We start from the raw sequence: 56,415 nt of genomic DNA, 5'->3' as shown, positions 1-56,415 counted from the left end.
GGCGCTGCCTTGCGGAGCCATAGCGGTACGGCTCCTCGGCCCGGCGGAAGCTGAGCGTTGGGGCGATATAAAAGCCCACCGGCCCGCGGTACCGCTGCTGGTAGAAGTAGTACCGCCCCTGCAGGGCCAGACCCGCCATTTTTGGTTCTCCCCCATCGCCTCCGTTTAGCAGCACCTCCACGTTGGCGCTGGTGCGTTGACCCAATTGGCGTTCGTAGCCTACCAATAAAGGCAGCGTGAACGGGTCGCCGAACACGACCGCGCCGGCATTGCGCAGCAGCATGCCCGCCACATCGAGCCGAATAGTATTGTGGTAAGAAGGGTGGGCCGGCCGGGGCGTGGGCTGGGCTCCGGCCAGGCCCGCCGCGCTTAGCAGCAGCAAAAACAGGGCAGTGAAACGTAGAATTGCTTTCATAGCCTGAAACAAGCCCTTACTTTGCCGGAGCGCAAACCTGCTTCCAGCCGAATCAGACTTTTCAACAACAAAAAACAGCCGGCAACCTTCGCCTGTCACGCATCCTTGCCGTCATTTATCAGACTTTACCCTGGCCCCCAATTATCCAGTTCCCCAGCTCCCCAACATGACCGAACAAGATGTACACCGCCTACTGGCGAAAATTCCGCTGCTCAAAGCCGAAATCGGGAAGGTGATTGTGGGCCAGCAGCAGGTGCTGGAAGAAGTACTGGTGGCCCTGCTGGCCGGCGGCCACGCCTTGCTGGAAGGCGTGCCGGGCCTGGCCAAAACCCTGCTCGTGCGCACGCTGGCCCAAGCCACCGACTTACCCTTCCGCCGCATTCAGTTCACCCCCGACCTCATGCCGACCGACATTCTGGGCACCGAGATTCTGGAGGAAGACCACGGCACCGGCCACCGCTCGTTTAAGTTCAACCCCGGCCCCATTTTCGCCAGCCTGGTGCTGGCCGACGAAATCAACCGGACGCCGCCCAAGACCCAGGCCGCGCTGCTCGAAGCCATGCAGGAGGGCCATGTCACCTACGCCGGCCAGGAGCACGCGCTGCCCAAGCCGTTCTTTCTGTTGGCCACCCAGAACCCCATTGAGCAGAGCGGCACTTACCCGCTGCCCGAGGCCCAGCTCGACCGGTTTCTGCTTTACGTACGCATCGGCTACCCCACCGAACAGGAGGAGCTGGCCGTGCTGACGGGCACCACCGGCACCGCCCGCCCCGAGGTGCAGCCCATCCTCAGCGGCGACGACGTGCGCCAGCTGCAAACCCTCACCCGCCAGGTCAGCATCAGCGAGGAGCTAGTGCAGCGCGTGAACCGACTGGTGCGGGCCACCCGCCCGGCCACCTCGGAGGTTAAATTCATTCAGGACTACGGCCGCTGGGGTGCCGGCCCCCGCGCCGGCCAAGCCCTGATTCTGTGCGCCAAGGCCCGCGCCCTGCTCCAGGGCCGTTTCGCTGCTACTTCCGAGGACATAAAGGCCCTTGCCCCGGCCGTACTGCGCCACCGCATTCTGCTCAATTTCAACGCCGAAGCCGAGGGCCTGACAACAGAGGACGCGGTGGTGGCGCTGCTGGGGGCGGTTTCGTGAGGAGCGCGCGGAGGAAGAAGGTAAAAAAGCACCGTCATGCTGAGCGCAGCCGGAGGCGAAGTCGAAGCATCTCTACTGCAATGCTGATCCTATCGTTGAGTTTACCATTGCAGTAGAGATACTTCGACTTTGCTCAGCATGACCTTTTAAACCACCCACCAACAACCGCCTGAATGCTCACGCCCGAACACCTCCACGCTTTGCACAACCTGCCGCTGGCCGCCAAACTGGCCGCCGAGGGCTTGCTGCATGGGGCCCACCTGAGCCGCCGAAAGGGCGCGGGCATGGAGTTCAGCCAGTACCGTCCCTACCAGCCCGGCGACGATTTGCGCCGCCTCGACTGGCGCCTGGCCGCCCGCTCCGACCGCTATTACCTGCGCGAGTCGGAGGTGGATACCAGCCTCACGGTGCACCTGGTGCTCGATGCCACGGCCAGCATGAACCACCGCGACGACAACGGCCTGAGCAAGCTCGAATACGGCCGCCTGCTGTGTGCCACGCTGGCTTACGTGGCCACCCAGCAGGGCGACGCGGTGGCCCTCACGGTGCTGCGGCCCGGCGGCCTGCTGCACCTGCCGCCCCGCGCCGATGCCCGCCAGCTGCCCCGCCTCTACCACGCCTTGGAAACAGCTGAGGCCGCCGGTTCCTTTCCCGACGCTGCGACCCTCGCCCCCCTCACGGCCCGCCGGCAGCCTGCACTTACTATTTGCGTGAGTGATTTGTATGAGGAAGACGGCGAAGTGGAACGCCTGCTCACCCGCCTGCGGGCGGCGGCGGGCGAGGTGCTGGTACTGCACCTGATGGCCCGCAACGAGCTGGAATTCACCTTTCGCGGAGCCGTAACGTTCGAGGACCTCGAAACCGGCCAGCAGCTTCAGCTCGATGCCGGCCAGCAGCGCCGGGCCTGGCAGCAGCACCTACAACCCTGGCTGCAGGCCACCGCCCGCCGCGCCCGCACCCTGGGCTTCGACTACCAACTGCTGAACACCGCCGAACCCCTTACCGACGCCCTGCGCGAGTTCCTGCGCCGCCGCGCCAGAGGGGCGTAGAGACGCACCTTTGCGTCTCGTCGTTGAACGACCCAATTGGTGAGCAGCCCGAATCAACCGAATAACATCAGCAACGACGAAACGCAAAATATTGCGTTTCTACGCCGTTCTAATCCGCCGCAACTACCGCCCCTGTTTCGCGTCTGTATTTTCGCATTTTTCCCTCATTGATAATTCCCGAAGCGGTAATCCGAAGCTTGTAGCTTGCGGCTTGCAACTTGTAGCTTAAGAATCTTGCCCCCGATTTTCTTCACTCACGCCGCCACAGGTTGGCTGGCCCTGTTAGGGCTGGCCGTACCGCTGGCCATTTACCTCTGGAACCGCCGGCCGGGTCGGGTGGTACGGGTGGGCAGCGTGCGGTGGCTGGAGGCGGCTGCCAACCAGCGGCTACGCAACATCAAACCCGAGCAGCTGCTGCTATTTCTGTTGCGAACCGCCGTGCTGGGACTACTGGCGCTGGCCGTAGCCGAGCCCCTGCGCCTGCTGCCCGTGCCACCCCGCCGCGGGCAGGTGCTGTTGGCCCCCGGCGTTGGCTCCACCGACCTCGGCCCGGTGCGCCCGGTGCTCGATTCGCTTCGCCGCCGCGGCTACGAGCTGCGGCAGCTTTCGGCCACCCGCCTCGTTGGCGCGGCGAGGCCCTGGGCGGCGGTAGGATTGGGCGACACGACCAAAGTGGCCCCGGCCCAGCTCGCGGCTGATACTACTTTTGCGCCCGCGCTCAACCTTTGGAACACCGTGCAACTGGCCGCCGACTCGCTGCCGGGCCGGCCGTTGGTGGTAGTAGCACCGCTGAACGTGTCGGGGTTTCGGGGCACCCGGCCCGCGTTACCGGCCACCGTGCGCTGGCTGCCCCTGCTCCCCCGCGATTCGAGCCGCTGGCCCGTGGCAGCCTGGCAACCGGGCCCCGATAGCCTCGTGGTACTGGTGGCGGCGGGGTCTGAATCGGCTATAAACTACCAAGTAGCCCGGCTCCGGCGACCAGCCTTGGGCCAGCCGTTGCCGGGCAGCTGGGGCGAGGGCCAGATCAAACTAACCAGCAAAAACGAGTTGGTGGTCACCGAAAATGGCCGCCGCAGGGTACTGCCCGTGCTTACCCGCGCCCCGCGCTGGCACCTGACCTATGACGCCGCCCACGCCGCCTCGGCACGGGTGCTGGCGGCGGCGCTGCGGGCCATCGGGCCAGTGCTGCCGCTGCGGCCCCGCCTGAAAGTCTCCGCCGAATTGCCCGCACCCACCGATTCGCTCGACTGGCTGTTCTGGTTGCGCGAAGCCCCGTTGCCGGCCCGCTGGACCACCGATGCGACGGTCCGTACCTGGCAGGAAGCCCCTGCGCCGGCCCGAAACTTTACTACCGGGTTTCAGCCCGTAGCCGGCCCCGATGTGCTGAGTATTGCCCACCTCGATACCCTGGACCAACCGGGCGCGCTTACCGTGTGGCCCACTGCCGCCGGCCGGCCCCTGCTGAGCTGGCAGCCGCCCGGCCGCTACCGCCTGCACTCCCGCCTCGATGCCACCTGGAGCACCCTGGTCGACAGTCCCGAGCTGCCTGCCCTGCTACTGCCGCTGCTGCTGGCTGAAAGCCCGGCCGCGTTCCAACCCGATTCGCGCCAACTCGCCTTGAGCCAACTACGGGGTCCGGTGGCGGCAGAAGTCGTTGCTGTTTCGCCTACGGTGCCGCGCCAGCCGCTGGCGCCCTGGCTGGTGCTGGGAGCAGGAATCCTGTTTTTGGTAGAACGGCTGGTGGCTTCCCGCCGGGCTGCTGGCACCTCCCCCACCCTTAGCCCCCCGCTGCCATGAGCCCGCTGCTCCTGACCAACGATGTAACGACCGCCCCGGCGGCACTAGTGGTAGCGGCGGGCCGCAGCCGGGCTTGGCGCCGCACCCTGGCATTGCTGCTGCCTGCGCTGGCAGCCACTGTTTTACTGACAGTGGTAGTTTGGGCGTGGCCCAGAGCCGTGGCGGGCGCGGCCGGTGTAGCACTGGCGCTGCTGGGGCTGGCCGGTTGGCAACTCTGGCACATCTGGCACGAGCCGACCATTTCCGTTGCCCGCCAGCTCAACCAGCACCATCCGGCCCTCGAAGACAGCGCTGCGCTGCTGTTGCTCCCACCCACCGACCTGAACCTGCTCGAAGGCCTGCAACAACAACGGCTGCTGGAACGCCTGCCTGCGCTGGCCGCCACCGGGCCCTTGCTACCGGTCAGCTTCCGCCCGGCCCTACTGGCAACCGGCTTGCTGCTGGGACTGGCTGCCCTAACGTGGTGGCAGCGGCCCGGTAGTTCGGCCGGGCGCGCGGCGGCGGCTGAAGCGCCGGTGCCAATGCGCTTTTCTCAGCCGCCTGCTACCCCGCTCGCTGCCCCGCGCCTGGTGGCTACCCGGCTGCAGGTTCAGCCGCCGGGCTACACCCGCCAACCCGCATTTGTGCCGGCGCAGGCTTCGTTTCGCTGTCCTCGCGAGAGCCAGGTGCGCTGGCGCGTAACGGTAAGCCGGCCCTCGAAAGCGGTTCCGGTGCTCGAACTCGGCACCCGCCGCCTGCCCCTAAGGCCCATCCCCGGCGACTCGACTGGGTTTGAGGTGACGGAAACGTTGCTGGCTTCCACCCTCTACCGGCTGCGGCTGGGCGGGCAGGTATCCGACGATTATTCGATTGAAGTGGTGCCCGACCAGGCGCCGGTCATCCGCATCCTAGCGCCCAAAGCCTTTACTTTGATTGAGTTCGGCCGTCCGCCCCGGGTGGCCATCCGGGCCCAACTCAGCGACGATTACGGCCTTACCCGGTTCCGGCTCGTGGCCACGCTTGCCCAGGGCGAGGGGGAGGGGGTGAAGTTCCGAGAGGTGGTCACGGACCTGAGCGCGGGCCTGAATGGCCAGCCTACTACCGCCATGCTGCGCCCCGAACTCAACCTGCGGGCCCTCGGCCTGACCTACGGCGACGAGGTGTACTTCTACCTCCAAGCCTGGGACAATCACCAGCACCTGACCCGCTCCGACACTTATCTGGTGCAGTGGGAAGATACCACGGTGCAGACCAGCACCCTCGATGCCTCGCTGGGCGTGAGCACGGCCCCGGCCTATTTCCGCAGCCAGCGCCAGATTATCATCGACACCGAAAAGCTACTGGCCGAGCAGGCGCGGTTGCCCGCCGCCACGGTGCAGGACCGCGCCAACACGATTGGAGTCGACCAGAAGCTGCTGCGCATGCGCTACGGCAAATTCCTGGGCGAGGAAACCGACGAAAGCATCGGCGGCGCCACCCGCCCCGACGAGGCCGATGAAGCCGCCGCCGCCGACCCACCAGGCATGGGCTCCGTGGTGGCCGAGGACCACACCGAACCGGCACTCACCCCGACCAAAGCCCACTCGGCCGACGACGGCCACGACCACAGCCACGACGCCCTCCCGGCCGCGGGCCAATCGACCTACGAAGCCCGCACCGCTGAGCTGATGGAGCCCTACATCCACCGCCACGATGACTCCGAAACCGCCGACTTCCTGGAGCCCGCCGTGAAGGCCAAGCTCCAAGCTGTGCTGGCCCAGATGTGGGAATCGGAGCTCCGCCTGCGTACCGGCCGCCTCCGCGAGGCCCTGCCCTTCGAATACCGCGCCCTGCGCCTGCTTAAAGAGGTCCAGCAGCAAACCCGGGCCTACGTGAAAAAGGCTGGTTTCACGCCCCCACCCATGCCCGAAGCCACTACCCGCCTCACCGGCGAGCTGGCCGGGGCCGCCGCCCCGCGACGCCAGCGCCAGCTCGCCGCACCCGCGCACCAGCCCACCATCAGGGCGCCCTTGCCGTGTTGCGGCAGTTGCGCGGCGCGGCGCCCGTTCCTGCTGGCGCGGCTGCCACGCTCGAACAGGCCGGGCCGGAACTTGCCCGCGCTGCCCTGCAACGCCCCGGCCGCTACCTGGTAGCCCTGCGCACCCTGCGCGAGGTCACCAGCACGTTACGAACCAGCCAGCCACTCAATAAAGTCGCCTTGCCCCTGCTGGAACGCGCCTTCACCGACCTGCTGCCCCTGCCGCCACCCGCTCCTACTACCCGCCCCGCCCCAGCCAGCCAGCTCAGCCGCCGTTATTTCGAGCAGTTGAATTGATTGTCGTTTTAAGGACCGCCCACCATAAGCGTCGTTGATGCCCCCGGTAGGCTGCACAGGCACTTTTTCAACTCTCTTCACCTTCGCCCATTCTTCACCCGTGCTCTACTTGCTTCCTCTGCTACTGGCCGTGCTGCTGACGGTGCTGGCCCTGCGCCGCCCTGATACCCGGCGGCGGGGCCTGCGCGTAGGGGCCGGACTGCTGGCGGCGGCGGGCCTGGGGCTGGCCGCACTGCCCCCCGTTACCTCCCGGCCAAGCACTGCACCCCCCGCCACGGCGGTGCTCCTGACGGCCGGCTACTCGCCTGATACGCTGGCGGATTTGCTCCGTCGGCTCGGACCTGGGGTGCCAGTGTGGCGCTACGCACCCGGCAACGTAACCCCCAACGATACGCCCGCCTTCCGCAATGCCAGCGCCATTCGGGCGAAGTTGCCGGGCCTGCGGCAGCTGCATGTACTGGGCACTGGGGTGCCCCCCACTGATGCACCCGCCCTGGCCGGCCTACGGGTGCATCGGCATGCCGATGCGCGGCCAATGGGGTTTCAGCAATCCACCTGGAATGCCCAACCCGAGTTGGGCCAGCTTCTGACGGTGACGGGAACATTTACCGGGGCGAAGACTTGGGAGCCAGTATGGCTTTCGCTACGCGCCGCCGGTGCGGCCCGCGATTCGGTGCAGCTGCCGAAGGGCATGGGTGCGTTTGCGCTCCGCTTCCGACCGCGGGCTGCAGGGCGGGCGGTGTATATGTTGGAAGCCCGGCAAAGCGGACGGCGGCTGGCCCAAGAGCCCGTGCCGGTGGAGGTACAGGACCCCGAGCCGCTGCGGGTATTACTGCTGGCGGCTGCGCCGTCCTTCGAACTGCGCTTCCTGAAAAACCATTTAGCCGAGCGCCAGTACGCCGTGGCCTTGCGCACTGGCCTGAGCCGGGGCCTCACCCAAACCGAATTCCTGAACCTGCCCAACCCGCCCGCACTAGGTAGCCTCACCCCCGCTCTCCTCCGCCGCTTCGACGTAGTGGTTACCGATGCCGCCACCCTGGCTGGCTTCAGCTCAGCCGAGACGAGGGCACTGCAAGCCGCCCTCAACAATGGCACCAGTGGCTTGTTGCTACTCGCCGACGCGCCCACGCTACCCCGCCAGCTACCCGGCGGCGCGGCCTTCCGGTTACAGCCCCAGCCCGCAGCGGCGGCGGCCACGCCCCAACGCCTCAGCTGGCCCGAAGGCCCCACTACCGTTACCGCTTTGGTGCCGGCTACCCTCCGGCTCGCCGAAAAGCTGCGGCCCCTCATCACCGGCCCTAACCGGCAGCCGGTGGCAGCCACCCGTCGGGTAGGCCTCGGAACGGTGGTCGTGAGTACGGTGGCCGAAACCTTCCCGTGGCAGTTGCGCAATCAGCCGGCCATCTACACCGCTTACTGGAGCCGCCTGCTCGGGGCCGCCCGGCCGGGCCAGCCAACGCCCCTGTCGGTAGCAGCACTAAACCACTGGCCCCATCCCAATGCTCCGCTGGAGTTCCGTACCACGGGGGCGGCCGCCGGTCCGCTCTCCATAACGCCCCCCACCGGCCCAGCCTTGGCCCTGGCGCAACGCCCCGATGCGCTGGTATCCGAATGGCGCACGGCTACTTACTGGCCTGCGGTGGCCGGTTGGCACCGGGCGCAGGTCGGCAAAGCGCAGCAGTGGGTCTATGTGTACGCTCCCCGGCAATGGCGCGGCCCGGGGCAACAACAGTGGCCGTTGGCCGCCCGGCAGCCTGCTGGGACAGCGGCTTCGGTAGGGCCGGCTACCAACCTGGGGGCTCCCGAACGCACCGCCTGGCCCCGTTGGTGGGGCTACGCGGTGTTTTTACTTGGCGCGGGACTGCTCTGGCTCGAAGAAAAGCTCTGACGGCCCACCGGCTTCACGGCCCCGGGCACAGCTCCCCCAGATGCATCCAATGGTCGTTTCCGGTCAATAGCCTTACCTTGCGGCTTGGCTTTGGGCAAAAAAACAACCCGGGCTCCGCAGCAGCAGAACCCGGGTTGGCAAGCGCACCGGCCAAGCCGGCGGGCCATTACTTCACCTCTTCCGTAGTAGTGGTCGTGGTCGTGGTAGTAGCCTCCATCGTGGTAGGAACTACAACAGTAGTGTCGGTCGACGACATAACTGCGGTGGTGTCCATCGTCGTGGTGGTAGCATCCATCGTGGTGGTATCCGTAGTCGTGGTGGCTTCTACGGGCTTCTGCTCGCACGAAGTGAGGGCAGCGGCGAATACGGCCACCAAGGCAGATACTTTCAGGAAATTTTTCATGAGGGGAGTTGGTTGGAAATAGTTGTCCGAAAAACGTAGTTCATCCCAGAATCGGCCAACAGTAACCCACTGCCGAAAAATAAACTTTTGGCGGGTTACCCAACCGCCCCTCCCGTATTAACCAACAAAGCGAATGGGTAAGGGACAACCTTCCTACACCGATGAGGAGTTCGTGGCGGCCATCCGCCGCGACGACGACCGGGCGCTGGCCCAACTCTACCGGCTGCATTTTCCTATGATTTCGCATTACGTACTGCAAAACAGTGGTACCGACGACGAAGCCCAGGACGTGTACCAGGAGGGCGTAATGGTGTTTTATGAGAAGGTGCGCGAAGGCTCTTTAGAGCTAAGCTGCCAGATCAAAACGTACCTCTACGCCGTATGCCGTCGTCTGTGGCTTAAGCGGCTCGCCGAGAAAAACCGCTTCGGCGGCCGCCTCGAAGACCATGAGCCCTTCCTCGAAACCGGAGCCGAGGCCGACCTGGAGTTGGCCGAGGAACGGGACCGGCAGTTGGGCACCATGTCCCAGGCCCTGGATCTGATTGGGGAGCCTTGCCGCTCCCTGCTCGAAGGCTTTTACCTGCTCGATAAATCGATGCAGCAACTCACGGCCGAGTTTGGTTATACCAACGCCGACAACGCCAAAAACCAGAAATACAAGTGCCTGGTCCGGCTGAAAAAACTCTTCTTCAGCCAGTATCAGGAGCTTAATTGATAAAGAAGTGAGGATGGAGAAGTGAGAAGTGAGACATTTTTTCTGTCGGCCCTTTCCGCTTCCAATAATACCCTCTCTCACCTCTCACTTCTCTATCCTCACGTCTTCCAACATGAAAACCGAAGCCGACTACTACGCCTTATTTGAAGCCTACCGCGCCGGCGGACTGGCCGACGAGGAACAGGCGGCCCTGGAACACCGCCTCGCCGCCGACCCCGAACTGGCCCAGCGCCTGAGCGAGTTCGAGAAGCTGACGGGCATGCTCACGGCGTACGGGCGGCGGCAGGCGTTGCGGCGCCGGCTCCAAACCATTCATGCCGCCATGGTCGCCGAGCAGGCCCCGCGCCTCGATTTGGCCAAAGCGGCTGACCAGGATGAGCGCCGCGAACAGCTCACCGCCCGCCCCGCCCCGCGCCCCATGCTGCGCGTGTCGCGCACCGAGGAGAAGCTGCGGGCCTTCTGGCAGGGGCACCGCGCCACCATGCTGGTAGCCGCCGCCGTGGCCGTACTAGCCGTATTCACCACCTTGTTGGGTCTGGAAATGTACCGCACGGCCCAGCAAAGCTCATCGTCGCGCAACGGCTACACCATGCTGCGCCGCGAGGTAGAGCGCATCAAGCGCAACCAGCGCAGCATGAACCGGGCTATCACCCAGATTGATGCTACCCAGCCCACCGAGCGGATCAACCCCGGTAAATTCAGCGGTACGGGCTTCGCTCTGACCTCCGACGGCTACCTGGTTACCAGCTACCACGTTATCCAGGGGGCCGATTCGCTGCTGATTGAGAACCGTGCCCGCCAGCGGTTCCGGGCCGAGCCGGTATTTACCGATGTGGCCCATGACTTGGCCATCCTGCAGATTACCGACAAGGATTTCATCGGCTTTGGTCGCCTACCCTACGCGTTCAAGCGCAACCAGGCCGATTTGGGCGAGAAGGTGTACACGCTGGGCTATCCCCGCGAAGACCTCGTATTCAACGACGGCTCGCTGAGCGCCCGCTCGGGCTTCGAGGGCGACACGAACTTCTACCAGGTGAGCATTCCGGTGAACCCGGGTAACTCGGGCGGCCCCTTGCTCGACGACCGGGGCAACCTGATTGGCGTGGTGAGTGGCCGGCAGATGGACGTGCAAAGCGCCGCCTTTGCCACTAAGTCGTCGTACCTGATGCACCTCGTGGATTCGCTTAGCACCACCGGCGCGGGCCGACCCTACAACCTGCCGCGGGCCAACCAGCTAAGCGGCGCATCGCGCCCCCAGCAAATCCGCAAGCTCCAGGACTACGTGTTCGTGGTGAAAGTGTACGAATAAGCCAACGGCTACCAATCGATTTGCTCAGCCCCACTGCTATACCGGCGGTGGGGCTTCTTGGTGATAATGGGATGTCCCCGGTGGGCAACCCTGGCAGGCTCAACCGTAGCGTTTTCTTTCGGCCACCGGGTATCAAAATTGGCCGACTTGCGTAGAGAAGGAAAGGCCGTCGGTTTGGGCGGCCGTCTGATCCTTTTTTAGCCGCTGCTGCCTTTATCAACCATGAGCAACCACCTCTCCGCTGAAGTAGAAAAAATTCTACCCGAAGACATTATCAACACGCTGCAAAGCGGGTATAAAGTGTTTCAGGGCGAACACGACCAATTTGATGACATGATCAAGCACAGCAGTACCCTGTTGCGCAAGGCCTCGCGTAGTTTCACGCCCGTGCAGCTTGTTATCGGTATTGCCCTGCTGGCCACCGTAGCGGTTATTGCCGTTGCTAAAACAGCCGAAGCCCTCGACGATAACAAGTAACGCTCCTTTCACACCCTACCAGCAACTAGAAAGCCCTTTCCATATTCGGAGAGGGCTTTTTTTTGTAAAATTTTGTTTTTATAATTTTATCAATAAATAATTTGTCTTATTATTGCAGAGTCAAGTTTATAATTTGATTCAGCACATCATTTTAGTCGAGAATATCTCATTGACTTTCTCGCTGGCCGTTTCGCTTGGCGGATGCATATCACCTAATCTCTTCGCTCTCAGTTACTTTTTGTATGAAATCTATTGCTACTCTTTTGGTGCTGCTCGGTTCAGCTGCCTTACTGCCGGCTCAGGCCCAAACTACGACCACTTCAGCTGAAAGAGCGGCCACTGCTTCTGCCAACGGCCCCCAGCGCACACTGGCCCAAGACCAAGCCGCTGGACAAGTGGAGGAAGGACCTAAACTCAGCCGGCGCGAGCAGCGCAAGGCCAAAAAGGGCCTGACGCCTTATGCCCAGGCCGTACTAAATAACGAGTTGTTCCGCGACGAGCCCAAATCAAACGAAAACGGCAAACTGTAGCCTTGGCTTGACTTAGTGGTCATGCGCAGGTTGCGTTGAGCCCGAATGGAGCAGCATCTATCCGTGTGATAGACGCTGCCCCATTCGGGCTCCGCTGGTTTAAAAGCTGTTCGAAGTCTTGGCGTATTCAGCCAGCCATAAATGCTGACCGCCACCAATGGCTCCGTTAGCGGGGCTGGGGTACCGAGCGTTGGAAGTCGAGCCAGACACCATTGGTCCAGCCGAAACCATCCTGAAGTGGGTACTCGCCGCCGCCGCCGGGCGCGGTAGGGTTTTCGACGTCGTACTTCTCCATCAGCTTCCCGATTCGCCGGAACACCTGCTCGTTGAGAGCCATCCAACGGCCGACGATGGTATGGGCCAGCGCCGTTTCGTGGTAGCGACGCAGGCCCGTTACGGCCAGCCATTGCAACGGGGCCCAGGCGTTGGGCGCGTCCCACTGCTGGCCAGTGCGGCTGAGAGTGGTAACCAGGCCGCCGGCTTTGAGAAAGTCGCGGCGCAGGCCGGCTGCTACCTGCCGGGCCTGCGCGGGGGTAGCAATGCCCACCGTAAGCGGCAGCACGCCTGCCAGGGTACGTACAGGCGAAGGTTGGCGATGCTCGAAATCGTAGTCGAGAAACCAGCCGGCCTTTTTGTCCCAGCAGTAGCGCAGCAACGCGCGGCGGCGGGCCCGGGCGCGGTTTTCGAGTTGGGTGGCAGCGGCTTTATCCTGGCGCAGGCGGCTGGTGCGGGCCAGCTGTAGCTCCACTTCGTAGAGCAGGCAGTTGAGGTCGACGGGCACCAGCGCGGTGGTCCGGATGGATTCGAGGCCCTGGCCGGGCACGAACCAGCGGCTGCTGAAGTCCCAGCCCGAGGCGGCGGCGGCCCGCAGGTTGCGGTACACGTCGGCGGCGGGGCGGTTAGTGGCGCGGGCGGCCACGGCCACATCTTCCCGATACGATTCTTCGCGGGGCTCGGCGCTCTGGTCCCAGTAGCGGTTGAGCAGCGTGCCATCGGACAGACGCACGACGCTGCGACGGACCTCGCCGGGGGCACCGAGTCGGCGGCGGCCATCCAGAAAGCGTACTCGCGGCGCAGGGCCGGGTCGTAGGCCAGCTGCACCGAGTCAGCGCGGGCGGGCGTGGGCTGCATGGCGGCCAGCAGCGTAATCATACGGCCAAAAAACGGGGGCTGCGAGCGGGTGAGGTAGTAAGTGCGGTTGCCGTTGGGAATGAAACCGTAGCGGCTCACTAGATAAGCAAAGTTGTCGACCATGCCCCGAATGAGTGCGGGGCGGCCGCTTTCGCGCAGGCCCAGCATCGTGAAGTACGAATCCCAGTAGTACACCTCCCGAAACCGGCCGCCGGGCACCACATAGGCCTGGGGCAATGGCAGCAGCGACGAGTAGGGCCCCGCCGCCGCCTGGCCCGGCCGCTCCAACACGGTCCAGAGCGTATCGAGGTGGTGGCGCAGGCCCCGGGCAACGTCGGAGCGGTAAGTGGGGCCGGTATCGGTGGGTACCTGGAAGTGCGTTTCCACGAATTCGCGCAGTTGAAATCCCGGCTGGCCCTTCCGAAGGGCGTAGTCGGCCAGAATAACGGCCGGGGCGTCGCGGGGCTCGGCATCGACGAAGGTTTTGTTATCGGGAAACACCCCACCCAGCTGCACGGCCTCGAACAGGCCCGGAAACAGCTGCCGGGGCGACGCTGGCCGCACGGCAGCAGTCGGAGTTGGCGTTTGGGCGGGCAACAAAAGCGGCAGCCAGCAGCCAGCGAGAAGGAAAAACAGTTTTTTCACGGAATGAAGGGCGAAAAGCAGCAGCAGGAAAGTAGAAAGATTTAAGTGGACGGCTGAAGGAGCAAGGGGGTTGTTTACATTTGACTTTCTGCTGTTGCTCCGACTATGCGCTATCCTGTTCTTTCCGGTTTCCGCCCCGCCACCCTGGGCCTGGCCTTGCTGCTGGCAGCGCCGGCCTGCACCTCCCGCGTCGGCCAGCCGGGCACGGCCGGAGCCAATAAGCAGGAGGTCAGCCCGGTAGCGGCCGGGGCCACGCCCCAGTTGCTGGCCCGGCAGTTCAGCTTCACCGAAGGCCCCGCCCCCGACCGGGCCGGCAACGTCTACTTCACCGACCAGCCCCACAACCAAATCTGGCGCTACGACTTTGGCACCCAAAAGCTCGGTGTATTCCTGGAGCCGGCCGGCCGCTCGAACGGGCTCTACTTCGACGGCCAGGGCAACCTGCTGGCCTGCGCCGACGGTCAGAACGAACTCTGGTCCATCGCGCCCGACGAAACCGTGACCGTGCTGCTACGCGACGCGGGCGGGCGCACCCTCAACGGCCCCAACGACCTGTGGGTGAACCCCAAAACCCAGGGCATCTACTTCACCGACCCCTACTACCAGCGCCCCTACTGGACCCGCCAGGCCCCCGATAGCCTCCTCGGCGGCCGGCACGTGTACTACCTGCCCCCCGGCCAAAGCCAGCCCGTGCAGGTGGCCGACCAGCTCCGCCAGCCCAACGGCATCATCGGCACCCCCGACGGCCGCACGCTTTACGTGGCCGATATTGAAGCCAACCAGACCTACCGCTACGACATCGGCCCCACCAGCCGCCTCAGCAACCGCCAGCCCTTCGCGCCCCTGGGCTCCGATGGCATGACCCTGGACCGAGAAGGCAACGTGTATCTCACGGGCGACGGCGTGACGGTGTACAGCCCCGCCGGCAAGCTCCTGGCCCACATTGCATTACCCGAAAAGTGGACCGCCAACGTCTGCTTCGCCGGCCCCGACCGCAAAACCCTCTTCATCACGGCCTCCGAAGGGGTGTATTTGCTGGCGATGCGGGTGGCTGGGGCGCAGTAATGCCAAGGGCCTAAGGAGATAAGCCACCTCCAGAACTACTAAATAACCGGCCGCTTATCAAACCACGGCCGGGCCTGCTCCAACTGGCTGGCCACGCGAAACAGCACATCTTCGGCGCCCATCGGGGCCACGAACTGCACCCCGCAGGGCAGGCCGTCGGTGGTCCAGTGCAGGGGCACCGACATGGCGGGCTGGCCCGTGAGGTTGACAAATTGGGTGTAGGGCGTTTTTTCGAGGCTCTGCTCGGCCAGTTGCTCCACAATGCCCGAGAGGCGGATAAGGCCGCCCAGCCCGAAGGTATTCACCAGTTTCAGCAGCAGCTGCTCGGTAGGCTTGGGTTGCAGCTCGCCGATGCGCACTGGGGGCACGGCCAACGTGGGCGTGAGCAGCAAGTCGTAGGTTTGGTGGAAGCGACCGAGGCTGCGGGCGCAGTCGTTCCAGGAGTGGCGGGCACCGGCAAAGTCGGCGGCCGAGTAGGTGCGGCCCAGCAGACCCAGCAGCCAGGTAGTGGGCTCCACATCGGCGGGGCGGGCCGGGCGGCCCAAGTGCTTTTCCAGCGCCGCAATACTGGCCCCGGTTTCGCCGAAGTACAGCATCAGAAACGCCCGTGCCACGGCCTGGCCATCGAAGGGCAGCGGCACTTCCTCCACCTCGTGGCCCAGGCTTTCGAGCAGGTGGGCCGCGTCGCGCACGGCAGTGGCGCACTCCGGGTGCAGGGGCTTGCCCAGCGGATGGCCCAAACTAAAGCCGATGCGCAGGCGGCCGGGCTCGCGGCTCACTTCTTCCAGATACGGCCGCGCGGGGTTAGGCAAGAAGTAAGGCGCACCGGCATCGGGGCCGGCGGTGGCGTCGAGCAGGGCCGCGCTGTCGCGCACCGAGCGGCTGAGCACGTGCTCGACGGCCGCACCCTGCCACTTCTCGCCCTGCTCGGGGCCGGTGGGGTTGCGGCCCCGGCTGGGCTTGAGGCCGAACAGCCCGCAGCAGGCTGCCGGAATCCGGATGGACCCGCCCCCGTCGCCGGCCCCGGCCACCGGCACAATGCCGGCCGCCACGGCTGCCGCCGCCCCGCCGCTGGAGCCGCCGGGCGTGTGGTCGAGGTTCCAGGGGTTGCGGCAGGCCCCAAACAGCACCGGCTCGGTTACGCCCATAAGCGCAAACTCGGGCGTGTTGGTTTTGCCCAGCATATTGAGGCCCGCCGCCTGCCAGCGCCGCACCAACTCGGCATCCTGCCCCGGCACGAAGCCCCGCAGTGCCCGGCTGCCGGAACTGTGCGGTGCGCCCGCGTACTGCGCCCCGAAATCCTTGAGCAGAAACGGCACGCCCCCGAGCGGCCCGGCCGGCAACCCTGCCGCGCCCGCGCTCCGGCCGCTTCATAGAGCGGCAACACGACGGCATTGATACGTGGGTTCACGGCTTCGGCGCGGGCCACGGCGGCGGCGCACAACTCGGCGGCCGTGAGCTGGCCCCGGCGTACCAGGTCAGCTTGGGCAAGGCCATCGAGCTGGTCGTATTCGGCAAAGGTCATGGCTTCGTTTTTCGTTGATTGTTTTTCGTTATTCGGGCCTGCCGAATGACACCTAAGTATCTCCGGCAGGCCCGTATAACGAAAAACAATCAACGAAAAACGAAACGTTACCCCAAGCTGCGGTAGCGCACGCGCTTGGGCTCCACGTCGCCGAGACGTTTACGCTTGGCTTCCTCGTAGTCGGAAAAGTTACCCTCGAACCAGACCACCTGCGAATCGCCCTCGAAGGCCAGGATGTGGGTAGCCAGCCGGTCGAGGAACCACCGGTCGTGGCTGATAATCACGGCGCAACCGGCAAAGTTTTCCAGGGCGTCTTCCAGGGCCCGGATGGCGTTTACATCGAGGTCGTTGGTGGGCTCATCGAGCAGCAGCAGGTTGGCGCCCTGCTTGAGCGTGGTGGCCAGGTGTACCCGATTCCGCTCACCACCCGAGAGGCTGCCGACTTTCTTTTCCTGGTCGCCGCCCCTAAAGTTGAAGTTGCTCACGAAGGCCCGCGAGTTCACTGGCCGTCCGGCCAGCATCATGGTTTCGGTGCCGCCCGATATAGTTTCGAACACCGATTTATTGGGCTCCAGCGTGTCGTGCTGCTGGTCGACGTAGGCCGTCTGCACCGTGGGGCCCACCACGAACGTACCGGCATCGGGCTGCACCTGGTCGGTGATGAGGCGGAACAGGGTGGTTTTGCCGGCGCCGTTCGGCCCGATAATGCCTACAATACCGCCCTGGGGCAGCGAGAAGGTCAAGTTATCAAACAACAGCTTGTCGCCGAAGGCCTTGCGCAGGCCTTCTACCTCAATCACCTGGGAGCCCAGGCGCGGACCGTCGGGGATGAAGAGTTCGAGCTTCTGCTCCTTCTCCTTGGAGTCTTCGCCCACCATTTTATCGTAGCCAGCGAGGCGGGCCTTGCTCTTGGCCTGGCGGGCCTTGGGGGCCATGCGCACCCATTCCAGCTCCCGTTGCAGGGTTTTCTGGCGCTTGCTCTCGGTTTTCTCTTCCTGGGCCAGGCGGTTAGACTTCTGCTCCAGCCACGAACTGTAGTTTCCCTTCCACGGAATACCCTCGCCCCGGTCGAGCTCCAGAATCCAGCCGGCCACGTTGTCGAGGAAGTAGCGGTCGTGGGTTACAGCAATCACGGTGCCTTTGTACTGCTGCAAGTGCTGCTCCAGCCACAGCACGCTTTCGGCGTCGAGGTGGTTGGTGGGTTCGTCGAGCAGCAGCACGTCGGGCTCCTGGAGCAGCAGGCGGCACAGGGCCACCCGGCGCTTCTCGCCGCCCGAAAGGTTGCCGATAATGGCATCGGCCTCAGGGGTTCGCAGCGCGTCCATGGCCCGTTCCAGCTTGCTGTCGAGGTTCCAGGCATCCAGCTGATCGAGGCGCTCCTGCACCGTGCCTTGGCGCTCCAACAGCTTATCGAAGTCGGGGTCTTCGCCGCCAAAGGCTTCGTTGATTTCCTCGAACTCCTTGAGCAGAGCCACCGTTTCGGCCACGCCTTCCTGCACCACTTCGAGCACCGTTTTGGTGGCGTCGAGCTGGGGCTCCTGCTCCAGGTAGCCCACCGAGTAGCCCGGCGAGAATACCACGTCGCCCTGAATCTGCTTGTCGACGCCGGCAATAATCTTGAGCAAACTCGACTTACCCGAGCCATTGAGGCCGAGCACGCCGATTTTAGCGCCGTAGAAAAAGGAGAGGTAAATATTCTTGAGAACCTGTTTCTGGGGCGGGTACACCTTGGTTACCCCGGCCATCGAGAAGATAATAGTAGGCTGGTCGCTCATAAAGGGGAGAACTGAAAAAAAGAAAGGATTACCATCGGAAATTGACGCACCAGCCGGTTCCTTGCCCGGGTCGGGCCTTGCCAGTTCGGCGCGGGTTTCTATTTTGCGTAGAAATCGGGGCTAATGAGCCCGCAGCGCGTCAGAACCGGTTTAGTTACTGTTGCGTAGCTTCCGGGGCTGGGTCGTTTACCAAAGGTAGGCAGCCCAGGCCAACATTGCGCTGCTGGCCCATGGCAGCCGAATTAGCCAACAACGCGTAAACTTGCAGCAATTCTCGATCTGAACACCCTGCTTTCTCACCTATTCGCTCCCTTATCTGATTATGGAATCCCCAGACCATTTGCTGGCCGAAGCTCAACGTTATGGCTACATTGAGGGCGACCAGGTGTGGCTCCGCCCCCTCCTCGACCTCCCCGCCCGCCAAGTAGGCCAGGTAAAAGAATCTCCCGATGCTTCCCTGCTTTATTTTGCCCAACGCTTCGACCTCTTCCGCACCAAAGTAGAAGAGCTGCTGCAAAAAATAGAGGAATCTGACAACAAAGGTTCGTTTTTGATGAAGGCCCTGCACCTGAAGGAGCAGGTAGGCCGCTATGACGCGCTGGGCGACTTCGCGGCCGAGTACGAGCGCCTGAGCGCCGCCGAGCAGGCAATCAACCTGACTATTGGGCGCAACCGCGAAAAAAACCTGGCTACCAAGCTGAGCCTTATTGCCGAAGCCGAAGCCCTGCGTGACACCTACGACTGGCAGGCCGGCAGCGAGCAGCTCAAGGACCTGCGCCAGGGCTGGATCAAGACTGGCCCCGTTGATAAAGACCGCATCGAGGAGCTCGAAGCTCGTTTCCAGGCGGCTACCGACGCGTTTTTTGTCCGCAAAAAGGATTTTCTGGCCCAGAAAAAGGCCATGACCAGCCGGGTGTACGACCAGTACAAAGACCTGATCCATAAGTCGGAGGCCATCCAGAACTCCACCGAGTTCGAGAACACGACCCGCAAGCTCAAGCAGCTGCAGCAGGGCTGGAAGGAAGTGGAGGGCACCCTGCCCCGCAAGCAGGCCAACGACCTCTGGACACGCTTTCGGGCGGCCCACAACCACTTTTTCGAGCGCCTGAAGGTGCATATTGAGAGCAAGCGCCAGGAGCAAACCGTAGTTGGCAGCCCGGCGGGCAGCGGCAGCGGCGAAGACAACCTGGCGCGCAAGCGCGCCCTGGTAGCCGAGGCGGAGGCCCTGCTCAGCCGGCCCATGTCGGAAGCCGTGGCGCGGGCCAAGGAGTTGCAGGCGGCCTGGAAACGGGTAGGCCCGGTGCGGGGTGAGGAGTCGGACCGGGTGTGGGAGCAGTTTATTCTGGCCTGCGACCGGGTGTTTGAAACCAGCGCCCTCGAACACTACATGCGCAAGCGCCCGGCCTCCGACGACCCCGCCGAAAAGGCCCGGCTACGGACCGAAGCCCTGCGCGAGTTCATCCGCCAAGACGAGCAGGAACGGCAGGTACTGGCCGACAACCTCGACAAACTGGCCGAATCGGCTGCCAACGATACGTTCCGCTCCTTGTTACAAGGTAAAATCCGCGCTTTCGACCGGAAAATCCGCACCAAAAACGACCTGATTGCCATGTACCAGCAGCAAGCGCGCCGTTGAGTTAACCTTGTTGCCTATTTTACGTTGTCGTCAGCAACTACCTGCAACCCCGCGGCGGCAATGGTGTCATGCCCTCAGCATCGGCCGGATTTTTGTAGGCGGCGCTTCACCTTTTTGATCACCTCTTTTTAGTAGCACTCACGATTATGTACTGGACTCTGGAACTCGCTTCGTACTTGGAAGATGCTCCCTGGCCTGCCACCAAGGATGAACTCATTGACTACTCTATTCGCTCGGGCGCCCCGATGGAAGTGGTAGAAAACCTGCAGGCCCTGGAAGACGACGGCCAGCCCTACGAAAACATCGAAGAAGTGTGGCCTGATTATCCGACCAAGGAGGACTTCATGTTCAACGAGGACGAGTACTAGCAGCTTGGAGGTGAGAAGTTAGATAGGAGAAATGGGAATGTTCGTGTTTGACCGGCCTCAGCCGCCCAAACTTTCACCACCTCACTTTTCATGCCTACGCTTTCACCTCTTCACATAGAAAACCTGATTGCGGGGTACGGACGACGAGTCCTGCTCCGCAATTTGTGTTTTAAGGTCCCGGAGCCGGCTTTCGTGGCCGTTATCGGCCATAATGGCTGCGGAAAAACCACGCTGCTACGGGCCCTCACCGGCCAGATTCCTTATACCGGCACCGTAACCGTGAGCGGCCAAGACCTGCGCCTAGTGCGGCAGCCGGCGGCCAGTGGGCTGCTGGCCCATTTGCCCCAGCGGGCCAGCGTGGAGTTTTCGCTGCCCGTGCGCGAGTTGGTGGTTATGGGGCGCTTCCGCCACCACCGCTTCCTGGGCGGTTATTCGGCCCAGGACTATGCTTTGGCCGACGCGGCCCTGGCCCGGGTGGGTGCCACCCACCTCGCAGCTCAAGATTTTACGCTGCTTTCGGGCGGCGAGCAGCAGCTGGTCTGGCTGGCCCAACTCAGCCTTCAGGATGCGGCCCTGTGCCTGCTCGACGAGCCCACCCAACAACTCGACGTTTACTACCGCCGCCGCGTGTTCGGGCTGCTCCACGAGTGGGTGGCGCAAGAGGGCAAAACGGTGCTCTGCATCACCCACGACCTCGACAACCTGGCCCATTTACCTGGCTACCTGCTCAATCTCTCCCGCCCCGAACCCCACTTACAGCCGCTATCGGCCGCCGTGGTAGCCACCGAACGCGCCTTCCTGGAAAGTGAGGCAAGTCTGGGTGCTCACGTCCACGAATAAAGCCAGCCCCCTTGCAGGAAGCTGGCTTTAGCCGGGCATAGGAGCGGCTTGCCTATGTCGTTTGGCGGGCCGTTGCAGCGGCCCGGAGGATTAAACTGTTGGCACTGGAGCCGCCGCCTGGTTCAGGTCGAACAACCCGCTCAGCACCTGTAGCAGGGGCGTGGAGTTGCCCCGCTGGCGGGCGGCCCCAATTTGCCCCACCATCGATTGAAGCACGCGCTGCACCAAGGCCGTCGTTAGCTCGTCGAGCGAGGCGGCTTCCTCGGGGGCCAGGCGCTTGGAAAAGCGCCGTAGCTCCTCCTGGCGCAACTGTTCCAACGTGGCCGTCAGGCGCTGGATAGTGGAGGCCGTGGCTTGTTCGCCCATCCATTCGGCGGAGTTGACGTTGGTTGGTGTCATGGGAAATGGCCGGTTAGTAGGCTATGGAATAGGCTGCGGTAGGCTACTTAATGGCCCACCACGTCGTCGTGCATCTTATCAACAATAACGTAGAGCGCGGCCTTATCGGTAGCCGATACGTTGTTGCTGTTGAGGGAGGCTTCGAGTTGGTTGCGCCACACGCTGAACTCGCTCGCGGTGATGTTCATACCCCGATGGGCGGTCAGCATGCTCAGCCCATTATAAGCCAGTGGCCCCCCAGTAGCTTCACCCAACTGGTCGATGAAATTGTTGCGCAGGCGCTGCAACCGCATCGGGTCGGTAGGTGCCTGGCCGTTTACCCCGTTCACGGCGTCGAGCATGGGCTTGTGCGTACGCAGCATGGCCGAGTTCGTCGTGGCTGTTTCGGCGCCTACGTTGGCCACCAATCCATCCACGATGCGGGCAATACCTTCGGTTTTGCCCAATCGGTCGTAGAGCGTGGGTTCCGCGGCGGTTTCTTTGCCGCCGCAGGAGCCCAGCAGCAAGGTGCCAGCCAACAGGCCCGCTAAGAGTAAAGAGTTTTTCATGGGCTTAAAGGGATAAAAAGTGAAAAAGGAGTAATCAACAATAGAGCAAGAGCCTTATAGCCGCACCAGCAGCCGGCGCAGGTTAAAAGAGAACCGCAGCCGCTCCAGGGCCTGCACGTAGCCCGGCGGCACCGGGCACTGCCGCGCCGTAGGGTCGGGGGCGGGCAACGGCATCGGCCGTAGCCCCAGGCGCTGGATCAGTTCGTCGGCACTCATCTCGGCCGGCCGGTAAGCCAGCGTGAGCAGGTGCTTGTCGGGCCGCAGGGCACAGGCCGTTACGCCCGGTAGGGCCGGCCGGGCCTGCAATTGGTCGGCGGCCAGGCCTGGCGCCAAAGCGGGGGCCACCAGGGTGATAAATTCCGTAGTCGGGGTGAATTCGTGCAGGCTGGGCTCGTTCCAGCTGCCCCAACCCACCGCCAGCAGCAGTGGCAACCCGACCAGCAGGCCCACTTTCGCCCGTTTCGAACGGCGTTTTCTCATCCTGAAGCCCGGCTTAGATTTGCGGCTTGACCGTAAAATTGCGGGCCACCGTGAAGCCGAAGTACAGGTCGCCGGAGAAGAACTTGCCGGTGGTTTGGGGAATGAAGAACTTCTCCGTCATGCCCAGCGAGTTGGTTACGTGCAGCTGAAACACGTGCCCGCCAGTTTCCAAATCGACGCCCAAGCCCAGGGCGTTGCGGAAGTTGCTGGCCGTATTGCCCGGAAACAGGTAGTAATAGTCGGCCGTGAGGGCCGTGCGCTTCGTGATTTTCTGACGCAACGCGCCGCCCAAGGCGTACACGTCGTTCTCCTCGGCGGCCGTGGCCACGTAGTTGCGGTGAATGAGTGTGGGCATCAGCTGCACCGACAGCTCGGGGCTGAACTTGCGGGCAATCTGGGCCTGATAAGCGTAGGTCAGGCGCGAGGCCGTGGTCCGCTCCTGCTCGTTTGGGGCCAGGTTGAAACGGAGCGTATTGATGGAGGAAGAGGCAAACAAAGTTACCGACACGGGCATGGCCCGGGCTCCGGTCGTCTGCCGGATGGCGCGGTACTTCACAAACCCGTCGTAGGTTTTTTCCTGCGAGCTACGCCCTACGCCCACCGCCAGCCGGCTCGTCAGCCCGTATTCCAGGCTGAGCCGCAGCACGGCTTGGTCGAGGCCGAAGAAGTTGTAGGCGCCGCTGTTGAGCGTCCCGAACCGGTGCTGAATCAGGAAGGCCATCGTACCCTTACCCGGCGTTTCCACCGACTGCGAGTTGATAATGTGGGTGCCTTTGAACGTGGCCGCCACCACTTCCCGCTTCTGCGGATCGGTGGTCTGCTCTTCGAGCTGACCGAGCAGGTCGGTCTGGGCGTAAGCGGCCGGGGCCAGCAAGGTGCCCAGGCCGAGCAAAAAGAAGGGTAAGAGTGTTTTCATGGAGGCTATATTTCAGCTACTTCTAGGTAAAAATCAGTTGGCCACCGCCGAACGGCTGCCCGGCGTGGCCACCGGGTCGGCAATCAATACCACCCGGATGCGCACAATTTTGGCAATGTTTTCGCGCACCAGCAGCGGAATTTCGATGTTGTAATCGGCCGGGGCCACGTTGAAAGTGGCAAAGGCCTGGAGTTGCCCGTTTTTGAGTTCCAGGGTGGCGGGTACGGCCACGCGGTGGGTTACGCCGTGCAGAGTCAGGTCACCCTCGGCCCGGAACGTGTGCGAACCCGGGGCCGTTGCTGCGGCCAGGCTCGCATCGGTGAACCGGCCGGTGAAGGTAGCCCGCGGAAACTTGCCCGATTCCATGTAATTTTCGTTGAAGTGCTCCTGCATGAGGGTGCGCTTGAAAGTAAAATCCTTGATGGGCACGGCAAAAGCAAACTGATTGGTACTGAGGTCGATGATACCTGCCGCCGTATTGGTAATGGCTTCGATATCCTCGATAATGCTGGTCGAAAAGAAGCTCACCCGGCCTTCCTTGGTCATAAACCGCCCCTGGGCCCGGCCCGGAATCACGACGGCCAATAACAGCGGAATAAGCAATAGCAGTGCAAGCCTCTGCCCGCCGACCCCGCGCAGATGGCAAGCCCAACAGGTTGATGACGGGGCAATCGTCCGTAAATCGACGGCCACTACCCCTAGTTATTAGGTTGGCCTGCTTCGATCCAGGATCTGATTTTGGCGATGTCGCATACCGAAATCTTGGCCCCACCTTTAGGCATAGGGTCGAAGCCTGCCTGGTGCTCCACCGAACCCAGCAACAGACTGGCCGACTGATTCTTGATGCCCTGGTAAGTGCTGTAATCGTTGTTACCGCCCAGGGTCTGGTACACAGCCGCTCCGTGGCAGGCACGACAGTTGGTGTCGAAAATGGGCGAGATGTCCTGCACGTAGCTTACAGCCACGCTGCTTGTTGGGCAGGGGCTAGGAGTTTCGCCGCTTGAGTAGGTGCAGCCAGTGGCGAAAACAACCAGCAAGCAGGCTAGTAAGCCCCCGATTTTTGTCGTAGTAGAAGTAGTCGCCATTTATATGAATTGTTTTTTTTCAAGAGTGAGTCCTTGATACCACTTGGCATAAAGCCCATCCACTGCTTGCCAGCTCCGAAAGCCGTCTGCTAGTCAATAACAAATTCTCAGAACGGGTGCGCTTTCCCAAAGATGGAATCAAAGAGTCACTATTCAAATTAGCATTCGTTAAGCATTGTTATACGCTCGTTGAATAAGACAAACTGCCCTACAAAAAATAATCACATACTCTTAAAACAACACAAACTCAAACATTTATAAAATAGCATATTAGATTACCTAATCATGCCTTTACTGTATTATAGAGGAGCTTATGCCTACTCTTCAAGGTCCGATCAGATTCCTGTTAACCACTTCTGCCATCACACTACTACATGCACTTTCTCGCCCGACAGTGCGACTTCTGCTGATACAGAATATTTCCCAATTTGAATCTCAACTAACTAAAACCTTCTTTCCCCTCATTCTTGGCCGAGCTTATGTCCGCTCTGACTTCACATTTAGACGCTTCTCCGATGGCTCTCTGCTTGTAAGCAGAACAATATAATTTTTACAAGCTCCACTGTAGTTACCAGGTTGCGGCGGCGGCTCGTTGCATTGGTTGGTGTCTAGGCTTGCCTTCAGCGCTGGCCCGGGCGGCGGCGCAGCACGTGCCAGATGGAGCGCAGGAAGGGTCCGGGCATTACGGAATTCATAATCTGCAGATTCTCCTGCCACGTAGTGCGCTCGTCCAAAAAGTCGAAAATGCGTTCCACGGGGTTGCGCTGGAAAAGCTGGCTGAAGATGTCGCGGGTCAGTTCGCCCCGGCGCTGCATAATGTCGAGCAGTAGCGTATCGAAGAGCCGGAACTGCCATTGGTCGCCGGTGCTGTGGCGGGGAGGGGCGCCGGTAGTGGCCAAGGCGGCTACCAGCCGGGCCGAGTGGGCCTGAATGCGTTTGAAGGCGTAGCCGGTACTCGGCTTGGCCCGGCCGGCCCGGGTGCCCAGGTTCAGTATATGCTGCCCCTGGCGGGCGGGCAGTGGGTGGTCGGTCATCGGAATGGCGCCAATTTCTTCGGCCGTTACGCGGTAGGAACCGCCGCCAAGCAGTTGGGCCAAGTAGTTGCGTAGCGCGGCCTCGTATTCGGCTTTTGGCAGGGGTGTTTCCGAAAAAAGCGTGTACTCCACCAGTGCCTGCCGAGGACCAAAGGGCAGCACGTACATGAAGCGCGCCTCCTGCCCCTGCGCACCCCGGAAGTCCATGAACTCGGCCGTAGTAGGGTCGAACGCATCGTGGTCGGTTTCCACCTCCCAGCCCACAAAGTGCTGGAGCAAGTAGCGGTGGCGGGCTGGTTGGCGCAGTTCGGCCAGTTGGGGCGGGCGGCTATCAAAGGCGTAGCGCCCCCGAAACTCGCCCTCGGGCGTCGTAACCCGGGCCCCATCGGGCATGTCAGCTACCGCCGTTACAGTGGTTTTTAGCCACGTAAACTGGGGGTTTTCAACCAGCATCTGCCGCACGAAGCGGTAGAAATCCAGGCCCCGAATCATTTTGTAGCGGTGGCGGTTCAGATCGAAGGTCTGCTCGAAGTCGGGGCTGCGGAAAGCAATACTACTCCATTCGTGGGCCACGATGCCATCGAAAAGCGTGGGCGCATCGGCCCAAAACGACCAGGTACGGTCGTTCTGGTCTTTGGCTTCGGGCTCCAGCAGCAGCACCCGCTTATCGGCCAGCCGGGGCTCTTGGCTGATATGGTAGGCCAGGCTCAGGCCCGCCGCGCCGCCGCCCACAATCAGGTAGTCGAAATCTTCCTTCACGGTTGCAAGAAACGCATCCGGCGCGGAATACCGGTACCGGCCATCACCCAACCCGGCCCGGCCGCGCATAAAAAGCCAGCGCCCCAGGCATGTGGTGCAGGGCGAAACAACCGCTAGGCGCAATGCCGATACCCAACCAGCGGGCCAGTTAGCCCGCTACGGCATGCTGGGTAGCGGTTTCGGCCAAGTCGCGGATGGCATCCAGAATATCGGCGTCGAGCTGGGAGCTGAAGTGCTGGCGGCCGGGCAGAATGCTCACGTTGGAGTTCAGGCGTTCCACCCATAGCTGCTCGTTTTCCTGGAAACCGGAGGTGTAGGGGTCATCGTCGGAGAGCAGCACGGTCAGCTTGTTGCCCGGAATCAGGCGGCGAGCGGCCTCATAATCGATGGGCGCATGAATCCAGTTCAGAATGTCCTGCCACGGGCTATCCACCGAAAACCACCCGGCCACGCACAACACGCCGCCCACTTGGGGTACATTGGCAGGGTGCTGGGCCGCCACCTGGGCTAAATAGTGCAGAATGGCCAGGCAGCCCACACTGTGGCCCACCAGATATAAATCTTCGTTCAGTTGCGCGGGCGGCAGCACTTCGGCCAGGTAGCGGTTGGCCTGCTCAATGGTCGGCAGGTCCCAGGCGGGCATGGTCAGCAAATGTACTTCATACCGAACCTTGCTATTCGAAGCTGCTTCCAACTGGCGTTTCAGCCACAGGTACCAATCGTCCTGAGCGGAACCGGCCCAACGAGGCACTACATACACGTGTTTGGTTGTACTCACTGGGGAATGATTTAATGAAAACTAGCTGTGCCACCCGCCATCGTGAGCCGAGAGTAGCTGCCACTGCTTGAAAAGTTAAAGTAGCCACTCCGGCTCCGGGCCACAAGCTCAACCAGCAAAAAGCCGGCCCCTGCGGGCCGGCTTTTTGGGTAATGCCTGCAAGTGGCGCCGCCCTAGAAGTTGGGCGACAGCAGGTACTTGTTGTAGAAGTCGTCGATGATTTTCACTGCGTCTTCCGCCGTGTCCACCAGCTGCACCAAGTCCATATCCTCGGGCGAGATGTTGTGCTCGTCCTCCAGCATCACCTGCTTGATCCAGTCGAACATACCCTGCCAATACTTGGTCCCCACTAGCACGATGGGGAAGCGGCCGATTTTCTTGGTCTGAATGAGCGTAATGGCCTCGAACAGCTCATCGAGCGTACCAAAGCCGCCGGGCATCCCGATGAAGCCCTGGGCGTACTTCACGAACATCACCTTCCGGACGAAAAAGTAGTCGAAGTTGATGATTTTGTCGGGGTCGATGTAGATGTTGTTGAACTGCTCGAAGGGCAGTTCAATGTTCAGGCCCACCGACTTGCCGCCCTCGGAGTGGGCGCCCTTGTTGCCGGCCTCCATAATGCCGGGGCCGCCGCCCGTGATAACGCCGTAACCGTGGCGCACCAGCTTGGCCGCAATTTCCTCGGCCATTTTATAGTACGGGTTGTCGGCCTTGGTGCGGGCCGAACCGAAAATGGATACGCAGGGGCCGATTTTGGACATCTTCTCGAAGCCCTCTACGAACTCGGCCATCACCTTAAAAATCTGCCAGGAGTCGGCAATCTTGATTTCGTTCCAGTCTTTATCTACGAAAGCCCGGCGGATGCGCTGCTCGTCATCGACCTGCACGGTCCGCTCACCGTGGGTCTGCTCCCGAATGTCGCTGATGGTTTTCACCTTGTTGTCATTGACGTTGGGTTGCACGATAGTCTGGCCGCTACCGGCGTTCAAAGCCTCATCAGAGGCCTTGGTTCTGCTGTTTTTTTTGAGCTTCGACATAGGAGCTGCGGGTGAAAAATGGGCGCGAACCGACCCGGCGGCTCAAGCAAGCGCGCCAGGGTGGGAACAGTCCGCACCGGGGTACATGGTAAGAAAATAGCAAAAAGAAAGCCGCCTCACGGAAGAGAGGCGACCCCAGATAGCGAATCGCAAGTTAACAATTTGTTAACATTCAGCTATCCTACGAGGCAATCAAAAAAAGCTATCGGACCCACCCAGCTATTTCGCCCGGATGGCGATAACGGGGTCGAGGTTGGAGGCCAGTACGGCCGGCACAATGCCCGCCAGCACCCCAATAACGACCGAAACGGTGAGGCCCAGCGAGATGTTGGCCGCCGACAGAAATAGCGGGAGCGAATCCTGGGGCAGCAGTGTAATCAGGTACACCAGCAGAATTCCGGCCGCCCCGCCCAACAGGCACAGGAACACGGCCTCGAACAGAAACTGGAACAGAATAAAATAGTTCTTGGCCCCCAACGACTTCTGGATGCCGATGATGTTGGTGCGTTCCTTTACCGAGACGAACATGATGTTGGCAATGCCGAAACCGCCCACCAGCATGGCAAACGAGCCGATAACACCACCCGCCACGCCCAGCACCGAAAACAGCCCGGAAATGGCATTGGCTAGCATTTCGGGACGATTGAGAGCGAAGTTATCCTCTTCGCGGGGCCGCAGGCCTCGCACGTTGCGCATCAGGCCTTTCACTTCATATTCGAGGTCGAGCAGGCCGGGGTCGGTATCGAGACCTTTGATGCCGATAGTGGCCGACACGCCGGTGCCGCTGCCCGGGTTGATGGTAAAAAGCTTGGAGAAGGCTCCGAACGGAATCAGGCAATTGGTATCGTTGCTCTTGATTTCGAGCAGGCTTTTGCCGGCCTTCTCCATCACCCCCACCACCGTGAAGCGCCGGCCGCGGGCCTTGAACTCCTGGCCCAGGGCCGAGCCGTTGGGGAACAGAGCACTGGCCACGTCGGCCCCGATAATGGCCACGTTACGGGCACTTTCCACTTCCTGGGTGGTAAAATAACGACCCTGCGCCACGGGTACGTCCGAGATTTTGCGGTACTCGTAGCTCACACCCTGCAGCACGGCGTCGGAGATGCTGTTGGAGCCGGCCTTGAAGGTGTTGCCCGATTTGCTGGCGAAGATGGCCAGGCCAGCATTGTTGGGGCCGAGCTGCTTTTGCAGTTGCCGGTACTCGCGCACGCTGGGCACGGGCCGGTTGAAATACTTCCACCACGGAAAGTCGCCGCCGAATACCCAAGGCCACTTGTCCACGTAAATCACCTTGTCGCCCACGAAGCTCATGCTGCTGCGGATGTTCTTCTCCAGCGAATCGACGACCGTAAACACGGCGATGATGGCAAAAATACCGACCGTAACGCCCAGTAGCGAAAGGATAGTGCGCAGCAAGTTGCCGCGCAACGCCTGCCAGGCGAACAGGAAGCTCTCAAAGGTCAGGCGGATAGCTTTCATTTATAAGCGGGCTTCAGGTAAGAGCAGAACGCGGGCAATAAATAGTTTTCGGGCGAAAATTAACGATTATTCCAGCAAAGCTCCGTACTTTCGCGGCTCGATTTTTTTACTAGGTTCCCCAACTATTGCCCTGTCCAAGCCCATGAAGCTTTCCGAGTTCAAATTTGAATTGCCTGAAAATCTGGTGGCTCAACACCCCGCCAAAAACCGGGACGAATCGCGCCTGATGGTCCTGCACCGCGACAGTGGCAAGATTGAGCACCGCTCTTTTAAAGATATTCTGGAGTATTTCGACGAAGGCGACGTGTTCGTGGTCAACGATACAAAGGTATTTCCGGCCCGCTTGTTTGGCAATAAGGAGAAGACCGGAGCCCAGATTGAAGTATTTCTGCTCCGCGAGCTGAACACCGAAATTCACCTCTGGGATGTGCTCGTCGATCCGGCCCGCAAAATCCGGGTGGGCAATAAGCTCTACTTCGGCGAGTCGGATATGGTGGCCGAGGTTATTGATAACACGACTTCGCGCGGCCGGACCATTAAGTTCCTGTACGACGGCCCGGACGAGGATTTCTACAAGGCCCTTTACAGCCTCGGCGAAACCCCGATTCCGAAGGAGTTCATCCCCCGCGATACGGAGGCGGCCGACAAGGAGCGATACCAGACGATTTACGCCCAGAACATCGGGGCCGTGGCCGCTCCTTCAGCCGGCCTGCACTTCACCAAAGAAGTGATGAAGCGCCTGGAAATCAAGGGCATCGACGTAGCACCCGTGACGCTGCACGTGGGCTTGGGCACCTTCCGCACCGTAGATGTGGAGGACCTGACCAAGCACAAGATGGACTCGGAGAATTTCATGGTGCCCGCCGCCACGGCTGTGGTGGTTAATAAGGCCCTTGATGCCAACAAGCGCGTGTGCGCCATCGGCACTACTTCCATGCGGGCCATGGAATCGTCGGTTTCGGCCCACGTGCGCCTCAAAGCCAACGAAGGCTGGACCGACCGGTTTATCTTCCCGCCCTACGACTTCAAAATCGCCAACGCGCTGCTCACCAACTTCCACACCCCGGAAAGCACGCTGATGATGATGGCTTCAGCCTTCGCCGGTCACGATTTGCTGATTGAAGCCTACAAGCTGGCTATCAAGGAGAAGTACAAGTTTTTCAGCTACGGCGACGCTATGCTGATCATCTAAGGTCTTTGGTCTTCTGTTTGAAACAGGTTGCGCCGGCTGCTACTTTCACGAGTAGCAGCCGGCGTTTTTTGTTTCGATTGCCTTATTTGCACTCCTACGCCGTTGCCATGAACCCATCTGAAGCCTCAAGCCCCCCACCTAGAGCCCTAGCCACACCCCGCTACGCCATTATCGTGGCAGGCGGCAGCGGGACGCGTATGGGAGCCGACCGGCCCAAGCAGTTTCTCGACCTGGCCGGCGAGCCGGTGCTGGTGCATACGCTACGCCGGTTTACCGATCCGGAGTTGGGCGTGCAGGAGTTGGTGGTGGTACTGCCAGCCGAGCAGTTGGCGGTGTGGGCGGCTATTTGCGCGCAACACCAAGTTGGTCCGCACACCGTGGTAGCGGGCGGGGCCACGCGCTGGGCCTCGGTGCGGGCGGGGCTGGCCCAATTGGCTAGGCACGCAAGCGGCGTGGTGGCGGTACACGACGGCGTGCGCCCGCTCACGCCCCGCACCGTGATTGAGGCTACTTACCAGGCCGCCCACAACCACGGCGCGGCGGTGGCCGCCGTAGTGCCGAAAGATTCTGTGCGCAACCTCAGCCAGCAGGGCAGCTACGCCCTCAATCGCGCCCGCCTGCGTCTCGTGCAAACCCCGCAGTGCTTCGATCTGGACCTGCTGCGCCGGGCCTACCAGCTCCCGGAACTCTCCACGTTCACCGACGATGCCAGCGTAGTTGAAGACCTGCACGCCATTACGTTGGTGGAAGGCGACTACCGCAACCTCAAAATAACGACTCCCGAAGACCTATTCGTGGCCGAAGCGCTGTTGCGGGCAATGCGTGACCCGGTGAATGAGTAACTCGGTGAATGAGCGAATGACGTTCTTTGTTAACGCTTCACTGAGTCACTCAATTACTCAGTCACTCATTCACCAAGTCACTCATTCACTGATTCACCGATGCCTACCTATTCCTGCTTGCTCTACGAGGTGCGCCCCGATGGCGTGGCCACCATCACGCTCAACCGCCCCGACGTATTTAACGCCTTCAACGACGCCCAGAGCTACGAGCTCCAGGATGCCCTGAAGCAGGTATCGCGCGATGCTCAGGTGCGGGCCGTGGTACTAACGGGCGCGGGCCGGGCCTTTTGCTCGGGCCAGGATTTGAAGGCGGCCAAGGAGGCCGAAGCCGCCGAGGGCCAACCCCGCTCCTTCTACGACTCGCTGCACCAGCGCTATAATCCCATTATCCGGGCTATGCGGGCGCTGCCTAAGCCCCTTATTGCCCGCCTCAACGGGGTGGCCGCCGGCGCGGGCTGCTCGCTGGCCCTGGCCTGCGACGCCATCGTGGCTTCGTCGGAGGCCTCGCTAATTGAAGTGTTCATCAACATCGGGCTGGTACCCGATTCGGGTTCATCGTGGTTTCTGCCCCGGCTGGTGGGCACGCTCAAGGCCTTCGAGCTGTGTACGCTAGGCTCGAAAGTAACGGCCGAAGAGGCCTTACGCTTGGGCCTTGTGAACCAAGTGGTAGCTCCCGACCAGCTCGACGAAGCTGCCTATGGCCTGGCTGCCCGTTACGCTGCCGCGCCCACCAAATCCATTGGCCTCATCAAGCAGATGCTCAATAAGGCGGGGGCTGCCACCCTCGATGAAATGCTCGATTACGAGGCGCACTGCCAGCAGATAGCCGGCGAATCGGACGACTATCGCGAAGGCGTACAGGCCTTCTTGGAAAAGCGCAAGCCCCAGTTCGAAGGCAAATAAGTTGGGGATTCATCTATAGCCAAGTAGCCAAAAAAAGACGGCTTCCCGAGTGGGAGGCCGCCTTTTTTAACTGCTGTTGTTGCACTGCGGACCAGTTACAGACCTCGGCCGACGCGGATGGTGCGCGTGACGCCGTTGACAGTGATGGAGGCAATGTTGTCGCAGGCCTGGGTGCCGGTGGGGTCGTAGTTAAGGAGCAACTCCTTCTGCTTGCTGGTTACGATTTTGACGGTGCCGGCCACGAAGGTACGGGCGCAGCCAGGCTGGAACTTCTTGAGAAGCGGCTGCCCGATGGTGGCCGTGTAGCCGGCACCCTTGCGGTTGGTGCCGCTAGCCTGGCCAGTGATGCTATATTCGTCGTCGGCGATGGTGCGGGTATTGAGGCCGGCGGTGCGGGTGTAGGTGCGCTGGGCCGCCCACGAATGCGTACCGGCGGGCGTCGTGATGCTGGCGTTTTGCACGTCGAGGCTCCAGGAGCCGGCGCCTAGGTTGGTGAGCAGGCGGGTTCCGGTGTGGCGGTTATCGTTGCGGTAATAATCAACCAGCGTGATGGTTTTGGTAGCTCCGGTCTGGCGGTACGGGCCGCTGAACACGGTTACGATTTTGCCGCGCCGGGCCACGCCATTAGGACCCATGCAGTTGACCGTGCCGAAGTCGAGGGTGAGGGTGCGGGTGGGGGCGTCGTAGGTGCGCGTGACGCAGCGGCCGGCCACCCGGCTCAGATCGTCGGCATCGGCGGCGGCGGGGCTCCCTGATACAGCAACATCGGTGGGGGCAGCAGCGTCTACGAGGTCGGCCACGGCAGCGGTTTCATCTTCGGCCAGGCCCTGGTCTTCGGCCGACACGGCTATATCGGGGGTAGTAGCCGGGGCGTCGTTGCTTTTGTCGCAGGAGGCGAAGACGAGGGCGGAACCCGCCAGGGCGGCGAAACTCAGGTTGCGGAGCGCGGTGCGTTTCATGGTAAAGAGGGATGAGATGGGGAAGCAGTAAGAGAAGTGAAACCGGTTTTCGGGGGTTGGAATACTGGGGCAGGTGAAAGTTTAACCCACTGGGGAACTTTTTTTTTACGAACTCAAAAACCAACCCGGTTTCCGGCTCCGCGTATAGCCTTAGCACATTCCCTTCGCCCTCAATTCCCTGATCTTATGCCTATTTCCGGACGCATTTGTGCCCTCCTACTACTGCCTTGGCTGGGAGCCTGCTCGGGAGGTGAAAGCAACAAAGACCCGATTTTTGAGGCCAAATTCCAGAACGAAAAGCGCATCGGTTCCGAAAATGTCACCAAGCGCCAGATTCAAGATGCGGAATACATGGTTGAGACGGCCAGCCGCAAGATGGAATTATTGGAAATCAGCCAGATAGCGCAGCGCAAGGCCGCTTCAGCCGATGCTCGTTACGCGGCCCAGAATGTCATCAACCAAGCCACCAGCATGTTGAACGACATCAAGAACCTGGCCCAACAAAAGGGTGTAGTGCTGCCTACCGGCCTCGGCGAAAAGCAAGCCGAGCAAGTTGGCGAGCTCACGGCCCTCAACAACGCAGCCTTCGACCAGAAATATGCCGCGTTGCTCCAAAGCGTAGTCGATCAGGACCTGGATGCCACCGACGATATGACCTCTGACGCCTACAACGCCGAAATCCGGGCCATGGCCTCCCGGCAGCTTGCATCTCTCCAAGACCTAAAGCGGGCGACTGAAGTACTGCACGATAAGCTCAACCCTTAATTTTCTTTCCGCACCAGTTAGCTCGAAGCCCTGGTTATCACCTACTTTTTCTGACCTACTTTATGAAAACCCGTTTCCTTCCTTTTCTCGTCCTCGGAACCAGTTTGCTGCTGGCCAGCTGCAACAGTGAAAAAACTGATGGTACGACCGGCGAAGCCGTGAGCGACATGAGCCAAGCCACCGATGAGGGCGGCGTAAAAGCCGATGCCGTAGTTATCGACAACAGTGCCGGCCCCACCGTAACCGTTGATGCCGACTCCGCCATGGCGGCCGATTCGAGCATGAACAGGTAGGTTACCTCGTTTTCCTGTTATTCTCTCAGCCTAACCCAACCTTGCTATGAAACTTACATTCACGGCCGCGCTTTGCGCTGGCGCTCTGCTGACCATTACCGCCTGCAACCCTACCACCGACACGAGCACTGCCAGTACCGACATGGCGATGAACGACGGTGTGGCTACCGATACAATGGGTGCCGGTGGCACGGCCGCCACCTCGACGATGATGACCGACGACGAGTTCATGAAAATGGTGGCGACTGGCGGCCACAACGAAATGGGCCTCAGCCAGGTAGCCCTCGATAAAGGCGCAACCGGCGCGACCAAGGACTTCGCCAACATGATGATTACCGACCATACCAAGGCCGGTAACGAGCTAAAGTCCATTGCCGACAGTAAAAGCGTACTGTTACCCGCCGATATGGACGCCGAGCACAAGGCCCTTCAGGAACAGATGCAAAACCTGAGTGGTGAGCAGTTGGCCCAGAAATACGCCCAGCAGATGGTAACCGACCACCAGAATACGGTGGACATGTTCCAGAGCGAAATTCAGAATGGCCAGGATGCCGCCGTGAAGGCTTTTGCCAGCAAGACGCTGCCAACCATTCAGGAACACCTGAGTATGGCTAAGAAACTGCCCGGAGCCATGACCATGTAAGGCTTCTCGGCACCTACGTTTCAGCACTACCACAATACCAACAAAAAAACACCAGCTCGCAGGGCCGGTGGTTTTTTTGTTGGCGCAATTAGGCTACTGCCAGCAGTTTACCGCCGTAGCCAAGGCCCCAGGTAAGGTCATCTAACGACGCGCGGTGCTGCTTTTAGGCTGCGGATTTGTTTCGTCGGTCAGGCGATTTTTAGGGGCTGCAGCCGTGCTCTTCATTAGTGCCGCCGGGTTGGGCGTCGTCAGGGTAGCTTCTGAAGGGCGTTCTAAGACCAAGGATGGCTGAGCAATTGCTGTTTTAGCAACTGGGGCAACATCCATTTTAGGAGGACCGACCATAATCGCAATGGCCAGCAATACTGGGAACACAAGAACTTTCATAAGGTGCGGGAGAGGAGTACAGGCCCTTAAACTAGAAAATTTCCGGTGGCTAATCAAATATTAGCCACCGGAAATTTTTAATAAAGGTGAGTACTTACTCAGCTGCAGCGTATTTGCTCGTGCGCAGTTCCTCGGCCAAAAAGCGGGCGGTATGGCCCTGTCCAGCTTTGGCCACCGCTTCGGGCGTGCCTTGTGCCACGATGCTGCCCCCGGCTGACCCGCCCTCGGGACCGATGTCAATAACGTAATCCGCTACTTTGATCAGGTCGAGGTTGTGCTCGATAATGAGGACAGTATTGCCCTTATCGGCCAGCTTCTGAAGGACATCGGCTAGGTGGCTGATATCCTCGAAATGCAGCCCGGTGGTGGGCTCGTCGAGGATATAGAAAGTTTGGCCAGTGTCTTTCTTGCTGAGCTCAGTGGCCAGCTTTACGCGCTGGGCCTCGCCGCCCGAAAGCGTGGTGGCCTGTTGGCCCAGGGTGAGGTAGCCGAGGCCCACTTCGTGCAGCGTTTGAATTTTGCGCAGGATGCGGGGCTGGAACTCGAAGAACTCCACGGCTTTTTCCACCGTCATGTCGAGCACGTCGGTGATGGACTTGCCCTTGAAACGTACTTCCAAGGTTTCGCGGTTGTAACGACGGCCCTTGCAGGTTTCGCAGGGCACGTGCACGTCGGGCAGGAAGTTCATCTCGATGGTGCGGATGCCAGCGCCCTCGCAGGTTTCGCAGCGCCCGCCCCGCACGTTGAACGAGAAGCGCCCCGGCCCGTAGCCCCGGATTTTCGACTCGGGCATATTGGAAAACAGCTGCCGAATCTCGGTGAACACGCCGGTGTAAGTGGCCGGGTTCGAGCGCGGAGTGCGGCCAATCGGCGACTGATCCACCTCAATCACCTTATCAATAAACTCCAGGCCCTCTATTTTATCGTAGGCCAGCGGTTCGCGCTTGGCCTTGAAAAAGTGCTGGTTGAGAATCGGGTACAGCGTGTCGTGAATCAGGCTCGACTTGCCCGAGCCCGACACGCCGGTAACCGCCACGAGCTTGCCCAGTGGGAACTTGGCCGTCACGTTCTTGAGGTTGTGGCCCTTGGCTCCACGCAATATCAGCTCGTGGCCTTCGCCCTTGCGCTTCTTCTTGCGCATTTCGATGTGCTTCTGGCCGCTTAGGTACTGCGAGGTGAGCGAGCCGGAGCTGAAGATTTCGGTGGGCGTACCCTCGGCCACAATATGGCCGCCGTGGATGCCCGCGCCGGGGCCGATATCGAGCACGTGGTCGGCGTGCATGATCATGTCCTTGTCGTGCTCCACCACAATCACCGAGTTGCCCAAGTCGCGCAGGTGTTGCAGCGCCTTGATGAGCCGCTCGTTGTCGCGCTGGTGCAGGCCGATGCTGGGCTCGTCCATGATGTAGAGTACGCCCACAAGCTGGGTGCCAATTTGGGTGGCCAGCCGGATGCGCTGGCTCTCGCCCCCGCTGAGCGTGCGTACCGAGCGGTGCAGGTTGAGGTAGTCGAGGCCCACTTCGAGCAGGAAACCGATGCGCTTGCGGATTTCCTTGAGCAACTCGCGGGCAATCAGGTTCTGGCGCTCCGAAAGGCGGTCTTCGAGGCCCACGAACCAGTCGGCCAAATCGTTGAGGTCCATCACCGACAGCTCACCGATATGCTTGCCATCGATTTTGAAGTGCAGACTTTCCTTCTTGAGCCGGTAGCCGTGGCATTCGGGGCATTCCTGGGCCTGGGTGTACTGCTGAATCCACTCCCGAATAGTATCGGACTCGGAGTCCATCTGGCGGCGCAGGAACGGAATAATGCCCTCAAACGGCTCGGTGTAATTGGCCTTTTTAGGGTCGGCGTCGTCGGCTTCGTCGGTGGAGATGCCGTAGAGCAGGCGCTGCACCAACTCGGCGGGCAGCTTCTGGATGGGCGTGCTCAGACTGGCCTTATTTTTCTTGAGAATCAGGCCCAACTGCTGGAAAATCCAGATGTCGCGGTACTCGCCCAGCGGCGCAATGCCGCCGCGGCTAATGCTGAGCTTAGGATCGGGCAGTACCGTTTCCTCGGTTATTTCCTGCACTTGGCCCAGGCCGTTGCAGGTGGGGCAGGCGCCGTAGGGCGAGTTGAAGCTGAACGTATTTGGGGCCGGGTCGTCGTAGGCGATGCCGGTCACGGGGTCCATCAGAAAGCGCGAGAAGAACTGGGTATTGTCGCCCTTCTTCTTGCTGTCGGGGTCGAGCACGAGCATTGTGCCCTTGCCCTGGCCCAGCGCGTTCTGCACCGAGCCCGAGAGGCGGAAGCGGTCCTCGTCCTTCACCACTAGCCGATCAATCACGATTTCGATGTCGTGAATTTTGTAGCGGTCGACCTGCATTTTGGGCGTCAGATCGAGCAGCTCGCCATCGACCCGCACCTTGGTAAAGCCCAGCTTGGCCACCTGCTGGAACAGTTCGCGGTAGTGGCCCTTGCGGCCCTTCACGACGGGGGCCAGCACCACCAGCTTGCGGCCGTCGTATTCCTTGAGAATGTAGTTGATGATCTGGTCGTCGCTCTGCCGGATCATTTTCTGGCCTGTGGCGTAGCTGAACGCCTCGGCGGTGCGGGCGTAGAACAGGCGCAGGAAGTCGTAAATCTCGGTGATGGTGCCGACCGTGGAGCGGGGGTTGCGCGAGGTGGTTTTCTGCTCGATGCTGATAACCGGCGACAGCCCCTCGATTTTATCCACATCGGGCCGCTCCAGCCCACCCATAAACGAGCGGGCGTAGGCCGAAAACGTTTCCATGTAGCGGCGCTGGCCCTCGGCATAAATCGTATCGAAGGCCAGGCTCGATTTGCCCGAACCCGAAATGCCGGTAAACACCACCAGCCGCCCCCGCGGAATCTTCACCGACACGTTCTTGAGGTTGTGCTCCCGGGCTCCGTACACTTCGATGTAAGGTGCCTCCAGGTCGGCCGGCCCAAGCAGCTGCCCGCTGCTAGCGGTGCGGTTTTCGACAATGGTTTCGCTCACTACCTCGCTGCGGGGCACGGCCTGCACGGCGGCCGTGCTGTGGTGTCCGTTGCCATCGGCTACAGCAGCAGCCACCGAAACGGCGGTTTCGGCGGGCTGGGCAGCTTTCGGGGCTTTGCCGGCCCGGGCCGGTTTGGCCGCAGACTGGGATTTGGCTGGCCGGTCGGCTGGGGCAGCTTTAGCCGTTTTGGTGGCAGGAGAAGAAGCGGAAGCGGCAGTCGATTTTTTGGCCATGCGGCAGCGGAGCGGATAAGTCTGCAAAAGTAAGGAAAACGCGGCCCGATGGCTAATGTGAATAGCTTTCTGGTCAGCGACTTTAGCCCCGGTCCGGCTTCGGCCGCACTATCGGGTGGCAGATAACAACTACCGTCGCTCGTTTGTGCCCTCGGCCGCCAACTTCCCCATCTGGGCGGCCTAACTTGCGGCCTCCTTTCACCACCGCCCGGCTTTTGCCGCTGCCCTGCCATGTCGCGCCCGCGTTCCGCTACTTGCCTGGTTTTCCTGCTCCTGACGGCGCTACTGGCCAGCAACGGCTACGTGTGGCTGACCAACCACGTCCGCTTCAGCGACGAACACGCCTATCTGTTACTGGCCCAGGGGCGCATCGGCGAAGTCAGCACGTTTCACCGCTACCGGGTGGTAGTGCCGCTGCTGGCCGGGGCGCTGGCCTGGGGCCTGCAAAGCGTGCGGCAACTCGGGGGCGAAGCCGGGGCGGCCCTGGGGTTTGCCTTCTACCTGCTCAATACCCTGCTGCTGGCGCTGGGCGGCACGCTGGTTTACCGCACGGCCCGCGCGGTGGGGGCCAGTTTTGGGGCCGCGCTGGGCGGGGCGGTCGTGGTCCTCAGCAGCGGGCTGGCCACCTACCTGGCCGGTTCGGCGCTGGTCGATAGCCTGGCCTGGCTGGCACTGGCGGCCCTGTTCTATGCGCTGGCCTCCCGCCACGGGACGCTACTGTGGTGGGCTATGGTGCTGGCGCCCTTAGCTAAGGAGCAGTTGCTACTGCTGCTACCGGTGGCGCTGTACTACGGCACTTTTTTGTCGTGGCCCCGGCGGCTGGCGGCGGCGGGCCTGGCCGGCGCGGCGCTCTGGCTGCTGCATTATCAGCTGGATATCTGGTACCCGCTGCCGCCCCACAACCAGCTTACCGACATGAGCGCGGTGGTATCATCGCACTTGCGCAACCACGTGGTACATACCCTCGGGCAGCTGCTTACGGTACGGGGGCTGAGTGCGGTGCTGGCCGTGTTCGGGCTCTTCACGCTGCTGCCCGTGCTGGGCTTGGCGGGCGGACGGGTGGCCCGCCGCAGTTGGCTGACGCGGCTACCCCCGGCCACTGGGGCCGTGCTAGCCTGCGTGGGAGGGTTCGTGCTGCTTTCGGGCGAAATTTCCCGCATGCTCTTCTTCGCCGGGCCCTGCTTTGGCGTAGCAGTAGCCCTGCTGGTCGAGTATCATCCGGCTGCCCGGGCGTTCCGGCAGTGGATGGCGGCCACTGCTTAACTGCAGCACTGGCAAAGCCGGTTACCGGATTGGTTCCATTTTTGCAAATGTCTCAGGCAACTGCGAATCGGCCGGCGCTGATGTCCCTGACCACAGCGCCTCCTGGTTTATCTTTTCTTTTTCTCTCTCTTCACCACACATGCCACTTTTCTTCAAAATCACCCTCGCTGGCCTGCTCACGGCGGCCCTGACTGGCTTTAGCCTCCCGAGCCAGGCTCAGGTCAATATCATCAACATCAATCCGCCCGCCTGGGGGCCGGCCGTACCGGCAGGTACGCAGTATTATTACATTCCGGAAGTAGGCGGCTACTACGATTTGCGCGACCAGCAGTACGTCATTCTGCGGGAGGGCAAATGGAAAAAAGCGAAGGTTATCAACGGCTATTCTACCAGCTCGTTTCACCCGGTTGTCATCAACTACGTGGGCGCCCAACCCTGGGTGCTTATTCAGGAGCACAAGGTGAAATACCCAAAGGGCGGCCACCCGCACGGCATGCCGCCCGGCCAGGCCAAGAAAGCCCGCACAGTGTACGCCGTGCCCGCCGGACAGCCCGTGTACGGTATCGAAGGCAAGGGCCACGACAAGTACAAAGACCACGACAAAGGCAAGGGCCACAAAGGCAAGCACTAGCCAACAACTCCGGGTTTCTGCCGGACTTACTTTTTATCCAACACCAGAGAGGCCACTTCCGATACCGGAAGTGGCCTCTCTGGTGTTAGAAGGAAGCCGATTTATTCCTACTCTTTGAGTAGCCGTTTAGCCCATTTTATTGGGCGGCGGGCGGCCGTGGGAGTCGGCATCTGGTCGGTTCGCAGTAGCTCTTCAATCACCATCATATCATCGTCGCGGCCCAGGGCGGCGGCGGCTATTATGCGGTTGCGGTGGGCATAAAGGGCCAGAAAATCGTGGCGGCGCACATCGCCGTGGAAGATGATTTCGTCCCATTCGGTGGCGTGGCCCGCGTAGCGCAGGCTTTTGCCGTACTGCTGGGTCCAGAAGAAGGGCACTTCCGCAAACTGGTGCTCCTGCCCCAGCATGTTGCGGGCCGCGCAGGCCCCGTGCTGCTGAGCCATCCGCCAGTGCTCGATGCGGTGCTGGCCCCCACCGGCCGCCAGCGGGAACCGGGCCACGTCGCCGGCGGCGTACACGTGTTCGGCCGCCTGCAGGTAAGCATCCACGCGCAGGCCACCGTCCTTTTCCAGCTCGAAGGCTGCTTCCAGGAATCCGGTAGCGGGCCGCACGCCCACGCCCAGCACCACCACGTCGGCGGGTAGGCGCTGGCCCGAGGCTAGGCGCACGGCCGTTACGCGGCCGTTTTCGCCTTCCAGCGCTTCTACGGTGGCTTCGGGCTTGAACCGGACCCCGTGGCGGCAGTGCAGGTTACGGAACATAGCCCCGATTTTTGCGCCCAACACCTTTTCAAACGGTTCCTTTTCGCGGGCTATTACCGTAATGCGCCGGTCTTTGGTATCCGTAGCCTCGTTTTCAGCCGCCAAGCTGGCGGCGGCTTCCATCCCGATAAAGCTGCTGCCGATGATGACCACGTGCCGGGCACCGGCGGCGGCCTGCCGGATGTTTTCGGCATCCTGGGCCGAGCGCAGCGGCAGTACGCCTTGCAGGTCGTGGCCAGACAGCTTGGGCAGCGTGTTGGGCTCACTGCCGGGAGCGAGCAGCAGCTTATCGTAGTGCAGTGGTTCGTGGTCGGTCAGCTTGAGTTGGCGGTCCGTCAGACTCAGGCCAGTGGCGCGGGTATCGGTCAGGACTTCGATGCGGTGCTCCTCGTAGAAAGCGGCTTTGCGCAGGGATAGCGCATTTTGGTCGGCTTTTCCGGCCAGGTAGGCCTTGCTGAGCTTGGTGCGGTCGTAGGGCTGGGCGGCTTCGGCAGTTACCAGCACAAGGCGGCCCCCAAAGCCCTCGGCTCGTAGCGTCTGGGCCGCAAACTGCCCGGCCGCCCCACCGCCCACAATAACAAACGTCCGCTGATCGGGCGCAGCACTGTTTACGACCGGCGCTACCCCGCCCACCAGCGCCGTAGGCGTGGCGTCGGGGCTGTCGGCGGCGGCAGTTGGTTTGGCGGGCAGCGTCACCCAAACTCGACCTTCGGCCACGCGCACCGGGTAGCTGGGCAGCGCGTCGAGGGCCGGGGGCTGGCAAAGATGGCCATCGGTGACGCGGAAGCAGGCGTGGTGCCAGGGGCAGATTAGCTGGTCGCCTACCAAACGGCCTTTTTCGAGCGGAGCCCCGTAGTGGGGGCAGTGGGCCGCCAGCGCCAAGTACTGGCCCTCGCGGTGGAGCAGCAGCACGTCGGCGTTGGGCGTAGAATAGGTGCGCATTTCGCCTTCGGCGAGGGCATCGGCGGGGGCGAGGTCAAATTCGGCAGGCATAGCATGGGCGGATAAACGCGGCAAGATGCTTTGACAACGCAGGGGAACCAAACCGGGTTGTTAGGGGTAGTCGTAACTTCTTATAGTACCATGTATCCTTTTCTGTCCCAAACCGTTCTGTCAGCTATGTCCATTTCTACCCCTGCTGGTGTTTCAACCGCTTCGCTGGTTCTGTGGGCCGGCCTGCAGCCGGGCCACAGCTGCATACTGGTGTACCGCGCACCCGGCACCTCGGCCGAGTTCAGCGTACGGGCCGTGGTGCAGGGCCTGCGCCGCCGCGGCCTGGTAGATTATGTCTGCCTGGCCCCGGGCTGCGAGCTGCGCCTTGATTGGCTGGTAGCGGTAAACGGCCAGCGCCGGGAGAACTGACGGATCGGGCAAGCGGTTATCCTGGCAGCCGGTTGGTGCGTACACTGAGTACGTTTCATCTTTTTCCACCGCTATGGCCACCCCCTATCAACCCATTAGCTGCTCGTTCTACGACGAATTGGAGGCCCGCGCCACCACCGGCCAGCCCTGCACCCTCACCTACCGCACCGAGCCCGACACGCCGCCCAGCACTTATCACGGCACCATTCAGGACCTATACATTCAGGACAAAGTAGAATACCTGCGCCTAGCCGACGGCTTCGAGCTGCGCCTCGATAACCTACTGGCCGTGGACGATAAGGAACTGCGGAATTACTGCTGACAAAACGCGTTATCTGATAGATTGCTCAACTTTACTGGCAGGCTGTCCGAACACGCATGAAATATATCTAGCTACCCATAATGACGCTACTTTCGCTTGCGGCCTGTAACGAGCAGCAAAAAAGCCGAAAGCATTTGTATGAACTCCAACTGTTGGAGCAAGCACGATGGGCTGAGGACCACCTAACCTCAACCCCTGACTCTTTTACCACGCTGGTCAATGTGCGAGCAAGACGAGGAGTACCAACGAGCTATCAATGGTCGGCATACGGTCGAAAAAGGTTCGGTCAGCTAATTCAGAAACCGACTGACACTCTCTCAGCGCGAGTTTCTGATAGTTTGTATCTATTGACTCAGCGCGTATTTGCCGATATTTTAACTGAATCGGACCAAGACGCTTCTTTAGCTTTTCCATCGGACATAACTGCTGATAGAATTGAGCTGAATACACTCGATAATAAAACAAAGGCTAGCATGACCTCCCTAGCAGCCAGTCAAGGACACGGAATAATTACGCTATTTCTGCTGAGGCATTCCCGCAGGTAAACAGCTACAACGGCCGCCCCTTCACAGGAGCGGCGTTGTGTAAGAATTAGCCTAGTCAACGCCTAATCAGCGGTAATCCGTGCTTAAAACGCTGCGCTGCCGGGGAAGCGGGGGAAGGGAATAACGTCGCGGATGTTGGCCATGCCGGTGATGAAGAGGATGAGGCGCTCGAAGCCCAGACCGAAGCCGGCGTGGGGCGCGGTGCCGTACTGGCGTAGCTCCAGGTACCACCATAGCTCGTGCTCGGGCACGTCCATGGCAGCCATGCGGGCCTTGAGTTTCGTGAGGTCCTCTTCGCGCTGGGAGCCGCCGATGATTTCGCCGATGCCGGGGAAGAGCACGTCCATGGCCCGTACGGTTTGGTCGTCGTCGTTGAGCTTCATGTAGAAGGCCTTGATATCCTTTGGGTAATCGGTCAGGATGACGGGCTTCTTGAAGTGCTTCTCCACCAGGTAGCGCTCATGCTCGCTTTGCAGGTCGGTGCCCCAGTCCACGGGGAATTCGAACTTCTGCTTGGCCTTCTTGAGGATTTCCACGGCCTCCGTGTAGGTCAGGCGCTGGAAGTCATTATCGACGACGAACTGTAGGCGGGTGAGCAGCTCCTTGTCGTACTGCTCGTTGAGGAATCGGAGGTCGTCTTCGCAGTGGGCCAGGGCGTAGCGCACGAGGCTTTTGAGGAAGTCCTCGGCCAGGTCCATGTTGTCCTGGAGGTCGTTGAAGGCCACTTCTGGCTCAATCATCCAGAACTCGGCCAAGTGGCGGGCGGTGTTGGAGTTCTCGGCCCGGAAGGTAGGCCCGAACGTGTAGACCTTGCCCAGGGCCATGGCGGCTACCTCGGCCTCCAGCTGCCCCGACACGGTGAGGTTGGTCTGCTTGCCGAAGAAATCCTGCGCGTAATCCACGCCCGACTTGTCCTCGGTCAGGGGTGGGTTCTGGTCGGGCAGCGTGGTTACGCGGAACATCTGGCCCGCGCCCTCGGCATCGGAACCCGTCACGACGGGCGTGTGCACGTAGTAGAAGCCGTGGTCGTTGAAGTACTGATGCACGGCGAAGGCCATGGCGTGCCGGATGCGCAGAATGGCCCCGAACGTGTTGGTGCGGGGGCGCAGGTGGGCAATTTCGCGCAGGAATTCGAGCGAGTGGCCCTTCTTCTGGAGCGGGTATGTGGTGGGGTCGGCCGAGCCGTAGACCGTAATTTCCTCAGCCTGAATTTCTACGGCCTGCCCCTTGCCCTGGGAGGCGACCAGCTTGCCGCGCACGGCAATGGCAGCCCCGTTTTCCACGCCGTCGGCCTTCAGCTTCTCCTCCGGAAACTGCTCGGCATTGGCCACCACCTGAATGGAGTTGAAGCCCGAGCCGTCGTTGAGGGCGATGAACTGCACGTATTTGTTGCCGCGGCGGGTGCGCACCCAGCCTTTCACCAGCACCTCGCGGTCGAGGTCGGTGCTGCGCAGCAGGTCATGCACGCTGGTTTTTCGGAGGTCAGACATGGAAGTAGACGTATTTGAAATGTAAAGGTAGAAATGTCGGGCGAAGCGCCGCTGCGGCTTCAGCCAGAACCGGCCGCCGATTATGAATCGTACGTAAGCCCGGAAGTGAGGCCGTGCTTAGGTCTCCACCCCAACTTTTTCGGTTCAACTCAAGTACAGAAAGGCCTACATTTGGCTTTACCTCCCCGTTTCGTAACCCGGCGGGGCGTACCGTTTTTTAGCGTATGCAACGACTGGACATGAAGCAGCTTCTCTCGCAGAAGCTGAGCCCCCAACAGATTCAATTCATTAAGCTGCTCCAGATTCCGACGGCCGAATTGGAGGCGCGCATCAAGGAAGAACTGGAAGTGAACCCCGCCCTGGAAGAAGGCGAGGAAGAGCCGGAAGATGAGTTTGACGACCTCGATGGCGACGACGCGGACGAGGATTTCGACGACCCCGATGCCGAGCTCGACAACCCCGATAACACCCTCGACGAGGATTACGACGGCGAGCAGAGCGACGAGCAGCCCGAAATGGAGTTGCCGGTAAAGGAAGAAGCGCCCGAGGTACCCGAATCGTCGTCGGAATCCGACGACCTCGACCTGAGCGACTACCTCAACGACGACGAAATAGCGGGCTACAAGATGCAGGGCGACGGGCCCGGCGAAGACGAGGACGACCGGGAAATGCCCCTGGCCGATACCAGCGGCTCGCTCATGGATAACCTGCTCAGCCAGCTGGGATTTTCGAGCCTCGACGAGCGCCAGAAAACCATCGGCCGCCAGCTCATCGGCTCCATCGACGGCGACGGCTACATTCGCCGCGACCTGTCGGCTATTGCCAACGACCTGGCTTTCTCGCAAAACCTGGAAGTGAGTGTGCTTGAAGTGGAAGGCGTGCTGCACGTGGTGCAGACCTTCGACCCGGCAGGCATTGGGGCCCGCGACCTGCCCGAATGCCTGCTGTTGCAACTGGAGCGCCGCCCCCAGGATGAGGCGGTGGAAAACGCCGAGCGTATTCTCAACGACACCTACGAGGAGTTCACCAAGAAGCACTACCAGCGTATTCAGCAGAAGCTTGATTTGGAGGACGAGGAGTTGAAGGAAGCCATCGGCCTGATTCTCAAGCTCAACCCCAAGCCCGGCGGCAGCGGGCCGGTGGGCGGCGGCAAAATCCAGTACATCATCCCCGATTTCCTGCTCAGCCACGACAATGGCCAGTTCAACCTCACGCTCAACACCCGCAATGCTCCCGATTTGCGCGTGTCGCCGGCCTACACCGAAATGTTCCGGGCCTACGACAAAGCCTCGAAAAAGGACAAGAAGATGAAGGAGGCCGTGACGTTCGTCAAGCAGAAGCTCGACTCGGCCAAGTGGTTTATTGATGCCATCCGGCAGCGCCAGAACACGCTGCTGCGCACCATGGACGCCATTGTGCGCTACCAGCGCGACTTTTTTGAGGAGGGCGACGAAAGCAAGCTGCGCCCCATGATTCTGAAGGACATTGCCCAGGAAATCAGCATGGACATAAGCACCGTGAGCCGGGTGGCCAACTCGAAAGCCGTGCAGACGGAGTTCGGCATTTACCCGCTCAAGTACTTCTTCTCCGAAGGCATTGCCACCGACTCGGGTGAGGATGCCAGCTCGCGTGAGGTGAAGTATATCCTCAAGGAAATCATCGAGGGCGAGCAGAAGAAAAAGCCGCTTTCCGACGACAAGCTGGAAAAAATGCTCAACGCCCGCGGCTACAACATTGCCCGCCGCACAGTTGCCAAGTATCGCGAGCAGCTCAATATTCCGGTGGCCCGCCTGCGCAAGGAGCTATAAGGTTGATGCAAGAAGAGAGAATAGGCCGTTGGGCTGAGTTGGTTTTACCAGCTCAGCCCAACGGCCTTTTTTTATTCAAGACTCAGGCAGAAGGCCCCGTAGGCTTAGCGCGTGAGCGGTGCCTGGCTAGCTGCCACCCAGTTTTGGCTGGGTAAAACGCACCGTTGGCGGGGGCGGTGCTGTCGTTGGGCGAACTGAGAGGCCGGCCGGAATCCGGAGTAAAAAGAACGCCCGTAGATGCTGGGGTAACGCCTTTAATCTATTCGCCCCGCCCATGTCGTTGGTTCGCACGTTTCTGCTGATTTCGCTTTCTACGCTGCTGCTCACGCTGCTCGGCGGGCCACTCGTGTTGCGGGCCGCTACCCAGCCGGTTCGGAAGCAGCTGGAATCGGGGCGGCACACGGGACGGCTGCCGGTTGGTGCTAACCGGTTGGCGGCGCCAGGCATGAGCGGCCGGGCTGTCTGAGCCAACGGGGGCAATGAGTTGCCGAACGTACCTTTGAGGAGCTTCGCTTCCTTATTCCCGGCTTCGTGTCCCGCTTTCTGGCAACGGTGCTCTCCGTGGTGTTTCATCCGCTGCTAGTGCCGTTTTACCTGTTTTATATTGTCTGCTACCAGCTGCCGGGCGTAGTAGGGCACCCTGCCGCGCCCGACCGCTGGCTGGTGCTGGCTATTGTGGGAGGCTTCACGCTGGGGCTGCCGGGCCTGGGAGCGGCCCTGCTGGTGCAGTTCGGCTACGCCGATTCGCTGGAGCTGCGGCAGCGGGAGCAACGCGCCTGGCCGTTGCTGCTGGCCGCCACCGGTTTCGCCATAGCAGCCGGGCTGCTGCACCGGCCGATGGTTTTTGATGTGCTGCTTTTCAACATGATGGTCGGCATGACCCTGGCCGTACTACTGACGCTGGTAATTACCCTGCGCTGGAAGATTTCGGCCCACGGCGTAGGCATGGGCGGGGCATTTGGGCTTTTGCTGCTGCTGCACCTAGGGGGGGCGGCGGGGCCAGCAGCGGCGGGTTGGCTGGCCGGGGCGGCGGCGGCGGCCGTGGCCGTGGGCAGCGCCCGGCTGGCGCTGGAGGCCCATTCGCCGGCGCAGGTGTGGGTCGGGTTGGCATTGGGCTTGGGTGTAGCCCTCGCCTACGTAGCGGTTAGCTAAAGAAGGGCTAAGGCTGGAGCTTTTATCCCCGGCCGTTCTGCGCTATCTTGGAGGATTCCTACGTATCCGTTATGGCCACATTTACTTCTTCCGGGCCCACCATCGAAAGCCTGACCGCCGAGCTGGCGCAGGAACGCCAGAGCCGGCTGGCGGTCGAGGTGCAGGTCCAGACCCTGCGCCGCCACATCGTTTCCACCCAGCGCACCGTTAGTCGCCTCACCGACAGTATCATCCGCCTTACCCAGAACCTGCGGGTAGCTGTGCTTGTGGCCAACCAGCACGGCATGGTGGCCCTGCTCAACCAGGAGTTCTGCGACCTGTTCGAGCTGACCGAAATGACCCCACTGGGTATGCTCGATCAGCCTGTGCAGCCCGTACTGGAGGCCCTGATTGCCCACTCCGCCCGTCCCGATTTCACCCGCCAGCGCCTCGAAACCATCCGCCTGGCCGACCAGCGCGTACTGGGCGAAGATTTGGAGCTGGCCGACGGCACAGTACTCGAACTCGACTTTATCCCGCTGAGCGGGCAGGATGAGCTGGTAGAATCCGGCTACCTGCTCTCATTCCGCGACGTTACACAGGCCCGCCGGGCCGAGCAGTACCTGCATTCACTATCCCGGATTCCGGGGCAGAACCCCAACCTGGTGCTGCGCCTGCACGCCGATGGCCGCCTGCTCTACAGCAACCCCGCCGCCGATGATTTGCGCCGCGAATACCTGCAGCCCGACCACGAGCCCGAATTGGCCAACCAACTCTATCAGGCGGCCCTGACGGCCCTGGATGCTGGCACCTTCACCCAGCTCGAAGTCGGTTTCGGGACCCGTTGCTTTCAGCTGGCCGTGGTTCCTTTCATCGACGACCAGTACGTCAACTTATATTTCACCGACGTAACGCCCCTCAAGGAGGCCGAGCAGCGCCTGGTCGAGCAGCAGGAGTTCTACGAAACCGTCCTCAACCAACTGCCCGCCGACGTGGCCGTGTTCGATGCCGACCACCGCTACCGGTTCGCCAACCCGGCCGCCATTCGCAACGCCGAGTTGCGCCAGTGGATTATCGGGCATGACGATTTCGAGTACGCTGCCTACCGTAACCGCTCCGACCGGCAGGCCCGCACCCGCCGCGCCCGCTTCGAGCAGGCCGTTCGGCAGGGTACCGTACTGGCCTGGGAGGAGGCCATGACGACTCCCAACGGGCCCCGACTGGCCCTGCGACACATGCAGGCGGTATTTAACCCGGCCGGCGATTTACGCATGGTCATTGGCTACGGCATCGACATTACAGACCGCCACGCCGCCGAGGAACGCCTGCGCCAGCGCGAAGCCGAATTGCAGGAAAACCAGGCCTTCGTACTGGCCGTGGTCGATACCACGCCCAGCATTATCTGGGCTACTGATGGCAGGGGCAAGGTGTTGTTTAGCAACCGCGCTTTCGACGACCTAATCAAACTCAGTGACCACCGCGAAGCCGTAGCCCCCAACAGCGCGGTGGCCCGCGAGTCCCGCGAGTTCATCACCTCCGACGAGTACGTACTTAAAACGGGCCAGGAGCTGGTGCAGGAAACCACCTACACCCTGCGCGACGGCACTACCATGTGGCTGCAGACGGTGAAGCGCCCCCTGCACCGGGCCGACGGCAGCATAAATGTGCTGGGCGTGAGCACCGATATCACGGAGATGAGAAATGCCCGCCAGACGCTGGAAAAATCGACCAAGCAGTACCGCGACCTGATGGAGTACTCTCAGGCGCTGATTTGCACCCACGATTTGCAGGGCACTATTCTGTCGGTGAACCCGGCGGCAGCTCAGCTCGTGGGCGTAGTGCCCGAGATGCTGGTGGGCCGTTCGCTGCACCAGGTGCTCGCGCCCAGCCTGCTCGGCCGCCTCGACCAGTACCTGCACCAGGCCCACGAGCAGCAGCAGCTTACGGGCCTGCTCACGCTCAGCGGCCCCGACGGCCGGCCTCATCACCTCATCTATGACAATTACCGGGTAGAGGAACCCGGCGAACAGCCCTACGTGATTGCCTACGGCCAGGAAATAACGGAGCGCCTGCTCGCCGAGCAGGAGCTGGTTCGGGCCAAGGAAGAGGCCGAAAGCACGGTACTGGCCAAAGAAAATTTCCTGGCCAACATGAGCCACGAAATCCGCACGCCCATCAACGGCATTCTGGGCATGGCCGGCCTGCTAGCCAAAACTTCGCTCACCGAAACCCAGCAGGAGCACCTGCGGATTCTGCGCAGCTCCGGCCGCCACCTGCTCACGGTCATCAACGATGTGCTCGATGTGGCCAAAATGGAAGCCGGCAAGCTCGAAATGGAGCAGGTGCCCTTCGACGTGTGCCAGCTGGTAAAGGAAAGTGTGCAGAGCCTGGCTTACCGGGCCGAAGAAAAGGGCATCGACTTTCGCGTCGCTCCCTTGGAATTGAGTCACTCCACCGTTGTTGGCGACCCCAGCCGGCTCAACCAGATTCTACTCAACTTGCTCAGTAACGCCATTAAGTTCACCAGCCACGGCACCGTGGAGCTGGGCGGGCGACGGCTGCACGAAACGGAAACCGAGCTGGCGCTGGAGTTTTGCGTGCGCGATACGGGCATTGGCATTTCGCCCGACAAGCAAGAAACCATTTTTGAGCATTTTGCCCAGGCCTACGCCGATACTTCGCGGCGCTTCGGCGGCACGGGTCTGGGCCTGACCATCAGCCGGCGGCTGGTGGAGCAGATGGGCGGGCGCATGTGGGTAGAAAGCGCCGAGCACCAGGGCAGCACGTTCTACTTTGCCCTCACCTTCCCTAAGGGCGTAGCCACCGGGCCGGCCAGCCCCCCCCCGCCCCTGCCCGACTACAAATGCCTGCTCGGTAAGCGGGTGCTGCTCGTAGAAGACCATCCGGTAAATCAGCAGTTGGCCGTACTTATTCTCGAAAGCTGGCAGGTAGAAGTGCACGTGGCCTCCGACGGACTGGAAGCCCTCCGCCAGCTCGATGCCCGCCTCTACGACGTGGTACTGATGGACATTCAGATGCCCGGCATGAGTGGCCTCGACGTGGCCCGCCAGCTCCGCCTACACGCCGACCCGCACCGGGCCAACACGCCCATTATTGCCCTCACGGCCAACGTGATGCGCTCCGACAACGAAAGCTACCGCGCCGCCGGCCTCGATTACCTGTCGAAGCCGTTTGAGGAGGAGGACCTGTTTCGCAAGCTCGAAGCCAACCTGCGGCCCGTAGCCGTGGCCGAACTGGAGGTGCAGCCCCCCCCAAAGCCAGCAGCTAAAGAAGACCCGGCCGCAGCCATTGAGACTAGCGACGCTCCGCTGCTGCCCGAGCCCATGCCCGACGCGCTTTTCGATTTAGAACGGTTGCGCGCTACGGCCCACGGCAGCACGATTTTCATGCAGAAAATCATCGGCTCGTTTCGTACCCACACGCCCCTGATGATGGTGCAGCTGCGCGAGGCCGCCACTGGCCACGACTGGCTGGCCGTAGGAACCCTGATCCACAAGCTGCGGCCGTCGTTGCAGCTATTGGGGATTGTAGGCGTCGAGGAGGCCTTGCGCATACTCGAACCCCTCTCCCGCCCCGCCGAAACTGCCGCCCTGCCCCCCAACGACGAGCTACGCCCCCTCGCCCTCGCCCTAGCCGACACGCTAACGGCCGCCGTCGAGCAACTTGGCAACGTGCGAGTGGAGTAGCGGGGAGGTGGTAAAGAGAACGTCATTCTGAGTGAAGCGAAGAATCTCGCGTGCAAAGCAACTCCTGACAGCAGGTTTACTTTGGCACGCGAGATTCTTCGCTTCACTCAGAATGACGTTCTCTTATCCCTTTACCCTGGCACTCAAATCCGATTTAGCTTGCTGAAAAAGGCTTCCTGATAGGACTTGCCAATCGGCACGTGCTGGCCGCCGGGCACCACGGCGGAGCCGTCTTCGATGGCCTCAATGCGCTTCATGTTGAGGATGTAGGAGCGGTGCACACGCACGAAGTGGTCAAAGGGCAGGCGGGCATCCAACGACTTCATGGTGGTATAAACGATGTACTTCTGCTTGTCGGTAACGATGATGACGTAGTCGGACAAAGCTTCGATGTAGAGCACTTCGTCGAAATTGATGCGCACCATTTTGCTGTTCACTTTCACGAACAGGTCGTTGTCGGGAGCCACCGCGGGGGCGGCGGGAGCCACCACACTGGCGGCTACGGGGGCCTCGTGCTGCTGCAGGGCCCGCTGCACGGCCCGGCTGAAACGGGCGTAATCGAAGGGCTTTACCAGGTAGTCGGTCACGCGCAAATCGAAGGCATCGACGGCGAAATCCTCGTGGGCCGTGGTCAGGATGACGATGGGTGGGTCGGGCAGGATGCGCAGCAAGTCGAGGCCGTTGAGCTGGGGCATCTGCACGTCCAGAAACAGCACGTCGACCCGGTTACCGGCCCGGAAATAGTTCAGCCCCTGCAGGGCATCATCCATCGACTCCACCAATTGCAGCGAGTCGGTGAGGGAGATGTAGTGCTCCAGCGTTAGCCGGTTGATTTCTTCGTCATCAATAATAGCACAGGTCAGGGGGGTAGCGGGCGTAGGCATAGCAGAGCGAAGTGAAACGATAAAACGGCCCGCCGCGTACTGCACGGCCGTAGGACCAATATAGCAACTAACGTAACCGCCTGGCAGTTTGGGTTGCCGGACGATTTGGGTTACTGGCTGAATCAAGTCCGTAGCTAAGCTACAATTACTGCCCTTACCAACCAAGTTAAATACCAATGCGCATCCCTGCTTTCCCACTTTGAGAAGGACACGGTTTTTCCGTTGCCCCCAAATGGAAGCTAGCAGGCGAGTGGCCAGCAGGCGAGTTCCCAAACTGGCATCAGAAAATAACTCCTCTAGGCGCTGGAATTAGGGGCGTTGGGCCATTTCGGCCGCCACCAAAGCCTGCACTTCGGGCTGCTCGTAGTCGGCTTCGGTGGTAATGGAGGGCATGAGGCGCTGCATGATCTGCTCCTGGGCCTGGCCGTTGGCCAGGGCTTCGGCGTAGGGCAGGTGCGAGAACGTCACCTGGGAATAGAGCGGCAACCACTTATCGGGGTACTGGGCCGATATTTTACCTTCTATCTTTTTCTGGAGCAGAAAGCGCGGATCGGCTACCCGGTCGCGCATCTCGTGAAAATTATAGACGGCCAGGTCGGCCATGGCGTCGGCGTCGGGCTTGCGGCTGGTTTCAAACTCCCGCAGCAACGCCTCCCAATTGTTGCCGTGGCGGTCGAGCAGTTCGGCCAGCACGGTGCAGTCTTCGAAACCGGCATTCATGCCCTGGCCATAGAAAGGCACAATGGCGTGGGAGGCGTCGCCAAGCAGCAGCACATCGTCGGCGTAGGTCCAGGGGAAGCAGCGCACCGTGACGAGCGAGCTGGTGGGGTTGGCGAAGAACTCGGTTTCGAGGGCCGGCATCAGGGGCAGCGCGTCGGCGAAGTGCTCGGCAAAAAAGGCCCGGACCTGCGCGGGCGTTTGCAGGGCGGCAAAGGAGTTGGGACCTTCGTAGGGAAAATAAAGCGTGCAGTTGAACGAGCCGTCGAGGTTGGGCAGCGCAATCATCATGTACTGACCCCGGGGCCAGATGTGGAGGGCATTTTTTTCCAAGGCCCAGCTACCATCGGGGCCGGCTTCAATGGTGAGCTCCTTGTAGCCGTAGTCGAGGTAGTGCTGGGAGTAGTTGAAGCGGTCGGTGCGCTGCAAGGCGGCGCGCACGGCCGAGTAGGCCCCATCGGCCCCGAACAGGCGCTGGTAGGGCACGGTACGGGTTTCGCGGGTGGTTTCGTCGCGTAGTTCCAGTTGGCGGCGGCGCACATCGACGTGCTGGCAGCGCTGGTTGAACTGCACCCGCACGTTGGGCTCCTGCTCCACCAGATCGAGCATGCGCCGGTTCAGGCCCGCCCGCGACACGGAGTAAATGGCCTGCCCGGCCTGGCCGTAGGGCTGAAACGTGAGCTGGCCGGCGGCGTCGTGCATCATGCGCCCGCGCATCGGAATAGCCACTTCACGCACGGCTTCGGCAATGCCAACCCCTTCCAGGGCCCGCCAGCCCCGGTCGGAAAGGGCCAGGTTGATGGAGCGCGCCTCTACCGTAGTACTACCCCGCAAATCGGGGCGGCGCTCGAACACTTCAACCGAATGGCCGTGCCGGGCTAGGTACAACGCCAATAGGCAGCCTACCAGTCCGCCACCCATTACGGTGAGAGTTTCGGCAGGCTCCGAGGCGGCAGAATGAGTAGAAGCAAGCATGGCAGCAACAGAAGAGGAAGCGGAGCAAAAGGCCGAAGGTAACCGATTCTGCCGGCATCAGAACATGGTAGCCAGTCGTTGGCCGAGCATTCGGGTACGTTGAGCGAGGAAGTACCCCCGGTTGGACCTAAAGGGCAATCCAAAAACCCGGAGCTTGCCGTACTTTGTATTATAAAATGATTGCCCTGAACCGATATCACGAGCCGATGCTACTAAATCATACTTTTGTTTCGTCCTGCCTAATCCGAAAGTTTGCGCGTCATCGTCGGGCCCGGCAGCGTCATCGGCTGGTGCGCCTCATCGCAGTATACAATCCGCCCCGGCAACCGAACAGGGCGCGTCCCATGGCCGCTTACCGCAGTTCGGCAGTGGCAACGAGTACGGGCAACGTGCTGTGCATTGGCAACTATCTGGTAGGCGATGAGCACTGCCCCTGGCTTTATGGTCCTACCGATATACGCTATTAACGCATGATATTGCTGGCCTGCTGGCTATTTTCTCTGCACTGTGTTTCCTGCCTAAGTACAAGTTAAAAAAGGTTCAACTCTATCGGTGTCAACCACTTGAAAGTTGGATATTCGCTTTGCTTACCATACATTTGTGCCCCTTTCTAGCGGAAGGGGCATTTTTCATTTTTTGTACTATTCTCGCATGCGAAAACACTACCGCTTTTTACTTATTCTGCTACTGCTGTTGGGACAGACCCTGGCCGGTTGGGCGCAGGAAATGGGTGCCGTGGGCGGCGCCGTGCTGACCGAAACCGGGCAGCCGCTGCCCGGCGCGACTATCTTCATCCGGGGCAGCTTTATTGGCACGAGCACCAACCGCGACGGCACGTTCCTGCTACGGGCCGATTTCAGCAATGGTCCCGTTACGCTGGCCGTGTCGTTTGTGGGCTATGTTACCCGGGAAGTAACGCTAACCCAGCCCGATAACGGCATTAAGGTGCAGCTCAAGCTCAACCCGACCCAGACCACGGAAATGATTGCCTCGGCTTCGCGGACGGAAGAAAATATTCTGCAGGCCCCCGTAACGGTAGAGAAGATCACCTCGCAGCAGGTGCTACGCCTGCCCCCGCCCGATGTGCAGGTGGGCCTCAACCAGTTCAAAGGCATTGATGTGAATGGCACGAGCATGCTGATGAACTCGCTCAGCACCCGGGGCTTCAACTCGCCCAAATCGGAACGCCTCGTGCAGCTCACCGACTACTTCGACACTCAGTCGCCCTCACTGAACGTGAACACGGGTAACCTGACGGGCCTGCCCGAGCTCGATATTGAAAGCATTGAAATCATCCACGGACCAGCCTCGGCCCTCTACGGTGCCAACGCCTTCAACGGGGTGGTGCTGCAGAACTCCAAAGACGCCTTCGTGAGCGAGGGCCTGAGCCTGCGCGTGCGCGGCGGCGGTCGCCACCTCTTCGATGGCCAAATACGCTACGCCCAACGCCTGGGCGACAAGTTCGCCTTTAAGGTGACGGGGGCTTACCTGACGGCCGACGATTGGCTGGCCAGCAATTACGCCGCTACCAACCTGCGGGTAGATGGCCGCAACAACGCCCAGGGCTCGACGCTCGGCTACGAGGCCGTGAACCGCTACGGCGACGTGGCGTTTACGGTGCCCGCCAACTACCCCTTCGCCGACCTGCGGGGCAAAACGCTGTTCATGCCTGGCTTCACCGAGCAAACCCTGATCGGCAGCGACGACCAGGCCAAGTCGCTCAAGATTCACCCGTCCCTCTCCTACCTGCTCACCAGCTCGGTAAAGATGACGGTGGGGGCCAACTACAGCCGCGGCACAGCCAGCTACCAGAGCTCCAGCCGCTACCGGTTTAAGGACTTTGGTACCAACCAGTACCACGGCGAAATCAAGGGCGCCCGCTGGTTTGTGCGGGGGCAGTCGATCCAGGATTTCGGCAACCAGTCGTACGACCTGAACCTGCTGGGCTCGTTCATTCAGAACGCCCCCATCGGCACGGGCGCGGGCACTACGTACGCGCAGCGCTACTTCGGTGCTTACCTGGGCGAGTACGCCGTGGCCCGCAGCAAGGGCCAGAACGACGCGCAGGCCCAGCAAGCGG

General features: G+C 61.3%; 52 protein-coding genes and 1 pseudogene (2 of these 53 running past the window's edge). 30 read left to right on the top strand and 23 right to left on the bottom strand.

Features of this window, described 5'->3' with window-relative positions:
* Window positions 1-415, bottom strand: the 5' portion of a protein-coding gene (locus tag CDA63_RS02845; protein WP_088462934.1) for a hypothetical protein. 209 nt of this gene lie to the left of the window's left edge; only the first 415 of its 624 coding nucleotides appear in the window; the start codon lies at window positions 413-415; its stop codon lies beyond the left edge, outside the window.
* Window positions 416-581: 166 nt separating this feature from the next.
* On the opposite strand from CDA63_RS02845, the gene CDA63_RS02840 reads away from it, so the two are divergent.
* From CDA63_RS02840 to CDA63_RS02820, 6 genes are all read left to right on the top strand, one after another.
* Window positions 582-1,556 (top strand): AAA family ATPase, encoded by a 975-nt coding sequence (locus CDA63_RS02840; protein WP_088462933.1) that lies wholly within the window; start codon window positions 582-584, stop codon window positions 1,554-1,556.
* Between the two features lie 173 nt (window positions 1,557-1,729).
* Complete coding sequence (locus CDA63_RS02835; RefSeq protein ID WP_088462932.1) at window positions 1,730-2,605, top strand: DUF58 domain-containing protein; 876 nt, start codon at window positions 1,730-1,732, stop codon at window positions 2,603-2,605.
* 234 nt (window positions 2,606-2,839) lie between these two features.
* Entirely contained in the window at window positions 2,840-4,402 is a 1,563-nt protein-coding gene (locus CDA63_RS02830; RefSeq protein ID WP_165768169.1) for a BatA domain-containing protein, read from the top strand.
* Complete coding sequence (locus CDA63_RS02825) at window positions 4,399-6,513, top strand: DUF4175 family protein (RefSeq protein ID WP_088462930.1); 2,115 nt, start codon at window positions 4,399-4,401, stop codon at window positions 6,511-6,513. Before CDA63_RS02830 ends, CDA63_RS02825 begins: the two co-directional genes overlap by 4 nt.
* Window positions 6,396-6,695 (top strand): hypothetical protein, encoded by a 300-nt coding sequence (locus CDA63_RS20280; RefSeq protein ID WP_126546704.1) that lies wholly within the window; start codon window positions 6,396-6,398, stop codon window positions 6,693-6,695. The genes CDA63_RS02825 and CDA63_RS20280 overlap by 118 nt, the downstream gene beginning before the upstream one ends.
* Window positions 6,696-6,804: 109 nt before the next feature.
* The gene (locus CDA63_RS02820) at window positions 6,805-8,583 is read left to right on the top strand and encodes a hypothetical protein (protein ID WP_126546703.1); all 1,779 of its coding nucleotides are present in this window, start codon (window positions 6,805-6,807) and stop codon (window positions 8,581-8,583) included.
* Window positions 8,584-8,749: 166 nt separating this feature from the next.
* Here CDA63_RS02820 and CDA63_RS02815 read toward each other — a convergent pair whose 3' ends face one another.
* Window positions 8,750-8,986 (bottom strand): hypothetical protein, encoded by a 237-nt coding sequence (locus CDA63_RS02815; protein WP_088462928.1) that lies wholly within the window; start codon window positions 8,984-8,986, stop codon window positions 8,750-8,752.
* A gap of 133 nt (window positions 8,987-9,119) precedes the next feature.
* Between CDA63_RS02815 and CDA63_RS02810 the strand changes: the two genes are divergently transcribed.
* The 4 genes from CDA63_RS02810 (at window position 9,120) to CDA63_RS02795 (ending at window position 12,017) form a co-directional block, all read left to right on the top strand.
* On the top strand, window positions 9,120-9,701 hold the full coding sequence (locus CDA63_RS02810; protein ID WP_088462927.1) for an RNA polymerase sigma factor: 582 nt from the start codon (window positions 9,120-9,122) through the stop codon (window positions 9,699-9,701).
* Window positions 9,702-9,813: 112 nt separating this feature from the next.
* Window positions 9,814-11,010: a S1C family serine protease gene (locus CDA63_RS02805; RefSeq protein WP_088462926.1), complete on the top strand. Its 1,197-nt coding sequence runs from the start codon at window positions 9,814-9,816 to the stop codon at window positions 11,008-11,010.
* 222 nt (window positions 11,011-11,232) lie between these two features.
* Window positions 11,233-11,487: a hypothetical protein gene (locus CDA63_RS02800; protein WP_088462925.1), complete on the top strand. Its 255-nt coding sequence runs from the start codon at window positions 11,233-11,235 to the stop codon at window positions 11,485-11,487.
* 242 nt (window positions 11,488-11,729) lie between these two features.
* On the top strand, window positions 11,730-12,017 hold the full coding sequence (locus CDA63_RS02795; protein ID WP_088462924.1) for a hypothetical protein: 288 nt from the start codon (window positions 11,730-11,732) through the stop codon (window positions 12,015-12,017).
* Window positions 12,018-12,183: 166 nt separating this feature from the next.
* On the opposite strand, the gene CDA63_RS21535 is transcribed toward CDA63_RS02795, so the two are convergent.
* Window positions 12,184-13,023 (bottom strand): trehalase family glycosidase, encoded by an 840-nt coding sequence (locus CDA63_RS21535; protein WP_262490642.1) that lies wholly within the window; start codon window positions 13,021-13,023, stop codon window positions 12,184-12,186.
* 92 nt (window positions 13,024-13,115) lie between these two features.
* A pseudogene (locus CDA63_RS21530) lies at window positions 13,116-13,589 on the bottom strand (trehalase family glycosidase); the annotation flags it as partial.
* On the opposite strand from CDA63_RS21530, the gene CDA63_RS21220 reads away from it, so the two are divergent.
* Both CDA63_RS21220 and CDA63_RS02785 read left to right on the top strand, forming a co-directional pair.
* Entirely contained in the window at window positions 13,524-13,838 is a 315-nt protein-coding gene (locus CDA63_RS21220) for a hypothetical protein (RefSeq protein ID WP_242434529.1), read from the top strand. The pseudogene CDA63_RS21530 and the gene CDA63_RS21220 sit on opposite strands and share 66 nt — an antisense overlap.
* A gap of 60 nt (window positions 13,839-13,898) precedes the next feature.
* Window positions 13,899-14,858 (top strand): SMP-30/gluconolactonase/LRE family protein, encoded by a 960-nt coding sequence (locus CDA63_RS02785; protein WP_088462923.1) that lies wholly within the window; start codon window positions 13,899-13,901, stop codon window positions 14,856-14,858.
* A 38-nt stretch (window positions 14,859-14,896) separates the two neighbouring features.
* On the opposite strand, the gene CDA63_RS02780 is transcribed toward CDA63_RS02785, so the two are convergent.
* On the bottom strand, window positions 14,897-16,177 hold the full coding sequence (locus tag CDA63_RS02780; protein WP_242434522.1) for an amidase: 1,281 nt from the start codon (window positions 16,175-16,177) through the stop codon (window positions 14,897-14,899).
* Between the two features lie 313 nt (window positions 16,178-16,490).
* Entirely contained in the window at window positions 16,491-18,158 is a 1,668-nt protein-coding gene (ettA, locus tag CDA63_RS02775) for an energy-dependent translational throttle protein EttA (RefSeq protein ID WP_088462922.1), read from the bottom strand.
* A 322-nt stretch (window positions 18,159-18,480) separates the two neighbouring features.
* Here ettA and CDA63_RS02770 point away from each other — a divergent pair, with 322 nt between their 5' ends.
* The 3 genes from CDA63_RS02770 (at window position 18,481) to CDA63_RS02760 (ending at window position 21,002) form a co-directional block, all read left to right on the top strand.
* The gene (locus tag CDA63_RS02770; RefSeq protein WP_088462921.1) at window positions 18,481-19,794 is read left to right on the top strand and encodes a DUF349 domain-containing protein; all 1,314 of its coding nucleotides are present in this window, start codon (window positions 18,481-18,483) and stop codon (window positions 19,792-19,794) included.
* A 146-nt stretch (window positions 19,795-19,940) separates the two neighbouring features.
* Window positions 19,941-20,162, top strand: coding sequence for a DUF2795 domain-containing protein (locus tag CDA63_RS02765; RefSeq protein ID WP_019948259.1), 222 nt, complete (start codon window positions 19,941-19,943; stop codon window positions 20,160-20,162).
* A 162-nt stretch (window positions 20,163-20,324) separates the two neighbouring features.
* A complete protein-coding gene (locus CDA63_RS02760) occupies window positions 20,325-21,002 on the top strand; it encodes an ABC transporter ATP-binding protein (RefSeq protein ID WP_088462920.1) in 678 nt (225 codons plus the stop codon).
* A gap of 90 nt (window positions 21,003-21,092) precedes the next feature.
* On the opposite strand, the gene CDA63_RS02755 is transcribed toward CDA63_RS02760, so the two are convergent.
* From CDA63_RS02755 to CDA63_RS02710, 10 genes are all read right to left on the bottom strand, one after another.
* The gene (locus tag CDA63_RS02755) at window positions 21,093-21,401 is read right to left on the bottom strand and encodes a glutamyl-tRNA reductase (protein ID WP_088462919.1); all 309 of its coding nucleotides are present in this window, start codon (window positions 21,399-21,401) and stop codon (window positions 21,093-21,095) included.
* A gap of 47 nt (window positions 21,402-21,448) precedes the next feature.
* Window positions 21,449-21,949, bottom strand: a complete 501-nt coding sequence (locus CDA63_RS02750; protein WP_088462918.1) for a group I truncated hemoglobin — start codon at window positions 21,947-21,949, stop codon at window positions 21,449-21,451.
* 54 nt (window positions 21,950-22,003) lie between these two features.
* Window positions 22,004-22,429: a hypothetical protein gene (locus CDA63_RS02745; RefSeq protein ID WP_126546702.1), complete on the bottom strand. Its 426-nt coding sequence runs from the start codon at window positions 22,427-22,429 to the stop codon at window positions 22,004-22,006.
* A 13-nt stretch (window positions 22,430-22,442) separates the two neighbouring features.
* Window positions 22,443-23,345, bottom strand: a complete 903-nt coding sequence (locus CDA63_RS02740) for a DUF5777 family beta-barrel protein (RefSeq protein ID WP_088462916.1) — start codon at window positions 23,343-23,345, stop codon at window positions 22,443-22,445.
* Window positions 23,346-23,378: 33 nt separating this feature from the next.
* Window positions 23,379-23,948, bottom strand: coding sequence for a YceI family protein (locus CDA63_RS02735; protein ID WP_242434521.1), 570 nt, complete (start codon window positions 23,946-23,948; stop codon window positions 23,379-23,381).
* 95 nt (window positions 23,949-24,043) lie between these two features.
* Window positions 24,044-24,430, bottom strand: a complete 387-nt coding sequence (locus CDA63_RS02730; RefSeq protein ID WP_206780449.1) for a hypothetical protein — start codon at window positions 24,428-24,430, stop codon at window positions 24,044-24,046.
* Between the two features lie 620 nt (window positions 24,431-25,050).
* Window positions 25,051-26,223, bottom strand: a complete 1,173-nt coding sequence (locus CDA63_RS02725; protein ID WP_165768168.1) for a lycopene cyclase family protein — start codon at window positions 26,221-26,223, stop codon at window positions 25,051-25,053.
* A 148-nt stretch (window positions 26,224-26,371) separates the two neighbouring features.
* Window positions 26,372-26,974, bottom strand: coding sequence for an RBBP9/YdeN family alpha/beta hydrolase (locus tag CDA63_RS02720; protein WP_242434528.1), 603 nt, complete (start codon window positions 26,972-26,974; stop codon window positions 26,372-26,374).
* A 200-nt stretch (window positions 26,975-27,174) separates the two neighbouring features.
* Window positions 27,175-28,038, bottom strand: a complete 864-nt coding sequence (locus CDA63_RS02715) for an LOG family protein (RefSeq protein WP_088462912.1) — start codon at window positions 28,036-28,038, stop codon at window positions 27,175-27,177.
* Between the two features lie 219 nt (window positions 28,039-28,257).
* On the bottom strand, window positions 28,258-29,517 hold the full coding sequence (locus CDA63_RS02710) for an ABC transporter permease (RefSeq protein WP_088462911.1): 1,260 nt from the start codon (window positions 29,515-29,517) through the stop codon (window positions 28,258-28,260).
* 142 nt (window positions 29,518-29,659) lie between these two features.
* On the opposite strand from CDA63_RS02710, the gene queA reads away from it, so the two are divergent.
* From queA to CDA63_RS02695, 3 genes are all read left to right on the top strand, one after another.
* Entirely contained in the window at window positions 29,660-30,709 is a 1,050-nt protein-coding gene (gene queA, locus CDA63_RS02705; protein ID WP_088462910.1) for a tRNA preQ1(34) S-adenosylmethionine ribosyltransferase-isomerase QueA, read from the top strand.
* A 107-nt stretch (window positions 30,710-30,816) separates the two neighbouring features.
* Window positions 30,817-31,551 carry a 2-C-methyl-D-erythritol 4-phosphate cytidylyltransferase gene (locus CDA63_RS02700; protein ID WP_088463001.1) on the top strand — a complete coding sequence of 245 codons (735 nt, stop codon included), beginning with the start codon at window positions 30,817-30,819 and terminating at the stop codon, window positions 31,549-31,551.
* Window positions 31,552-31,650: 99 nt separating this feature from the next.
* Complete coding sequence (locus CDA63_RS02695; RefSeq protein ID WP_088462909.1) at window positions 31,651-32,454, top strand: enoyl-CoA hydratase-related protein; 804 nt, start codon at window positions 31,651-31,653, stop codon at window positions 32,452-32,454.
* Between the two features lie 95 nt (window positions 32,455-32,549).
* Here the strand turns inward: CDA63_RS02695 and CDA63_RS02690 are convergent, their stop codons facing one another.
* A complete protein-coding gene (locus CDA63_RS02690; protein WP_088462908.1) occupies window positions 32,550-33,413 on the bottom strand; it encodes a hypothetical protein in 864 nt (287 codons plus the stop codon).
* 186 nt (window positions 33,414-33,599) lie between these two features.
* Between CDA63_RS02690 and CDA63_RS02685 the strand changes: the two genes are divergently transcribed.
* The 3 genes from CDA63_RS02685 to CDA63_RS02675 all read left to right on the top strand — a co-directional run bounded on the left by CDA63_RS02685 (window position 33,600) and on the right by CDA63_RS02675 (window position 35,114).
* A complete protein-coding gene (locus tag CDA63_RS02685; RefSeq protein ID WP_088462907.1) occupies window positions 33,600-34,178 on the top strand; it encodes a DUF4142 domain-containing protein in 579 nt (192 codons plus the stop codon).
* Window positions 34,179-34,240: 62 nt separating this feature from the next.
* Window positions 34,241-34,471, top strand: a complete 231-nt coding sequence (locus CDA63_RS02680; RefSeq protein ID WP_088462906.1) for a hypothetical protein — start codon at window positions 34,241-34,243, stop codon at window positions 34,469-34,471.
* Between the two features lie 46 nt (window positions 34,472-34,517).
* Window positions 34,518-35,114: a DUF4142 domain-containing protein gene (locus CDA63_RS02675; RefSeq protein WP_088462905.1), complete on the top strand. Its 597-nt coding sequence runs from the start codon at window positions 34,518-34,520 to the stop codon at window positions 35,112-35,114.
* A 141-nt stretch (window positions 35,115-35,255) separates the two neighbouring features.
* Here the strand turns inward: CDA63_RS02675 and CDA63_RS20275 are convergent, their stop codons facing one another.
* Window positions 35,256-35,501, bottom strand: coding sequence for a hypothetical protein (locus CDA63_RS20275; RefSeq protein WP_126546700.1), 246 nt, complete (start codon window positions 35,499-35,501; stop codon window positions 35,256-35,258).
* A 94-nt stretch (window positions 35,502-35,595) separates the two neighbouring features.
* Window positions 35,596-38,739, bottom strand: a complete 3,144-nt coding sequence (gene uvrA / locus CDA63_RS02670) for an excinuclease ABC subunit UvrA (protein WP_088462904.1) — start codon at window positions 38,737-38,739, stop codon at window positions 35,596-35,598.
* Window positions 38,740-38,970: 231 nt separating this feature from the next.
* Between uvrA and CDA63_RS02665 the strand changes: the two genes are divergently transcribed.
* Window positions 38,971-40,002, top strand: coding sequence for a hypothetical protein (locus tag CDA63_RS02665; RefSeq protein WP_088462903.1), 1,032 nt, complete (start codon window positions 38,971-38,973; stop codon window positions 40,000-40,002).
* Window positions 40,003-40,141: 139 nt separating this feature from the next.
* Window positions 40,142-40,633, top strand: coding sequence for a hypothetical protein (locus CDA63_RS02660; protein ID WP_088462902.1), 492 nt, complete (start codon window positions 40,142-40,144; stop codon window positions 40,631-40,633).
* Window positions 40,634-40,740: 107 nt separating this feature from the next.
* Here the strand turns inward: CDA63_RS02660 and CDA63_RS02655 are convergent, their stop codons facing one another.
* Window positions 40,741-42,387: an FAD-dependent oxidoreductase gene (locus tag CDA63_RS02655; RefSeq protein WP_088462901.1), complete on the bottom strand. Its 1,647-nt coding sequence runs from the start codon at window positions 42,385-42,387 to the stop codon at window positions 40,741-40,743.
* Window positions 42,388-42,513: 126 nt separating this feature from the next.
* Between CDA63_RS02655 and CDA63_RS02650 the strand changes: the two genes are divergently transcribed.
* Both CDA63_RS02650 and CDA63_RS20740 read left to right on the top strand, forming a co-directional pair.
* Window positions 42,514-42,756 (top strand): hypothetical protein, encoded by a 243-nt coding sequence (locus CDA63_RS02650; RefSeq protein WP_088462900.1) that lies wholly within the window; start codon window positions 42,514-42,516, stop codon window positions 42,754-42,756.
* A gap of 73 nt (window positions 42,757-42,829) precedes the next feature.
* Window positions 42,830-43,078: a hypothetical protein gene (locus CDA63_RS20740; RefSeq protein ID WP_088462899.1), complete on the top strand. Its 249-nt coding sequence runs from the start codon at window positions 42,830-42,832 to the stop codon at window positions 43,076-43,078.
* A 628-nt stretch (window positions 43,079-43,706) separates the two neighbouring features.
* On the opposite strand, the gene asnS is transcribed toward CDA63_RS20740, so the two are convergent.
* Entirely contained in the window at window positions 43,707-45,113 is a 1,407-nt protein-coding gene (gene asnS / locus CDA63_RS02635; protein ID WP_088462897.1) for an asparagine--tRNA ligase, read from the bottom strand.
* A 224-nt stretch (window positions 45,114-45,337) separates the two neighbouring features.
* Between asnS and rpoN the strand changes: the two genes are divergently transcribed.
* The 4 genes from rpoN to CDA63_RS02615 all read left to right on the top strand — a co-directional run bounded on the left by rpoN (window position 45,338) and on the right by CDA63_RS02615 (window position 51,759).
* A complete protein-coding gene (gene rpoN, locus CDA63_RS02630; protein WP_242434520.1) occupies window positions 45,338-46,921 on the top strand; it encodes an RNA polymerase factor sigma-54 in 1,584 nt (527 codons plus the stop codon).
* A gap of 274 nt (window positions 46,922-47,195) precedes the next feature.
* A complete protein-coding gene (locus CDA63_RS02625) occupies window positions 47,196-47,387 on the top strand; it encodes a hypothetical protein (protein WP_088462895.1) in 192 nt (63 codons plus the stop codon).
* Window positions 47,388-47,452: 65 nt separating this feature from the next.
* Window positions 47,453-48,073, top strand: coding sequence for a hypothetical protein (locus tag CDA63_RS02620; RefSeq protein WP_088462894.1), 621 nt, complete (start codon window positions 47,453-47,455; stop codon window positions 48,071-48,073).
* 71 nt (window positions 48,074-48,144) lie between these two features.
* Window positions 48,145-51,759 carry a PAS domain S-box protein gene (locus tag CDA63_RS02615; protein WP_088462893.1) on the top strand — a complete coding sequence of 1,205 codons (3,615 nt, stop codon included), beginning with the start codon at window positions 48,145-48,147 and terminating at the stop codon, window positions 51,757-51,759.
* Window positions 51,760-51,902: 143 nt separating this feature from the next.
* On the opposite strand, the gene CDA63_RS02610 is transcribed toward CDA63_RS02615, so the two are convergent.
* Window positions 51,903-52,643 (bottom strand): LytR/AlgR family response regulator transcription factor, encoded by a 741-nt coding sequence (locus tag CDA63_RS02610; RefSeq protein ID WP_088462892.1) that lies wholly within the window; start codon window positions 52,641-52,643, stop codon window positions 51,903-51,905.
* A 309-nt stretch (window positions 52,644-52,952) separates the two neighbouring features.
* Entirely contained in the window at window positions 52,953-54,335 is a 1,383-nt protein-coding gene (locus CDA63_RS02605; RefSeq protein WP_088462891.1) for an FAD-dependent oxidoreductase, read from the bottom strand.
* 651 nt (window positions 54,336-54,986) lie between these two features.
* Between CDA63_RS02605 and CDA63_RS02600 the strand changes: the two genes are divergently transcribed.
* On the top strand, window positions 54,987-56,415 hold the 5' portion of the coding sequence (locus CDA63_RS02600; protein ID WP_088462890.1) for a TonB-dependent receptor. The gene runs 1,268 nt beyond the window's last position; only the first 1,429 of its 2,697 coding nucleotides appear in the window; its start codon is at window positions 54,987-54,989; its stop codon lies beyond the right edge, outside the window.

The sequence above is a fragment of the Hymenobacter amundsenii genome (assembly GCF_002204745.1).
GTDB classification, from domain to species: Bacteria; Bacteroidota; Bacteroidia; order Cytophagales; family Hymenobacteraceae; genus Hymenobacter; species Hymenobacter amundsenii.
Note: the sequence above shows the minus strand (reverse complement) of the source record. Positions and strands in the feature narration are given on the sequence as shown.

Bases quoted from the DNA above. Each gene is read 5' to 3' on its own strand.
- CDA63_RS02840 (WP_088462933.1), top strand. From the start codon at position 582: ATGACCGAACAAGATGTACACCGCCTACTGGCGAAAATTCCGCTGCTC.
- CDA63_RS02835 (WP_088462932.1), top strand. From the start codon at position 1,730: ATGCTCACGCCCGAACACCTCCACGCTTTGCACAACCTGCCGCTGGCC.
- CDA63_RS02825 (WP_088462930.1), top strand. From the start codon at position 4,399: ATGAGCCCGCTGCTCCTGACCAACGATGTAACGACCGCCCCGGCGGCA.
- CDA63_RS02815 (WP_088462928.1), bottom strand. From the start codon at position 8,986: ATGAAAAATTTCCTGAAAGTATCTGCCTTGGTGGCCGTATTCGCCGCT.
- CDA63_RS02810 (WP_088462927.1), top strand. From the start codon at position 9,120: ATGGGTAAGGGACAACCTTCCTACACCGATGAGGAGTTCGTGGCGGCC.
- CDA63_RS02805 (WP_088462926.1), top strand. From the start codon at position 9,814: ATGAAAACCGAAGCCGACTACTACGCCTTATTTGAAGCCTACCGCGCC.
- CDA63_RS02800 (WP_088462925.1), top strand. From the start codon at position 11,233: ATGAGCAACCACCTCTCCGCTGAAGTAGAAAAAATTCTACCCGAAGAC.
- CDA63_RS02795 (WP_088462924.1), top strand. From the start codon at position 11,730: ATGAAATCTATTGCTACTCTTTTGGTGCTGCTCGGTTCAGCTGCCTTA.
- CDA63_RS02785 (WP_088462923.1), top strand. From the start codon at position 13,899: ATGCGCTATCCTGTTCTTTCCGGTTTCCGCCCCGCCACCCTGGGCCTG.
- ettA (WP_088462922.1), bottom strand. From the start codon at position 18,158: ATGAGCGACCAGCCTACTATTATCTTCTCGATGGCCGGGGTAACCAAG.
- CDA63_RS02770 (WP_088462921.1), top strand. From the start codon at position 18,481: ATGGAATCCCCAGACCATTTGCTGGCCGAAGCTCAACGTTATGGCTAC.
- CDA63_RS02765 (WP_019948259.1), top strand. From the start codon at position 19,941: ATGTACTGGACTCTGGAACTCGCTTCGTACTTGGAAGATGCTCCCTGG.
- CDA63_RS02755 (WP_088462919.1), bottom strand. From the start codon at position 21,401: ATGACACCAACCAACGTCAACTCCGCCGAATGGATGGGCGAACAAGCC.
- CDA63_RS02750 (WP_088462918.1), bottom strand. From the start codon at position 21,949: ATGAAAAACTCTTTACTCTTAGCGGGCCTGTTGGCTGGCACCTTGCTG.
- CDA63_RS02745 (WP_126546702.1), bottom strand. From the start codon at position 22,429: ATGAGAAAACGCCGTTCGAAACGGGCGAAAGTGGGCCTGCTGGTCGGG.
- CDA63_RS02740 (WP_088462916.1), bottom strand. From the start codon at position 23,345: ATGAAAACACTCTTACCCTTCTTTTTGCTCGGCCTGGGCACCTTGCTG.
- CDA63_RS02730 (WP_206780449.1), bottom strand. From the start codon at position 24,430: ATGGCGACTACTTCTACTACGACAAAAATCGGGGGCTTACTAGCCTGC.
- CDA63_RS02715 (WP_088462912.1), bottom strand. From the start codon at position 28,038: ATGTCGAAGCTCAAAAAAAACAGCAGAACCAAGGCCTCTGATGAGGCT.
- CDA63_RS02710 (WP_088462911.1), bottom strand. From the start codon at position 29,517: ATGAAAGCTATCCGCCTGACCTTTGAGAGCTTCCTGTTCGCCTGGCAG.
- queA (WP_088462910.1), top strand. From the start codon at position 29,660: ATGAAGCTTTCCGAGTTCAAATTTGAATTGCCTGAAAATCTGGTGGCT.
- CDA63_RS02700 (WP_088463001.1), top strand. From the start codon at position 30,817: ATGAACCCATCTGAAGCCTCAAGCCCCCCACCTAGAGCCCTAGCCACA.
- CDA63_RS02695 (WP_088462909.1), top strand. From the start codon at position 31,651: ATGCCTACCTATTCCTGCTTGCTCTACGAGGTGCGCCCCGATGGCGTG.
- CDA63_RS02690 (WP_088462908.1), bottom strand. From the start codon at position 33,413: ATGAAACGCACCGCGCTCCGCAACCTGAGTTTCGCCGCCCTGGCGGGT.
- CDA63_RS02685 (WP_088462907.1), top strand. From the start codon at position 33,600: ATGCCTATTTCCGGACGCATTTGTGCCCTCCTACTACTGCCTTGGCTG.
- CDA63_RS02680 (WP_088462906.1), top strand. From the start codon at position 34,241: ATGAAAACCCGTTTCCTTCCTTTTCTCGTCCTCGGAACCAGTTTGCTG.
- CDA63_RS02675 (WP_088462905.1), top strand. From the start codon at position 34,518: ATGAAACTTACATTCACGGCCGCGCTTTGCGCTGGCGCTCTGCTGACC.
- CDA63_RS20275 (WP_126546700.1), bottom strand. From the start codon at position 35,501: ATGAAAGTTCTTGTGTTCCCAGTATTGCTGGCCATTGCGATTATGGTC.
- uvrA (WP_088462904.1), bottom strand. From the start codon at position 38,739: ATGGCCAAAAAATCGACTGCCGCTTCCGCTTCTTCTCCTGCCACCAAA.
- CDA63_RS02665 (WP_088462903.1), top strand. From the start codon at position 38,971: ATGTCGCGCCCGCGTTCCGCTACTTGCCTGGTTTTCCTGCTCCTGACG.
- CDA63_RS02660 (WP_088462902.1), top strand. From the start codon at position 40,142: ATGCCACTTTTCTTCAAAATCACCCTCGCTGGCCTGCTCACGGCGGCC.
- CDA63_RS02655 (WP_088462901.1), bottom strand. From the start codon at position 42,387: ATGCCTGCCGAATTTGACCTCGCCCCCGCCGATGCCCTCGCCGAAGGC.
- CDA63_RS02650 (WP_088462900.1), top strand. From the start codon at position 42,514: ATGTCCATTTCTACCCCTGCTGGTGTTTCAACCGCTTCGCTGGTTCTG.
- CDA63_RS20740 (WP_088462899.1), top strand. From the start codon at position 42,830: ATGGCCACCCCCTATCAACCCATTAGCTGCTCGTTCTACGACGAATTG.
- asnS (WP_088462897.1), bottom strand. From the start codon at position 45,113: ATGTCTGACCTCCGAAAAACCAGCGTGCATGACCTGCTGCGCAGCACC.
- rpoN (WP_242434520.1), top strand. From the start codon at position 45,338: ATGCAACGACTGGACATGAAGCAGCTTCTCTCGCAGAAGCTGAGCCCC.
- CDA63_RS02625 (WP_088462895.1), top strand. From the start codon at position 47,196: ATGTCGTTGGTTCGCACGTTTCTGCTGATTTCGCTTTCTACGCTGCTG.
- CDA63_RS02615 (WP_088462893.1), top strand. From the start codon at position 48,145: ATGGCCACATTTACTTCTTCCGGGCCCACCATCGAAAGCCTGACCGCC.
- CDA63_RS02610 (WP_088462892.1), bottom strand. From the start codon at position 52,643: ATGCCTACGCCCGCTACCCCCCTGACCTGTGCTATTATTGATGACGAA.
- CDA63_RS02605 (WP_088462891.1), bottom strand. From the start codon at position 54,335: ATGCTTGCTTCTACTCATTCTGCCGCCTCGGAGCCTGCCGAAACTCTC.